This is a genomic window from Pelosinus sp. sgz500959, assembly GCF_042610375.1.
GTDB lineage: Bacteria > Bacillota > Negativicutes > DSM-13327 > DSM-13327 > CTSoil-075.
In genome coordinates this window covers 115,343-173,013 of the sequence record NZ_JBGJZL010000006.1, presented here as the reverse complement: position 1 = coordinate 173,013, position 57,671 = coordinate 115,343, and the positions used below count along the sequence as shown (strand labels likewise).

The following is a 57,671-nucleotide window of genomic DNA, read 5'->3' as shown; positions in this document are numbered from 1 at the left end:
TGGTAAATTCCATGGAAGATATCGTATTTACCTTAGACTTAGATGGCGTTTGTTCAGGATTTTATGGTCAGTGGGCGATTAACCTTGGTTTATCGGATAAAGAGATGAATAGCAAGAAACTCGATGCAATCTTAGGTGATAGTTATAGAGAATTTGAACAGAAAATTATCCCTAAGATACTGTCTGGACAACATATTCTGTATGAGTGTAGACTGAACTTGCCAACAGGTATGAGGGATATTCAGATATCCTTATCCCCTATATATGGCGAATATAATAAGATCGCCGGCATTGTGGGTGTCGGACGGGACGTTACTGTGCAGAAGATGGCACTAGAGTCTCTCGGGAAAAGTGAGAATATGCACCGTAGTCTTGTTGAGGCAACACCCTATGGTATTATTATGACGGATGTGAGTGGACAAATTCAAATGGCGAACCAGCATTCAGCTAGTTTACATGAATTTGATGACCCTGAAGAAATGCTAGGACGAAATATTTTAGCAATGGTGATACCTAAAGATCGTAAACTTCTTCAAGGCAAATTTTTTCAGGTTCTTGCCACGCAACAGGCACAAACTTTAGAATGTATGTTATACAAAAATAATGGTTCTTCTTTTATGAGTGAAATTCTGACTTCATCAGTACTCGATGAGCAAGGAAATCCTATCCTGTTTATTAATGCTGAACGTGATATTACAGAACGTAAAAAAATGGAAGATACTTTAAAAACACAAAATGAAGAATTACAGTCTATGTTATCTCAGCTACGCGCTGCACAAATGAAACTAATTCAACAAGAAAAATTGGCAGGGATTGGTCAACTGGCAGCAGGGGTTGCCCATGAAATTAATAATCCACTAGGATTTATTACAAGTAACTTTACTAGCTTGAAAAATTACGTAGACCGTTTAAGTATGGTTCTCAATGAATATCGAAATTTAGTACAAATCATAGAAAATAGTGATGGGTCTTCCCTATCTGAAAGTATAAACTTGATCCATAAAATAGAACGGGAAAAGAAAATTGATTTTGTATTGGAAGATATCAAAGATCTATTTAAAGAATCCACTGAAGGATTGGAGCGAGTGGGTAAAATTGTTACGGGACTACGCACCTTCGCTAGAATTGATCAAGATTCAAATTTTCAAGAATATGATTTAAATGCTGGAATTAAGAATACATTGCTCATTGCTAAAAATGAAATTAAATATTGGGCTAATGTAGAAGAAAATTTTAGTGATATTCCGGTCATTGAAGTCGTAGGTAGCTATATTAACCAAGTATTACTGAATATTATTGTCAATGGAGCCCAAGCTATTAAACAAAAAGGCACAGAAGAACTTGGATTGATTAAAATTACAACATACGCCGATGATGAATTTGTTTATTGTGAAATTGCCGATAATGGTATAGGGATTAGTGAACCAAATCAGCAGAAAGTTTTTGAACCATTTTTTACGACCAAACCCATCGGTCAGGGAACTGGTTTGGGACTCAGTATCTCATATGATATTATTGTGAATAAACATCATGGTGAGATTATTCTTCAGAGTATGATTGGTACTGGTACTACCTTTACTATAAAACTTCCGATTCATCAAGGACAGCAAGAGGAAGTCATATGACCATGATAATGATCTGCTAAACAAGGGAAAGTTGCACTATTTATTTAAAAATAAATGTCGATAAGTAATAATGAATGACAGATTCCAAAGGGGGAATGGTTGATGGCTGAATTAACGACAAAAGAGCGGGATTTTTCTACTGTACTATTTGTTGACGATGAACTTAATATTTTAAGTTCCATACGGCGGGCTGTAATTGATGAAGATTATACTGCATATTTTGCCAATAGTGGCGCTGAAGCTTTGAAAATTATGGAAAAAAATGAGATCAGTGTCATTGTTACAGATATGAAGATGCCTGGGATGGATGGTTTGCAGCTCTTAAAAATTGTGAAAGAAAAGTATCCCAAAACCGTAAAGATTGTTTTGTCAGGATATACCCAACTTTCTCAAGTTTTAGCTACTGTAAACCAGGCTGATATTTTTAATTTTATTGCAAAACCTTGGGATATGGAATCTGAACTTAAATATGTAATTAATCGAGCAATCGAACATTATCAACTCAAAAAAAATGAAATTCAGCTTCAAATCAATCTGGAAAAACGTAATACTGCTTATCAAAATGTTTTGAAGAAAATGGAAGCTAGTTCGATGCTGAGAGCTAAACAAATACAGCATATAAAAAAGATCAGTAGTTTATTATTAGAATCGATTGAAATGAAAAAAGAAAATGAAACTCAATATTTAGCCAATTTTTTAAGGGATTATACTGAGCGAGTACCAGGTGAAATGGAGTATTTATCTTTAGGAAATATAGTAGAAAAATTACGCCAATTGGTTGCTGATGATCCACGTTATAGCCAGGGGAAAGTTCAGGTCACTGAGGCTGCGACAGGTACGATTCAGGGAAATTATGATATCATTCAATTTCCAGTACTATGCTTATTAAAGTTATTATCCCAGAATCATGATATTCAAAATTTATATATTTACATCACAACTCAAGAAGATGACAAGAAAGTTAGACTTACTTTTAGTTTGTTTTTCTTAGATGAGACTGGTCGTTACCAAAGTGAGCTCTCTCAATGTTCATACCAATTAGCAGAAGAAGTGTTTCGTGAAATCATGAATGTCAAATTCATTACAGGACGTAAGAATGAGCGACAGGTAATTCAATTGGAATTCTCTTTAGAAAAGACATAAGAAGCCATAAGATAGAAAAAGGGACTCTGTTTTATTTCACAGAGCCCCTTTTTTTCATTTTATTTTTTTACTAAAATCAACATCATTTTAAAGTTTTCTACCGCGTCTAGTCCGTGAGGAATGTCAGAAGGCATTACAATGGTTTGACCAGTGCGAGCAATGAACTTTTCTTGATCAATCGTTATTTCAGCTTCACCGTCTAGGATGTAAACCATGGCATCACCAGGAGCTGAATGAGTGCTAACAGCTTCGCCTTTAGCGAAGGCAAACAGTGTGAGCGTTAAGTTTTCGTTTTGCACTAAGGTTAGGCTGACGACCCTTCCTTCTTGATACTCAACAAGATGAGCCATATCCAAAGCTTTGCTGAACTCGATATTTTTAATAAATTTCTTTTCCATTATGTACACGTCCTTTATATGTTTTAACTTAAGTCTATTGTACGTCTTACTGAAGATAACTTCTGTGATGGCAGTCACAATGATTATATTTTTAATAGTGTCAGATATTATTATGATTCATATACTATCATGTGATGCAGATCAGTAAAACAACCTTGGATAGAGTTTCCGAAGGAGATGGATAATTGTGTGTGGAATTACAGGATGGATGAATTGGGAAAGAAACCTTGAAAATGAGGGTTTGATTCTAGAGCGTATGGTTGAGACCCTAGCAGATCGAGGGCCTGATGCAGCAGGAATCTATTTAGGAAATCATGTAGCCTTAGGTCATCGTCGTTTGAGTGTTGTTGATCCAGAAAATGGCGCCCAGCCAATGATCCGATATAAAGGTGATCATCCTTGTGTCATTACTTATAATGGTGAGCTTTATAATACGCCTGAGCTGCGGCAGGAGTTAGAAAACCGCGGACATAACTTTCGTACCAATTGTGATACAGAGGTGTTGCTTGCAGCCTATATAGAGTGGGGAACTTCTTGTGCAGAACGGTTTAATGGAATCTTTGCTTTTGCAATTTGGGATGAAGATCAGCAAATTTTATTTTTAGCTCGCGACCGGATTGGGGTTAAACCTTTATTTTATACACTATCGGGTAGTGACTTTATCTTTGGATCAGAGCTTAAGGCTTTGCTGGCCCATCCTAAGATTAAACCTAAAGTTGATCGGGACGGTCTTGCTGAAATTTTTATCATTGGACCTGCGCGTACGCCAGGGCATGGTGTATTTTCTGGAATTTCAGAACTAAAAGCTGGCCATAGTATGGTCTATAGCCATAAAGGAATTGATATACATCAATATTGGGCTTTACAAAGTATGCCTCATCTTGATGATTTTGATACTACAGTGAGCACAGTCAGAGAACTTTTAGGGGATATTGTAAGACGCCAATTAGTTGCTGATGTACCTGTTTGTACTTTATTATCAGGAGGACTCGATTCCAGTGCTTTAACGGCACTTGCCTGCCATACATATCAGAAGGAAGGACTCGGGCCGGTTAATACGTATTCTGTTGATTATCTTGATAATGATCGTTATTTTAAAGCCAGTAATTTTCAGCCCAATGCGGATGCTCCTTGGGTACGGCGGGTTTCTGATTTTTTTGGTACTGTTCATCATGATGTCATACTTGATACACCGGATCTAGCAGGGAGTTTACCGAATGCCACAATTTCGCGAGATTTGCCAGGAATGGCTGATGTAGACACGTCCTTATATTTATTCTGCCGGGAGATTAAAAAAGGCGCTACTGTTGCTTTATCAGGTGAGTGTGCGGACGAAGTATTTGGGGGATATCCTTGGTTTTATCGGGAAGAAATGATCAATTCCCCAGCTTTTCCTTGGTCACCAAAACCTGAAATCCGTATGGAGTGGCTATCACCTGCCTTCAAGGCAAAAATTAATCTGCAGGACTATGTTCATGATCGCTATCATGAAGCATTGGCTGAAGTACCTGCTTTACCAGGAGAGGATGCCCAGTCGGCGCGCATGCGTGAAATCTTCTATCTTAGTCTTACCCGCTGGATGCCAACTTTGCTTGATCGCAAAGATCGCATGAGTATGGCTTTTGGTCTGGAAGTCAGAGTCCCATTCTGTGATCATCGTCTTGTTGAATATGTCTGGAATGTGCCATGGCATATGAAAAATTATCAAAATAGAGAAAAAGGATTGTTACGCCATGCTTTGACAGGTGTCTTGCCTGATGATGTATTGTGGCGACGTAAAAGCCCTTATCCCAAAACACATAACCCATCATACCTCAATGCAGTACGTAAATGGGTATTACGAATATTAGATGATTCAAGTTCTCCTTTATTGGATCTAATTGATGTGAACAAAATACGTTACCTTGCTGAGATGGAAAGTAGTACCACTCATATCCCTTGGTTTGGTCAACTCATGAGCCAACCCCAGTTATTTGCCTATTTGATCCAAGTTGATACTTGGCTGCGAAAATATAAGGTAGAATTTATATAGATAAAACAAACTAGTCGTTATCACTTATGATTGATAGCGACTAGTTTGTTTATTGATTATAAATCACTAGATGCTTAATTAAGAATTTAAATTCAATAGTCTGTCTACAGATGATATTAGATATTTTGCTTATTCAACGTAGCCATTCGGTGATTTCTGTCCATGATGTGCGCGGGCGTGAGCTAGGTGATTGATTGGGATAACCTACATGACAGTTGGGGACGTTCCTTTTTTGACATCATTATGATATATTGAGTATTAGAGGTGAGAAGATGAGTAGACAAGCAAGGGAATTGAGTGCAACAGGATTTTATCATATTGTATTTCGAGGTATTAATCATCAACATCTATTTGAAGAGGAAAGTGATTTTAAATATTTTCTGGAAGCCTTGCAGCATATAAAAAATGAAATGGCATTTGAAATACATAGCTATTGTTTAATGAGTAACCATGTACATCTTCTAATAAGAGAAAAGCAGATAGCTGATATTTCAATAATAATGAAAAGATTATTAACGAAATATGTGATGTATTTTAATAGAAAATATCAACGTAATGGGGCATTAATTGCTAGTCGTTATAAGAGTATCTCAGTAGACGTAGATGAATATTTTATTCCATTGATACGCTATATACATCAAAATCCACTGAAAGCAGGAATCGTAACAAGAATGGAGGACTATATTTATAGTAGTTATAGAGAATATTTATATGGTAGAAGTTTAACAGATACTGCTTTTTCATTAGAATTGGTTGGGCGGGAAGAATGGATACGTCTTCATAATATTTTTGAAGAAGAAAATTTTGAAGTATCAGGAACAAAACATATGACTGAAGAGGAAATACGACGGAAAATTTTGATATGTACTGGTGGGATAGAACCAAATCAAATAGCTTCGTGGCCAAAATCAGAACGAAATACTATAGTTACAAAGTTAAGAGAAGAAGGGTTATCTATTCGTCAAATTGAACGAGCAACAGGGATATCGCGAGGTATTGTGGCAAAATGTTGACAGAAAAGGAACGTCCCTAAATGTCACATATCTGTATGGCGTAATATCAATATTTGCCGTTGGAGTTGTAGGAATGGCTGGTAGCATGATATTATCAGCGTGCGGCAATGGTAGAGTAGCGCGTTTAGTCACAAACGGAAGTTATCTAGCTGCGGTGGGAATATTTATTTCATTGGCCTTAATGCTATTTAAACAGTTTTGTGACATGGTCGCTGGTTGATCTATTATTGTTCGTTTGCATATGCGCTAATTATTCGCGATTACGGATAAAAATAAGCCTTGACAGTAGATGTTAGAGGTGTTTTTATACCGTAAATAGGGTTACGGTACGATGTATATTTTCTAAATACGCCTAATACTTATAAAAATAAGAGGTCAAGCTGTGAACTATTTTGATGATAGTGGACAGAGATTCGGTAGGAGCGCCACCACCATCTAAATTCGGAATATTTATGACGCCACGAATTTCGTGGCTTCTTTTGTATTATATGTCTTTGATAGGAGTTACTAATCTCCACAAATAAACGCAAGTACATCTTCTGTCAAAAAAATATTCAATTTTTAATAAGTGGTGAAATCAGTATATAAATAGGATTTGATATGAGATCAAGATATCAATATTATATAAAAATGGTAAAAATACAATTTAATGATAAATATTGATTAAATAGGGCAGGAAACTTGAAAAATTAAGAGAATTTATTGGTAATTGGTAATTGGTAATTGGTAATTGGTAAATTGATATTGATTCGGGGGCGCTTTAATGATTACATGGATATGTCAAAAAAGAAAAAAGAATCTAATTATATTTGTACATGGTTTTTTGGGGGATTCTTCAACTTGGAAAAATTCTTATGGCAATTCGTTCCCTGAAATGCTTTTGGAAAATTCCAAGATAAAACAAAATTTCGATATTGCTTATTTTAATTATTTTACAAAATTATCCAACGATGTTCAATCAAATCTTGTAGTATCTTTAATGATGAATATAATAAAGCGAAGAAAAAAGGCAAAGAAAAATTTGGACATCGAGAGTCTTGGCGAATTACTACTTTCGGTAGTTGATTATGAATGTGCAGCATATGAGAATATTATCATAGTTGCACATAGTATGGGGGGATTAGTAACTAAGTCTTGTATTTTGAATAGTTTACAAAATCATAATATGACAAGAGTAAAGTTATTTCTCTCACTTGCAGTTCCACATCAAGGTTCCGAATTGACAGAAAATTTTTTAGCGAAATTAATTAATAATCCACAAGTATATGAGTTAAAGCCCGTAAGTGGCATTATAGATGCTATGAATAGAAGTTGGATAAGGGATGTAAAAAACACACCCAAAACTATTTACTTTTATGGTAAGTATGATGATATTGTAAATGAAAAGAGTGCTGTAGCAATTGATCCATACAATAATGAAAAAATCCCATGTGATGATGATCATTTTACGATATCAAAGCCTGAAAGAAAAGATTGCCATCTCTATTTCGTTGTAGAGCAAGCTATTCTTAATTTTTTAGAAGAGGTATCACAAAAAAAAAAGATAGCTATTCAACCCTTTAGGGATGATGGACAATTTGATGATATGAATTTCGTTGTAAAACTTGAAATGGCGAATATACACAAATTTTTTCAGAATGAAGCGAAGAACTCTTTTTACTATGCAGAATATGCAATCAAAAGATTTAAACCTAGAGGTAGCAATGACAGAAAAATACTTGAAGATTTATACTTAGGAATTAAAGAATTATATGGAGAGGAGTTTGGAAGACATTTTCGTCACGAGCTAGAAGCTGGTAGTGGATTGCTTAGCCAGGTTCATACTAGAATAAACCAAGAGCATGAAAAAAAAATTAAGACATCGTTAACATTTTTAGAAGAAGTACATAAGAAAGGTATGTTACATCAATTGTCTAATGCACTTAGTAATGAAATATGGTGGAATAAAGAACATAATGAAGTGGAACTCAACAAATTTAGAACAAGAAAGGTGAGTGGCAATGCTTAACTTACCTTTTCTTTTTCCTGAGTCGGATATTAATCTACGTCTTGCTAGATTACTTATCTTAATTGATAAGTTATCAAGGACCAAAAGGGGGAAGTTGGTTCTTAATCTAGGTAAGATAGCTATATTCGATTTCCTGGTTCGGTATCCTCAAGTGCTTTACTATACATTAGATAATAATTTTAGTTTTACCGTTAGAGAATATGAGATAGGCAATATAGATTCACAATATCCAGAAGTAGCTTTAGTATTCAATTATAAAGAAACTGATATTGTTTTGAAAGTCTTGCTTGCCTACGGCTTTATAGAGGTCATCAAAAATCAAAAAGATATTTATTATATCATTACAGAAAGCGGACAAAAAATTGTTGAAGAATTGGATTCAGATTATTTCTTTAGGGTAAGAGAGATAGTAGAGGCTATACGCCCCTTGCAAAAAGAAAACGAATCAGAACTTCGCATGAGTATAAAGCATAACATAAAAGGAGTTTAGTTATGGGGAAATCACCAAAGATTTTTGTGAATAAGTTACTTCTTATTGGCTGGAATAAGAATTACGAAGTTCCATTTCATAAAGGCGTAAATATTATTTATGGCGATTCTGATACTGGTAAATCTAGCATACTAAATCTTATTGATTATTTACTTGGTGCCTCAAAAGTTTATCTTTATGATGAACTGGAAGCTTGCGGGAGATATGCCTTGTTGGAAATACTACTTAATGCCAGGGTCTATACTATACAAAGAGACATATTTAAATCTAGCGATTACATTAAAGTTTACCCTTGTAGTATTGAAAATAAAGATGAGTTTTTCCCATTAGAATACGGTCCTAATTATAAAAAAATAGGGCCAGCTGGATATTTTTCAGATTTCTTATTAGATGCTTTAAATATACCTAAAATTAGTGTAAAGAAGGCTCCAACTAAAGATGATTCTGATCTAGCAAGAGTGAGTTTTCGTGATATATTTAAGTATTGTTATATGAGTCAGGATGATGTCGGTGACAAAAAATTACTAGATAGAGAAAATTATTCACTAGCAACTAAGAATCAGCAGACATTCCGATTTATACATAATATACTTGATACCCAGATCGCTGATTTGGAGATTGAGATTCAAGCCAAGACACGAGCAAAAAATGATTCCCTTAATAGATATAATACAGTAACATCTTTTTTAAGAGAAGTAAGGTTTGATACATCTGATGATCTTGATGGAAAATTATCGGATTTGAAGATGATAATCTCTAGGCTTGAAATAGAAGAAAAACGAATTAATTCTATTATGCGTTCTGATAATAGCTATTTAAATGAGCTTAGAAAGCAAATAATCCTAATTCATGAGGAGATACAAAAAACCGGAGATGAAAAAGTACAGTTGATCTTCAATATAGAACAGAATATATGTCTTAAAAAAGAATACCAATGCGATATTGAGAAAATAAAGGCTATTGTAGATGTTATGCAGAAACTTCCTCAAATACCATCTGCAGTGGCAGAAGAATCAGCATGTCCTCTTTGTCATTCTAACATTGGTCTGTCATCTTTAGATCAATATTTTGTTAGCTCAGAAAAGGAAAACTTAGATCTAGAGTTGAAAAGTTTCAGTGTTCGTTTAAAGAGCTTAGAGAGTTTAATTAGTGAACAAAGAAACGAACTAATTAGAATAGATAGAAGAGTTGCTGAATTTCAAGAAGAGGAAAGAAAGTTAAGAGAAATATTAGATATTAAAACTTCCGAATATGTTTCTCCATACCTTCAAGAAAGAGATTTAATAGTTTCCCAAAAATCAACTTTGACAGAGGAACTTCATACAATTGAATATTTTAAGCGAATTAGAAGACAATTAGATGAAATAAATAATGAAGTTCAAATCCGTGAAAAAGCAATTGTGAAGTTAAAAGAGAAAATTGATGAACTTAAAGTAATAATGCCAACTTCTACTCAAATTGTAAATTCGTTAGCTGATATTTTATCAAACTTCTTAGATGTGGTTAAAATTCGTAATCGATCAGGAGTCTCGGTAAGTGAAAAAACATTTTTACCAATTTTAAGAAATCGTAACTATCATGAACTTACGTCAGGTGGTGTACGGACGATAGTATCTATTGGATATTATCTAAGTTTGCTGAAAAATAGCTTAAAGGATAATACATATTTACCTAGCTTGGTAATGATTGATAGCATAAGCAAGTATTTGGGTAAGACAGATTCTAAATACTTATCGAAAACAGATACTAAAGAAGACGCATTCGAAGGAGTTCAAGATCCTCAGAAAAGATTAAATATTTTAAAATATCTTATTAGATTTCACCGAAAATACTCAGAAGATTTTCAACTTATAATTGTTGATAATGATATACCTACCAAAGTGGAAAAAACCATTAATCGTTTTACAGTAAAGAGATTTAGTGTTGAAAATAAAGAGGGCTTTCAAAAAGGTTTTATTGATGATTTTGGATCTTCTCCCAGATAAATTGAACGGATTTCAGGTTTCTGCACCAGTTATCAGATTAAATTAACTTACGCAATCTTAGTACTTGAAAATGCACTGTCAGGTGGGATTTGATACTCTAGCAATTGGTGAGGGCGTTCTATATTTCATATTTTTATGGAGGCAAATATGGGAGATGAAAAACCAAGACATTTATATAAATATTGTCATTGGAACAAATACGCAAGAAAAATATTATGGAATAATGAATTATATTTAAATTCTGCTAAAAATTTTAATGATCCATTTGACTCTTGTATAATGTTTAATTTAAAAGGAAGTAATGATGAATGGTTTAGAGCTACTATTGATATGATTGCTGAGCTTTCAAAAAGAAAATTAACACAAGAAGAAAAAGAAGAGTGGAAGAAGAAAATTTATTTTGCAGATACTGATGAATTAAAAGACAGTAGAAGGGAATTTGTGGAACAGTTAGTGATGGGAAAAACGCGAACCAATTCCGGAATATGCTGCTTTAGTAAGGAAAAAGATAATATTTTAATGTGGTCACATTACGCAAAAGACCATACAGGAATTTGTTTAGAATTTGATTATTCTAATCCTGCTTTTCCACCTGTAAGAAAAGTTATTTATGAGGAAAATTATCCTCCAATAAATATTGTAGACATTAATAATAAAGAAAAAATAACTGATTTATATTTTACAAAATCAAAGGATTGGGAATATGAAAATGAGTATAGGATATCAAATGTAGATGTTATAAATGATACAATAGAATTTGATCCCCAGATACTTACAGGTGTAATATGTGGTGAAGCGATGAAAGAAAAGGATGTTAAACAATTAATAAGATTCTTATCATGTCGGTCTACACCGCTAACTTTGTATAAGGCAGAAAGGAAAAAATATCAATTTGGATTAGACATTGAGGAAATTGGTAGATTTAATTATATTTAGCCAAAATGCAATTGTATCCTGGCTAAATATTGAGGTGGTTATGTGTACGTTACCATGGGGTTTTATTGGCATTTAAAATGATAGTCTTGAAGGATGGGACAAAGGGACAGGATCATTGTTCCAAGTAGGGAAATATTAACAATGTATATACAGTGACAATGAACCTGTCCCCTCGTCCCCGTGTCCTCTCAAAAAAAATCTCTTGGGCTGAAGGCAAAGTAAGCATATGTCCTGTAAGCAGGGCTCAAAATAAAATAAGTAAATAATACGAAAGTGGTGGTGGGTTGATAATTAGAGTGGATATGACTGATAAAATTCAGTCTAATAAATTGCTGAGGGCTCTATGGGCTGCTTTTCGTATGAAATTCGGAAAATGTTCCTGGCTCTATGCACCATCAAAAGATGGAGTAAGAAGGAGTATTGATTTTGGGAGCATGAATATTAGAGAAGAGACAATGGATGTTGGAATAACCTATGAGAGGAAGGGGGTAATTAAGTCAATTTACTTTAAAGATATAGAAGAAAAGAGTGGAATAGGACAAGATATCAAGAATATTGTTAATGAAACAAAAAGTTCACTAGAACCAATTCCGCAATATGTTTTTCTTATTAAGCTTGCCTCTTTTTTTCCTTTGAGCGAATACCATGCGGATAATTTTTCGGTAAAACCAATTTCTGATATTGAAAGCTTATTGAAATTAACGGTCTCAGGGTATGATGAAAAAGATGCGAGATATCAAATGTTAACTAACTTAGAAAATATTATGGCTATTTTATCTATTGAAACCAATTGCCCTTTCTGGATTTCAAAAAGTCCTGCTTCTTATTCGAAGGATTTTAATGGAAATAATGGATTGTATACAGAAGATTTAGATTGGATGGATGGTTATCCTTACAAAAATCAGTGTATTACTATCTCACAAAAGGGTTTAGCAGTCTTGAATGAAATTGCAGGTACTTATTTAGAGATATCGCCACGAGTAGAAAAGTTTATTAAAAGTTGTCACCAATTTCACTTAGCTAGGAAGCAAGATGCGCAAGTTTGGGATAGTAACAACTTGCGAAAAATTAAGGACCAATGTAATTTGGAGATTGGTATTGGAGAAGATGCTGGGCAGACGGAAATAGCGACGGTTTTATATATGTCATCATTGGAAAGTGCAGCTTCAATTGATCAAACAGATAAAAATTATTGTGAGAAATGCGGACAACCTACATATTCTATAGCTAACAGGGTTATGAATTTTGTGGAGGAATTTAGTGATCCAGCATTCGCTACTTGGGTAAAAATGGGTTATTATAGTAAACGCTCAAAGTTTTTACACGTTGGAGAAACTTTAACTAATATGTATATAGGAGTTTCTATTCCGATGTTAGATGAAAATGGCGAGGGGAAATGTATGTATGCAATTGCTTTGGTTAATACGCGAGAGCATACGAGTTATTGTTTAAGAAAATTATTATATGATAAGCTATAGTTGTGAAAGGGAGTCCATCCTTTTACATTATATCTTAATTTTGATAAAACTTTGGTAGGTCTATTAATCCTGGGCTTAACCCACCCGTTACTGGTAAATCGAGATGAATGGATGAAAATGCTTAAGGATAGCATTCCTAGAATCGTGAAACTCATTTCAATTCTTGTTTTTTTAGCGTTGCTTGCAGGGGCGGTTTATTTTGATCCTAAGCTGCCAGAGTGTTTGCCGATTTGGATTCCAAATTACTCTTTGTATGTATAGCTGAGGAAGGTTTTTTTCGCGGATTTATTCAAAAAGATCTTGCTGTGATGTTTCAAAGTTCCACGTGGGGGAATTGGCTTGCTATTGTCATTACTTCTCTGATTTTTAGATTTGCTCATTACGCTGGCGGAATAGCGTATAGTATATGGGGTACTATAGCTGGACTGGGGTATGGATGGATATACTAGAGGTGTAATCAGATTGAGGCTATATCTTTGCTCATTTTAGTTTGAATGTAATTCATTTATTATTCTTTACATATCCTGCGATCACGAAAAGCGTATAAAGGGAAATAGATTATTTTAGAAAAGGAACCAATCTGCAAGAAGTTCTTGGTGGACAGTTGGGGATGGTACTTTTTTGTTACAGTAAGTAAAGAACGCAAAAAAACAATCAAGGTCATTCAGCAGGGAGTGCCGAATGACCTTCTTCCAGTATTGCGGTTCCGCTTATGATCGCCCATCAATGCTCATGCCCTGCGGGTGATATAAAATAATTTGCCCTATCGGATTCGTTACGTCGAATTTTTTCATATCAGGCATAGCAGAGATAGGGAATGGTGATTGTGTCTTATTATGTGTATGAAGGCGAACGCTGCCACCGTCCTTCTCGTTCCCTTCGTCTTTTAGCTGCCCTCCTGATAATGCTGCCTAAAATGTTGGTAAGTGCGAGAATCAGAATATCCTGTGGATTTATGAGGAGCTTGAGAGGAGTTTTTAAAAAAATAAAGAATATATCTGATAATGGTTAAATTAAGTCGGATTTTAGTTTATGACGAAGTATAGTGAATTTTGCTACTATTGGGGATGAATAAATGGAAATCACAAAAGATAGTTTATTGAATTTTTTTAAGGAGCCAACAATTGAAGAATTTGCTCATTTTTTACAACAAAATGTTGGAGAAAGTAATAATGTTGATTTTAAAGAAAATTGGATTGATTTTGATAAAATGGCAAAAATTATTCTTGGAATTGCAAACAGCGGCGGTGGCGCTATTGTAATAGGTGTTTCAGAACAAGATAATAATATAGTTGCGGCAGGGATACCAAACGACAATATTATTGATGCTGCAGATTTAATTAAAAAAATCTCTAAATATTTTCCTGAAAAAATTTTATCTTGTATTAATCTCTTAAACTTTTTTTATGATAATGAAGTTTATGGTACGCTTCGAGGGAAAAAGTTTCAAGTGATAATTATTAGAGTAAAGCCTTCTGATTTACCAGTGATTTGTGAGTCGGATAGTAAATCTCTACAAAAAGCGGATATATACATTCGTAGAGGAACAAGTACTGAAAAAATAAATTATGACGAATTGCAGGAGCTAATTGCTGTAAAAATTGAAGCAGAGAAGGATAGAATTTCTAATTTAGAATTGAAAGATGAATTGGTACAACTGCGCACTTTGTATGATGCGGTACCTGTTACAGTGAAGAAAATGGGCATTTCTGGAATAACTCAATCGTCTATGTTTTTATCCGTTATGGGTTTACAACAAAATGCAATATATCCTAAAGAAGGCTATGAGGACTTTCTTGTTAGTAGCATTGAGAAGAAAAAAGAAAAAATAAAGAGAATGCTGTAGCGTGATCTTGATGTCTGAGATGACCTTTTTTATAGAAAAAGAGGTTCGAGGAAAATAACAATTCCCTCTGGAACCTCTCTTGAATTAGATGGAATTAATCATTAATTTTTACGATGAAAAATAAGAAAAGGGATAGATGGACTATTGGCATTTAATATGATAGTCTTGAAAAACTATCAAAACAGAGAAAAAGGATTGTTACGCATGCTCTGACAGGTGTCTTGCCTGATGATGTATTATGGCGACGTAAAAGCCCTTATCCTAAGACGCATAACCCATCCTATCTCAATGCGGTGCGCACATGGGTATTGAGAATCTTAGATGATCCTAGTTCTCCACTACTTGATCTTATTGACGCCCAAAAAATACGTTCCCTTGCTCAAGTGGAAAGTACCACAATTAATATTCCTTGGTTTGGGCAACTCATGAGTCAGCCCCAGTTATTTGCCTATTTGATCCAAGTTGATACTTGGCTGCGAAAATATAAGGTAGAATTTATATAGATAAAACAAACTAGTCGTTATCACTTATGATTGATAGCGACTAGTTTGTTTATTGATTATAAATCACTAGATGCTTAATTAAGAATTTAAATTCAATAGTCTGTCTACAGATGATATTAGATATTTTGCTTATTCAACGTAGCCATTCGGTGATTTCTGTCCATGATGTGCGCGGGCGTGAGCTAGGTGATTGATTGGGATAACCTATGGCTACCGCTGCGATGAGTTCATCGTCGCGATGTAACCAGGAACATATTTCACGTTCAGAATAAAAAATATCACAGATCCACAGAGTACCTAAGTTAAAATCTTCTGCAGCTAGAATCATAGTTTGAATTGCTGCTCCAATAGATTGAGTATCCGTTAATAAACGATAGTGGTTATAATCTTTTTCAAACTTGGAGAAGGCATTAAATACTAAAATCACTACTGATGCCTGATTAATGGCGTTTATACTTATTTTAGAGCTGCCGATATCTAGGTCTTGCTGTTGTCGAGAATCTATCTTTTCAGCCATAATTGTGGCTAACATATCTTTATTTTGTTCTTCTAAGACAACAAATCTCCATGGCTGACGATTTTTCCCCGAAGGAGCTTTTATTGTAAACTCCAATAATTCTTCGATCAATTTTCGTGGGATTAATCTGCTCTGATAAGATCTAATGCTTCTTCTATTCAATATTGCTTGTTTGATATCCATAAAAAACCTCCAAGGTTCGATTATAGTATCATCATATATACTTTATAGGAAGAAATCAATCGCAATAAGACAAATGTAAGACAAATGGGAACGTCAGCTTTTATTACAATTCTTTGTTAAAATAAATTTTAACAAAGAATTGTAATTCGATAGATTTTGCGCTAAATTATAAATAGAATTGATGGTTAAGAAATAAATGGGAAGATATAAAAGATTATAAAGAGGTGCTTTCAGATGGCTATTTTACAAAGTATTATTGATGCAGCTCCTATCTACCAATCAGTATCGGCTTTTGATTCTGCTATCTGGATTTCGAATGCAGATGGAATAATTGTTCATTGCCAAGCGGCGAAAACTTTTGATATGACAATTGGCTTGGGTGAAAAGATTAAAGAGAACGGCTCAATGGATCAGTGTTTAAAAAATGGTAAAGAAATTAGTATGGTTATCCCTAAAGAAATGTATGGCAATTCAGTTAAAGCTATTGCTAAACCAATTTTTGAAAATAATAAGCTAGTAGGTGCTATCGCTGTGGGAACAAGTCTGGCTACACAGGAAACGCTTCATGAGGCTGCAGAGACAATTGCGAGCACATCACAGCAAATAAGTGCCACCAGTCAAGAAGTCGCCGCAACGGCTACACAGTTATCTATAGACCTTGATTCCTTGCGAACAATAAGTAATAATGTGCTTTCTGATATTGTAAAGACAGATGAGATTTTAAAATTTGTCAGCGATATTGCTGCAAGCTCCAATATTTTAGGGCTAAATGCTGCCATTGAGGCTGCAAGAGCTGGAGAGCAGGGGCGCGGCTTTGCAGTCGTTGCCAAGGAAATTCGCAAGATGGCTGATGATAGTACAACAGCGGTTAAAGATATCAAATCTATTCTCCAAACAATTAGGTCCGAAGCCGGAGATATGACCAATACAATTTTATCAACAGCCCAACTTGGTGAACGACAAGCAGCGGCAAGTGAAGAGATTTCTGCTTCTATGCAACAATTTACAGCTGCTGCTATGGATGTGCAAAGGATATCTCAAATAGTTTAGAGTGTAGACCTAATATTGTAGGTGTATAGTATTGGAATTGATCTAATGATAAGGCTGGCATATGCGCCAGCCTTATCATTATTATTAAATAGAAAGTTGTTACCAATTATTACTAGAGCTAAATGTCAGGATAAAGAATGACTAGACAGTCATTCTTTGCTATAATTAAAGAATACATAACAAGTTTATGTTTCTTAATTATAGTAAGAGGGGTGATGTAGTAAGTGTTAAAGAACAAAATGAAAAGTCTGGTGGCCATGAGTTTGTTATTGATTGTGTTACTGATTGCAGGGTGTGGTAGTTCAGGATCAGGACTTCAGCGTATTGCTGGACTTACAACTGAAGGCACTGTAAAAACTTTTTTTGATGCAGCAAAAAACAATCGTATGAATGAAGCAAGTTTATATGTGTCCGCTGCCTCAAAGAATAATATTAATACTGTATTGAAGTTCATGACTGGACAAACAGGGGTTGAAGAAATCAAAAACTCTAATATTTTGTCGATCAAACAAGTGACTCAGCAAGGTAATTATGCCGCAGTTGTCGTGACCATCCAAGAGCAAAATAGTTTTAAAATGACAATTAAACCAGTTGGTTTGGAAAAAGTCAACGGTGAGTGGTATATTATAGATTTTGATCAAATTTATACTGATGCTAAATATAAAGTTCTACAACAATTGTTGGCGAATATATAGAAATGATAAGCTCTGGTAAAGTAGTACAGATTATGTACATACTATGCCAGAGTTCTTTTTTTATCGACAAAATAAAAGTTTTACTTTGCACCACTGGATATTTTTAGTATAGTAATTAATGAGCCAATAAAAGTTAGGAGTTGAATGCGATGCATTTTTCATATTTTATGCCGACAAAAATAATTTTCGGCTGGGGTAAGTTTGAACAAGCATCATCCCATATTGTGAAATTTGGTCAAAAAATCCTGCTTGTTACAGGAAAATATGCGATGAAGAAGCAAGGCTTTACAGATCGATTGATTGCAGATCTGCAAAAGCAAGGTGCTGAAACGGCGTTATTTGCTGGTATGAGTGCGAATCCTTTGACGAAAGAAGTGAATGCATGTGTTGATCAATTTGCCGATTGGCAACCTGATGTTGTCGTAGCTCTGGGCGGTGGTAGTGTAATCGATGGGGCCAAAGGTATTATTTTAGGTTTATCCACTCGTGAGAAGGTAGAACCTTATTTGCTTGGTCAAAAGCCCATTACTCATGTTGATGTACCTTTGATTGCGATTCCGACGACAGCGGGTACAGGATCAGAAACCAATTGGGCGGCGATTTTAACAGATGAAAGCTGTGGGGTAAAAACTAGTTTTCGTCATGAAGGACTTTTTCCTCAGATTGCCATTGTAGATCCTCAATTGACAGTATCCTTAACGTCTGCTATTACCTTAGAGACAGGCTTTGATGTTTTTGCCCATGCGGTGGAAACTTATATTTCAAAAAGTGGATTAAGCCCTCAAATTGAAATGAATTCTTTGGCTGCTATCCAATTAGTTGGTGAATATTTACCACAAGCATTATTAGATGGAAACAATCAGATTGCTCGTACAAAGATGATGTATGGGAGTATGCTCATGGGCTTTAATTTAGCTAATTCCAGTACTTGTCTGCCTCACCGCCTGCAATATCCAATTGGGGTCAAAACCAACACCAGCCATGGATCAGGTTTGATGGTTTTATTTGAAAGTTGGCTGGAACAGACCTATGAATTTTCTCAAGAAAAATTTGATCGCATAGCAAGTGCCTTGGATGGGAAACCTTCTAGCTGTAAAGAGGAATTTATGAGTGCTTATCGGAATTTTATCCGTAGTCTTGGTGTGAACCTTTGCTTAACAGATTTTTCATTAACGAAACAAGATATAGGATATTTAGCGGAGCGTGTTACGGGAAGTCTCGCTAACGATCCAGCAGGACAAGTTCCTGGGATCGTAGAGAAAATTTATAATGGAGCGTTTACTAAATGAGTTGGTATGGTTCAAATCCCTATATTGCTGTGCTGCGTCCCAAACAATGGACTAAAAATTTATTGGTATTTGCAGCCTTGATTTTTTCAATTAAAATAGTGACGGTTGCTATGTGGGGCAAGTGTATTGCTGGTTTTTTATTGTTTTCCTTAGTATCAGGTTGTGTATACATATTGAATGATTATGTCGATCGCGAAGCTGATAGTCGGCATCCTGAGAAAAGGCATCGCCCGATTGCATCAGGGCGACTGCAACCCATACGAGCCTTGGCTTTTGGTTGTATTTTATTGATCTCATCATTTTCTATGGCTTTTATTCTGAATCCTTGGTTTAGCCTGCTACTTTTAGGATACTTTATGATTAATGTAGCATATTCAATGAAATTGAAACATATCGTCATTATTGATATCATGGTTATTGCTTTTGGCTTTGTACTAAGGGCCATTGGTGGTGGGCTAGTCATTGATATTCCTTTTACTCCTTGGTTTTTAATCTGTACTATGTTACTGGCTTTATTTTTAGCTATTAGTAAACGTCGGCATGAATTATATTTGTTAAGTAAAAATAAAGGGGAGCATCGTAAAGTATTAGAACAATATTCTCCTGAGCTTCTTAATCAATTAAATAGTATTGTGACAACTGCTGCTATTATGAGTTATTCATTATTTACCTTTACGTCGGGGCATACTATTCATTTAATGTGGACCATCCCTCTTGTGATGTATGGTATTTTTCGCTATTTATATTTAATTCATATGAAAGGTAAGGGCGGGAGACCAGAAGAAATTTTACTGGAAGATCGTCACATTTTAACCACGGTCATGTTATTTGCAGTGATGGTTGTCGTTGTTTTATACTATTTTGAATAAAGTAGTTTTTGCAGAATTAGAAAGGCGGTAGAACTATGAAAGATTTAGTGTTTATACTTATCTCAGTATTTATTGGTGCAATTGGACAAATTGCTTTTAAATATGGTGCGCTGCAAATGGCTGCCCAACCAGGAAATACATTACTCGAGAAAATTAAATGGCCCATCGTACTCGGGCTGTTTTTATACGGTATTAGTACAATTTTATGGATTATTGCCTTAAAAAAAGTTGAGCTGAGTTATGCGTATCCGATGATCAGTTTAGGCTATGTACTTGTATTTATTGCCTCTTATTTTCTATTTAATGAACCTATTGGCTGGCTCAGAATCGGCGGAATTTTATTTATTATGGCGGGCATTGTGCTTGTTGCTAAATCCTAGGAGGCTCGAACGTGGTTTATAAATATGCTCTAATGCCTATTGTTGCATGGTTTGCGGCAGGTACGTTAAAGTTTATGGTTAATTATATTCGTTTTCAAAAACAGGCTGTCAATTTAATTGGTAATGGTGGTTTTCCTAGTACTCACAGTACGATTATGAGCAGTACAGTCTTTTTAATTGGGCTATCAGAAGGTCTTTCTTCGCCAATTTTTGGCCTAGGTGTGGCAGTGCTCATGATAACAGTCATTGATGCTTTAGGCATTAGGCGTGCAGTGGGAAAACAAGCAAAAGCCATCAATCGTTATATGGTGTCAGGGCAGCATAGTGAACCAGTCTTGCGAGAACGTCAAGGGCACAGTCCTGTTGAAGTATTGGGCGGTCTTAGTTTAGGTTTGTTGCTAGCTTATCTCTTTCATCAGATATAAGTTGGCTCGGAGGTGATGTATGTTAGCTGTTTTTAGTTTAATATCAGGGTCAATTTTATTATCCTTGATGTTTTTTATGCTTCTCTTTGCAAGTTTGGGATTTGTTGTGGGAATGCCAATTACAACGGTAACTATTTGGTTATCCCTCGTATGTACCCTTGTCTATGGTTTTATGGTGACAAAGTTTTATTTTAAGCAAGAGACTTGGCAACTATTTGCCAAGTTATGTTTGTTAATAACACTCTCATTCCTTAGTTTTATGTATATCAGTGGATTATTTTATGACATATCTTATGACGGTCAAGTTTATCATCAAGAGGCCGTGGGGCAGTTAGCTCATGGTTGGAATCCTTTTCAAGATTATTTGACCAAAGATCGATCTCACTCAGCAGTATTGTTAAACCATTATGCTAAAGGACCTTGGATTTATGAAGCGGTCTTGTATTCTGCTACTGGGCAGATCGAACAAAGTAAAGTATTTAATTTTTTATTGATCATAATTTCCTTCTTATTGACCCTGTCGAGTATGAAACAATGCCACAGATTTAGTGTGAAGCAAGCTGTAATCTTCAGTTTGCTGATGGCATTAAACCCTATTAGTATTTATCAAGCATTGAGTTTTTATATTGATGGTCAGTTGGCGTCTTTGTTGCTATGTTTAGTAGCATTATCCTATCGACTGATCACTCAATATGATCGAGTGATTGTTTGTAGTTTTATCATGAGTATTGCCTTGACCGTCAACATAAAATTCACTGGTGTTGTATATGTGATTGCTTGTGTTGGGCTGGCTGGGGGTTGGCTGTGGTTACTTAAGAAAAAACATTTGTATGCAAATCTTGCAAAAACATCGATCATTGGCTTGTTTATTGGCATTTGTGTGATTGGGTATAATCCTTATGTTACGAATATTGTATATTATGGGCATCCCTTTTACCCTTTATATGGAGCAGGACCAAAGACCATGGATATTATGACAAGTAATTCCCCACAAGGGTTTATGCAGATGAACTCCCTAGAAAAACTATATGTTGCTTCTTTTTCCATGTCTACGAATAATTTTGACAGGGAAGAGCCAGTCCTTAAAATACCTTTTACAGTTAGGCCCCAAGAATTTAAACCTTTTGTCTATGGAGCTGATATTCGTATTGGGGGATTTGGTCCTTGGTTTAGTGGCATGTTGCTTCTTGCAGGATTGACTTTGCTATTAATTCTTATATTTCCTACTAAAGATGGATTATATGGGATTGGCCTAGTCGTCAGTATTATGATTTCCGTATTGATTAACCCTGAATCTTGGTGGGCCCGCTATGTACCACAATTTTGGTTAATGCCAATTAGTATAGCCGCAGTTGCTGCAACTGAAGCAAAGAAAGTCATTCGCTATCTAGGGGTAACTCTCACAGGAGCAGTTATCATTAATCTGGCTCTCATTACCTATCCTTATATTTTAGGTAATTACTATTGCACCCAGTCTCTTGATCATCAGTTACAAGAAATAGCAAAGAGAGGTGAAACAATACAAGTATGTTTTGGTGATTTTACCTCAAATTATGCACGATTTGCGAAATGGGGTATTGATTATGTTGATGCGAGAGATGACATTGCCGACATCAACATAGAAGAGATTCGGTATAAGTATTTGACAGCAGTATTTCAAGAACCACTCTTGTCAGATATCTTTGTCGATGAAAGGATGGATAAACATGAATAATAAAAGAAAAATATTTTTAATGGTTTTTTTACTCTTTCTGGTAAGCAATACTCTTGGTTATGCACAGAGTATTATGTATGTCCCTTTTGATAATCGCCCTGTTAGCCTTGATTATATGGTAGATACTGTAGAAAAAGGTGGATTTGAGATCCTTGTACCTCCTGAGGAATATTTGGCAAATCGTACTCAAAATGCCAATCCAGAACTTTTATGGAAATGGGTATTTGCTCATGCAAATGAAGTTGATTCGATTGTAGTATCATCCGATGCTCTTATTTATGGAGGATTAGTTGCATCTCGCACTCATGACTTACCTGAATATACTCTTTCGAAAAGAATTAAAAACTTTCAAAAGCTAAAGGAATTAAACTCAAGTGTGCGCATTTATGTATTTAGCACGATTATGCGAAGTCCTCATGCATCTAGTGGTGGGGTAGAACCGCTATATTATGAAACATATGGACCAGACATCTTTCAAATTACTGCATTAAAAGATAAGCAGGAAGTGAAAGGCCTAACAAAATTAGAAGAACAAGATCTTAAAAATTCCATTTCGATCGTTCCTCAAGATGTAATGGATGATTGGCTGTTGCGACGAGGGAAAAATTTTAAAGTCAATGCTGAGTTAATTGATGAAGTGAAAAAAAATACCTTTTCTTATTTGCTCCTTGGTCGTGATGATGCTTCACCTTACTCTCGGTCACACCAAGAATATCGTTGGTTAGAGAAAAATACGGTAGGATTACCTGCTAGTAAATTTTTATCTTTTCCAGGTGCTGATCAATTAGGTCTGGTGATGCTAGCGCGCGCAGCGAATGATTTAAGGGTTAAAATACCATCTATTGCGGTAAAATATACCCAAGGTGCTGGGGAAAAGACCATTCCTTCTTATGAAGATACTGCAATTGGTAGAACGGTCCGAAATCATATTATTGCAGCTGGTGGAATGCCCTTATTATTCGATGGCCCAGCAGATATCATCCTTGCCATTAATACACCTGTTGACGGTTGGACGCGAGAAGCAGGGGGAGGGGATAATCCTCAAGAAGCCAGCCCAGAAACGTATCTCTTTGTTAAGCAAATACAATCGTATTTGCGCGCTAATAAAAAAGTAGCAGTTGCTGATATTGCCTTTGCCAATGGATCTGATAATTCGTTTATGAACGAGATGACAAAATATAAACTCATTCCAAAGCTAGAATCTTATTCTGGATGGAATACAGCAAGTAATACGGTAGGATATACCATTGGGCAGGCTATCTTTGCCCAAAATATGACAACTAAAAATAAAGATTCGTTAATGGCGGTTCGTTTGCTGGATGAGTGGGCTTATCAAGCCAATATACGCACTACATTGCGCAATGATATTTTGCTCCCTCAAGGTTATAGTGATGTACAGCTGAATGAAATGACTCCTCAATTAATCACTGAAACGGAAAAACAAATGAATGTATTTAAAGAGCAAAATTTATCATGGTTTCCAATAGCTAAAATACATGTTTCTTTTCCTTGGAATCGATTATTTGAAGTTGGAATCAAATTACAATAAATAATTTGCAATGATTTAATTTCTGCCAATTTTTATTGATCATGACGTATGTAATGTATCCCTATTGCTACATTGTTATATACATTCTAGGGGCAAGTAGTATATAATGTTCGAAGGACATTGAAGTTTAGCAATGAGGTGTAATAATGGAACCAGTTATACTATTCTTTCAAAACTATGGTGTAGTGGGGTTATTTGTTGTTTCATTTATTGAATCATTTATTTCCCCAATTTTACCTGATTTATTATTAATTCCTATGGCTTTATCAGCTCCAGAACAGGCTATTTATTATTCAGTCATTGCCACAACAGCATCAGTGCTAGGTGGGATTATTGGGTATTTTATTGGTAACAGACTCGGTCTTCCTGTTTTGCAAAAATATGCACCTGCCAAGCATATTGATACCATTCATAATTGGCTAGAGAAGTATGGTGGATGGGCGATCTTTTTTGCTGCCATGGCACCTATTCCGTATAAATTCGTGAGCATTAGTGCTGGTGTCTTTCGCGTTAATATGGTTGTATTTTTATTAGCATCTGCGATTGGTCGAGGCAAGCGATTTTTGCTAGAAGGAATTTTGATCTTTTATTATGGTCCCCAAGCAGTCGAATTGATCAAACGTTATTCCAATAATTTTATCATTGGATTCATAGCTGTAGCTGTGATTGTAGGTATTGTAATCGTAGCTATGAAAATGAGAAAAAAGCCTGTAAAGGGTGTAAGCTAAATAAAGTAAAAAAAGACTTGGCGTCAGCCAAGTCTTTTTTTATGCCTTAACTTTACACACAAGATAAGAACCAAGATTTTTAAACCAAAGACTTTTATTTTCGAGAGCGTTGATAGCGTTTTGGACATTTGTTTGTGCTATGCTGCCTTCCATATCCATGAAAAAAATATATTCGCCGAGTTCAGTACGAGCGGGGCGAGATTCAATGCGAACAAGATTTACATGAAAACTGGCCAATTCTTGTAAGAGATGATAAAGGCTGCCCGGTTTATCACCTTTGATTTTACAAACAATGGATGTTTTCCAGTTCCCTTCTTTGTAGGCTTCAGGTTCATTACTCAATACAACAAAACGTGTACAGTTATGTGGATGATCTTGGATATCAGCTGCTACAACATTCATATTATAAAGTTTACTAGCGTTCATATTGGCGATGGCTGCATAGTTTTTTGCGCCACTAGCCACGATGCGGACTGCTTCGACCGTACTGACGACTGCTTCAAGCTTGGCATGAGGATAATGCTTGGCAAGATAATGTCGGCATTGGGCGAGGGGTTGTGCATGAGAAACAATGGTGTGAATCTCTTGGTCATCAAAAGATTTTGTCAATAGATGATTGTGGATTGGCCAGACTATTTCTTTGGTAATAAATAAATTGACTTCATGAGCTAAGGTATCGAGAGTAATATTAATTGAACCTTCCAAGGAGTTTTCAATGGGGACGATGGATTCTGTAATTGCACCATTTGCCGTAGCGCGAATACAGGAATCGATGGTTGCATATGATTGGAAGTCCCATTGATCTTTAGGATAATAGTGAGAACAAACATCTTCACTATGTGTACCTTGGGGACCTAGATAGCCAACAATTTTACTATTATTTTTATTCATTGTTTCACGTCCTCATATAAGGTATTTTCAAATCATTTTCTTTTAAATAGGGAAAAATAAAAAACTTCTCATCCCTTAAAGGACGAGAAGTCGTTCTCGTGTTACCACCTTTATGCTTTGCTGCGAGCAAAACATGATTATAAAGTACGGGCATATAGCAGCCGATACTTTCCTTCGCATAACGGTAAAGGATCCGGCACCACCTACCATCTAGAAACACTAGATTTCAGCATGCAACTCCAAGGTGAACTTCACGATCGATCCTGTATCGGGATTCCAGCAATTACCCAATTCTCTGTGACTAGGATGTGATCCTTACTTTTCCTTTTCATCGTCTTTATGATTTCAATTATTAATGGCAAGTTTAACATGAAATCGTTCACTATTCAAGAGTTATTTGAAATATAGAAGAACATGCGAATAAAGTGTAAAAACATGTTGACTACTAAAAGACATTTGTGTTAAAATAATCGTAATTCAATCGGAATAAATAGCAATGAGCAGGACGAGTAAATATGCAAACTCTAGTTCAGCGAGTCGGTGACTGGGTAACCAGAGGTGTGATGACCGACCTATAGAACATATTGAATGGACCTGTGAGCTGTCCCCCCAACGCCTTTTGGCAAGTAGGTCGGATCGGTTGCCACCGTTAACAGGCTAGGGTATCGGACTTTGTCGTCCCGTACTTGAATTGAGATAGAGAGCAGTGGCTTTCTGAATTAGGGTGGTATCGCGAACCATTTCGCCCCTTTATAGGGTGGAATGGTTCTTTTTTTATATTTAAAAACAAAGAGGAGGATGGCCATGTTAAAGAACTTTATTAACCAAGTCATTGTTGGTGAAAATTTATCTCAAAGTCAGGCCCAGGAGGCAATGCAGGTCATCATGTCAGGTCAAGCTGGCGATGTTCAGATTAGCGCTTTGCTGACTGCTTTGCGAATAAAAGGGGAAACAAGTAGCGAAATTGCTGGTTTTGCCCAAACAATGCGAGATTACGCAGTGAAAATTGATTGTGATGGAAAAGAACTCATTGATACGTGCGGCACAGGCGGAGATAAAAAAGGTACTTTCAATGTTTCGACAACAGTCGCTTTTGTCGTGGCAGGTGCGGGCCTGACAGTAGCGAAACATGGTAATAGCGGTGTATCAAGTTCTTGTGGAAGTGCTGATGTGCTCAGTGCTTTAGGCATTCATGTAAACTTGCCGCCAGAAGCTGTAGGAACAATGATTAAGGAGTTAAATATCGGTTTTTTATATGCTCCTAGTTTTCATAAAGCCATGAAGTATGCAGCTAAACCTCGCAAGGAATTAGGATTTCGTACAATCTTTAATTTACTAGGACCATTAACTAACCCTGCTAATGCGAACTGTCAATTGATTGGTGTATATGACCCTGTATTAACGCAAACAATTGGCAAAGCATTGCAGGAACTTGGGGTACGACGGGCCATGGTTGTACACAGCTTTGATGGTATGGATGAAATATCGACACTAGCGCCCACACAAGTGACTGAAGTGCGCGATGCCGAAATACGGTCTTATATCATTGAACCTGCTGACTATGGCTTCAATAGTGGTGTGCCAGAAGATTATCTTGGGGGTACACCGGAGGATAATGCTGAAATTATTATCGAAATTTTAAAAGGTCAAAAGGGAGCAAAACGAGATATTGTATTGATGAATGCTGCTGCTGCCTTACTTGTTGCTGATAAGGCCGCGACCTTAGAAGAAGGATTGACAATTGCCGCTGCTAGTATCGATAGTGGTGCTGCTCTTGCTAAATTAGAAGGGCTACGTAGTGCAAGTCAACGTTATAAGGAGGAATTCTCATTATCATAAAAATTTGTGGTATTAAGTCTTTAGATGCTGCACAAGCAGCCAAAGATTATAGTGCTGATTTAATTGGTTTTGTTTTTGCTGAGAGTCGTCGGCGTATTGAAGTTCCAGCCGCTGAAAAAATTGCAAGTCAAATGACTGGTATTGGTAAAGTTGGGGTATTTGTAAATGCACCCTTACCTGAGGTCCAAGAAATTGCTAAACGTTGTAAACTGGATTATGTACAATTGCATGGTAATGAGTCACCAGAATATTGCCGATTGGTTAACTATCCCGTCATTAAGGCTGTACGAGTCGGAGTCGATTTCGATCCATTGAAGCTTGAAGAGTATCATGTTGATTGGATACTACTTGATAGTTTTGTGCCAGGACAACAAGGGGGAACGGGGATTACTTTTGACTGGAAGAAGGCTCAATTAGAAAGACAGCAGGTGAAAATACCGCTGTTTGTGGCTGGTGGACTGACAGCAGAAAATGTGGAAGAGGCCGTAAGAATTCTTTCTCCTGAAGGTATTGATGTATCTGGTGGAGTGGAGACTGATGGTATAAAAGATCTTGAAAAAATACGGCAGTTCTTAATTGCTGCTCGTCGAGCAAAGGGTGGTATAAATTTATGTTAAATAAAATTACAGAAAAAAAACGCGAGGCAGTGAAAATCGCCAAAGAAGAACGACCACTCGCTCGTTTATTAAAAAATATAATGCCAGGTAGTTTTGCCTTTAGTAAGGCCATTAAACAATCAGACTGGGCGCTTATTGCTGAATGTAAATTGGTTTCACCAGCTAAAGGGCAATTATGCACTGATTATTCAGTGACAGAACTTGCACAGCTCTATACAAAAAGTGGTGCAACAGCTTTGTCAGTCCATACGGACACTCATTTTTCTGGTCAGCTAGAAGATATCGCGGCTGTGCGAGCCGTGACTTCTTTACCAATTTTACGCAAGGATTTTATTATTGATGAGTATCAGATTTATGAGTCTAGAGTGGCAGGGGCTGATGCCATACTCTTAATTGTTCATATCTTATCTGATGAGCAATTGAAAGAATATATTAGCATTGCTCATGGGCTTGGTATGGATTGCTTAGTTGAAGTTCATACTCTGGAAGAATTAGAGCGGGCGCAACAAACTGTAGCAACATTGATGGGCATTAACAACCGGAACTTAGAAACATTTATTACTGATGTACAAAATACTTTTGACTTATTGCCATATTGTGATAAACGTCGCATTGTGATTAGTGAGAGTGGTGTGAGTACAGGAGATGAAGCTTATCGCTTAGAGCAGGCAGGAGTGCGAGGAATATTGGTTGGTGAAGGATTGGTAAAGGCCACTGATATTGGGAGTAAGACTCGAGAATTATCAAAATTAAATCAGATAAATGGAGGAAGAGCACATGCCTAATAAAAATGGACGTTTTGGTGATTATGGCGGTCGTTTTGTTCCTGAAACGGTTATGCCTGCTTTGTTAGAATTAGAAGAAGCCTATAACCGCTTAAAAGTCGATGAAGATTTTCAAAAAGAAGTGTCTTTTTATTTTCGGGAATATGCAGGTCGTCCTACGCGGTTATATTTTGCTGAAAATCTCACAAAACATTATGGCCGAGGTAAAATTTATTTAAAACGTGAAGATTTACTTCATACAGGAGCTCATAAAATTAACAATGCTTTAGGGCAAGCCTTGCTGGCGCGTCGTATGGGCAAGACTCGTATTGTTGCTGAGACGGGTGCTGGGCAGCATGGTGTAGCTTGTGCAACCGTTGCGGCACTATTTGGTTTAGAATGCTGTGTATTCATGGGTGAAGAAGATATTGAACGGCAAGCTCTGAATGTTTTCCGTATGAAACTCCTAGGAACAAAGGTTATACCAGTAACCAGCGGTACAGGGACTTTAAAAGATGCAACGAGTGAGGCGATTCGGTACTGGGTTACTCATGTAGAAGACACTCATTATATTATTGGTTCTGTCGTTGGTCCTCACCCTTACCCAATGATGGTCAGAGATTTTCAAGCAGTCATTGGCCAAGAGGTAGAGGCGCAAATACAAGAAATCTCAGGTTGTAAGTTGACTCATATTCTTGCTTGTGTAGGTGGCGGCAGTAATGCTATGGGGATTTTCTATCAATTCCGTGATCAAAAAGACATTATTAAAATCGGAATTGAGGCGGCAGGTAAAGGACTCGATACTCCAGATCATGCTGCATCTTTGACTCTTGGCCGACCTGGTGTATTACACGGCTCTTTAAGCTATTTACTGCAGGATGAGGATGGGCAAGTCATTCCTCCTTACTCCATATCCGCAGGGCTCGATTACCCTGGTATTGGCGCTGAACATTCTTTTTTTAAAGATACGGGTGTAGTGCAGTATATGGCGATTACAGATGATGAAGCCTTAGCAGCTTTTCAACGGTTAGCGCAAATCGAAGGAATTATTCCAGCCCTTGAAAGCTCTCATGCTTTAGCTTATTTAGAAAAATTGATGCCTGAAACAAAAAGCGATGATGTCGTCGTCGTATGCTTATCAGGCCGTGGTGATAAAGATGTGCAGATGGTAGCAAAGGTATTGGAGGGAACGACATGTCACGTATAGCAGAAAAATTTAAAGAGTTAAAAACCACTGGGCGCAAAGGCTTTATTGCCTATCTAACTGCTGGTTATCCAGATTTAGCAGGTACATTACAGGCTGTTCATGTTCTTGAAGCGGCAGGCGCTGATGTGATCGAGCTTGGTATTCCTTTTTCTGATCCTTTAGCTGATGGTCCAGTGATTCAAAAGGCTGCCACCTTGGCGCTGCAAGCTGGGACGACAACACCAAAAATATTGCAACTCGTACGCACAATTCGGCAAACGTCTCAGATTCCCTTAGTGATTATGACCTATATTAATTCTATCTTAAATGTGGGCGTAGAAAAATTTGTTCGCTCTTTTGCCGACGCAGGTTTGGATGGAATTATTGTACCTGATTTGCCTCTAGAAGAGTCTGAGTTACTTGCTAGGCATTGCCAAGAAGCAGGAATTGATTTAATTCAGCTCGTTGCACCGACAACGACTGCAGAGCGTTTAACAGCCATTTGCCAAAAAGTTCAAGGGTTTGTATATTGTGTTTCGAGTGTCGGCGTAACAGGAGTACGAGAAGTTGATTACTCTCAAATTAGTGCTGTAATCGATACAGTGCGCTCTGAGACCGATGTACCTTTAGCCATTGGTTTTGGTATAGGGAGTGCGCAGGGAGCAAAACAAGCGGCGAAATATGCGGATGCAGTGATTGTAGGAAGTGCGATTATGCAGCGATTTATGGATGAAGGAATTGATTCGATTGATACCTTTGCTACATCAATTCGGCGCGCTTTGGATGAAGGAGTGTGAAGATCGTGAGAGCCTATCCAGAGAAAGACGAATTTTGTAAACTGGCGGAAAAACACAACATTCTTCCAGTATATACAGAATTACTAACTGATATGGAAACACCTGTATCTTTATACTATAAACTTGTGGGCGATGAAGTTGGTTTTATTTTAGAGAGTGCGGAAACCAATAAAACCTTTGGGCGCTACTCTTTTATTGGTGCTGCTCCTTTTGCAACCGTGACAGCAAGGCAGGAGTATTCAGAAATTAAGTCAGGGAAAAAAACTGTGAAGGTAGAAGGTTCGCCGACAACTGTACTGCGCGATTTTATGCAGACCTTCTCTTTTCCTGATTTACCAGGCTTGCCACCTTTTACTGGAGGGGGAGTTGGATACTTTGCTTATGAATCAGTTGCCACTTGGGAACGAATACGAGGCATGCAAACACCTGAAGAGACGGTTTTATCAGAATTACTATTTTGCCAAGTGATCGTCGTCATGGATCATTTGACTCATTCCATCAAACTCATGTATTTGGCTCGCGTTGAACCAGGTAAGGCTGTCGATGAAATTTATGATAAAACGGTTGCAGAGCTGAAAGAATGGATAAAAAAACTTAGGCAACCTGCAGTCTATCCTCAAGATAATATGGCGATGCCAAGGCAAGGGGAAAGTTTACCTATTGATGAGATCGCTCAGGAAAAGTTTACCTCAATCGTCGAAAAAGCCAAGGAGCATATCTTGGCCGGGGATATTTTTCAAGTTGTGTTATCTCAGCAATTTCGAAGTAAACTGAAGAAACATCCTTTTTCCTTATATCGTCGTTTACGCCAAGTAAACCCATCTCCTTATATGTTTTATATTAATTTTGGTGAACGCAAGCTTGTTGGTGCATCACCAGAAATGCTCGTTAAATTATCAGGTGAAGAAGTATTGACTTATCCCATTGCTGGTACTCGTCCACGGGGAAAAGATGGAGAGGAAGATGCTTTGTTAGCAGCAGAATTGTTAGCAGATACGAAAGAAAAAGCTGAGCATGCCATGCTCGTTGATCTAGGACGTAATGATATTGGCCGCATTAGTTTGCCTGGTACAGTGCAGGTGCGCCGGATGATGGAAATTGAAAAGTTTTCCCATGTGATGCATATGGTATCTGAAGTGGCAGGTCGTATTCATCCGAAGTTTAAAGCAGTCGATGTATTATCTGCTTGTTTTCCAGCAGGGACAGTGAGTGGTGCACCAAAAGCACGTGCGATGGAAATCATTCATGACCTTGAAAACTTGCAGCGTGGTCCTTATGCAGGCGCTGTAGGATATTTGGACTTTAAGGGAAATATGGATACTTGTATTACAATACGAACGATGGTCATTGATGGTGATGAGGTTGTCATACAGACTGGGGCTGGTATTGTTGCTGATTCAGTACCAGAAAAAGAATACCTAGAAGTATTACAAAAAGCCAAGGTATTATTCCAAGTGATAGGGGAGGATGATGAGGATGATCATACTCATTGATAATTATGATTCTTTTACCTATAATGTGTACCAATACGTTGCCAATCTTGGGTATGAAGTGTTTGTTGTACGCAACGACCAGATTACCTTAGAAGAGATTGAAGCGGGTGGGTATGAAGCAATCATTATCTCCCCAGGGCCTGGTACACCAGCAGATTCTGGTATTACGAAAGATGTGATTGGGCATTTTGCAGGGAAACTCCCTATCTTCGGAATCTGTCTTGGTCTCCAAGCCATTGGGGAAGTTTTTGGTGGGCAAGTTTTGCGAGCGCCTGAACCAGTACATGGTAAAGTGTCTTTCATTCAGCATGATGGTACAGGAATCTATCAAGGGGTTTCGCCTAATTTTGCTGCTGGACGTTATCATTCTCTCATTATCGATCGTGAAAGTTTACCAGATTGCTTAGAGATTACTTCCACATCTGTTGATGGGCTAATTATGGGGCTTAAACATCGAGACTACAATATTGAAGGGGTACAATTTCACCCAGAGTCTATTTTGACACCTGAAGGTTTGAAACTATTGGAAAATTTTTTGGGCGGAAAAGGGTCAGCGATATAAGTTGCATTAGAAAACATAAGACACTCCCATTCAGTAAATAACTGCTTACTGAATGGGAGTGTCTTTCTATAAGAATCTTTTGTGTAGTTTATATAGGCGTAACCAATGATTTATCGTATACTTATGAATAAGGTATATGATGTGGATAGAGGTGAATTGGATGGAAATTGGTAACGTAAGCCAAGGGGCTGGACAAGCTGTAATGGGCCCTCAACCTAATAATACCCAACAAGTTGGCGAAAAAAAGACAGTAACAGATCAAAATCTCATTATGCAAAAAGACTTTCAAGTGATTTTAAATGAGGGAATTAAGGCGAAACTTGCGGATTTTACAAATCTATTACAACATCGTGAAGAGTTGATCAAATCCTTGCCTGAGGATATCCAAAAAGCGGTGACCGAACTTTTAGAGCAAATGTCATCTGATATTGAACTGCCACAAGGCTTATCGTCTTTACTTACAGGACAAAAAAATATAGCAGAGCAACTGAAAAATATGAGTAATTTATTAGAGTTTGCAGCAACTCTAAATAAAGAAGAAAATAAAGATATAAAGACTTTTTTGCAGAATGTGATTGAAAATAGTAACGATCAACTGAGTACAACTGCAGGACAATCAGCAAAAGAACTTTTGCAACTAGCCAAGCAACTGCTGTCTATTACTACTGTTCCACAAAGTGATTTTAAACAAGCTGTGGAAGAATATTTACAGGCAAAACTACCTGAAAATCTGCAACAGTTAAGTGAAAGTGATCAAAAAATTATCAATCAATTGACTAAATTACTGGAAAAAAATATGTCGTCTGAATTGCAACAATTTGCGAAGGACAATAATCTACCTAAATTACCTGGAGTATGGGCAGCATTAGAAGTTGTTGATGCATGGTCATTTAAAGATATACAACCTAAAACTCTGCAGGCAGCAGCAGATTTATTAAACCAGATCGCTCAAGAGATACCGGCAGGGGAAACTACACTTACAGGACAATTAGAGCAGTTTGTAAAAAGCTTACCTTCAGATGTAAGTAGTAAGGCTACAGTCGTATCTCAGCTAGAGCAGTTTGTAAAAAGCTTGCCTGCAGATGTTAGCAGTAAGGCTGCAGTCGTATCTCAGTTAGAGCAGTTTGTAAAAAACTTGTCTCCAGAGGTTGGTAGCAAGGTGGCAGTCATATCTCAATTGGAGCAGCTTGTAAGACAATTACCTACAGATGTTAGCAGCAAGACTACAGTCGTATCTCAATTAGAACAGTTTGTAAAAAGCTTGCCTTCAGATGTAAGCAGCAAGACTGCAGTCGTATCACAATTAGAACAGTTTGTAAAAAGCTTGCCTTCAGATGTAAGCAGCAATGCTACAGTTGTATCACAATTAGAGCAGTTTGTAAAAAATTTACCTTCAGATGTAAGCAGCAAGACTGCAGTCGTATCTCAATTGGAACAGTTTGTAAAAAGCTTGCCTTCAGATGTAAGCAGCAAGACTGCAGTCGTATCTCAATTGGAGCAGTTTGTAAAAAGCTTGCCTTCAGATGTAAGCAGCAAGGCTACAGTCGTATCACAATTAGAGCAGTTTGTAAAAAACTTACCTTCAGATGTAAGCAGCAAGACTGCAGTCGTATCTCAATTGGAGCAGTTTGTAAAAAGCTTGCCTTCAGATGTTGGTAGCAAGGTTACAGTCGTATCACAATTAGAGCAGTTTGTAAAAAATTTACCTGCAGACGTTAGCAGTAAGGCTACAGTCGTATCACAATTGGAGCAGTTTGTAAAAAGCTTGCCTTCAGATGTTGGTAGCAAGGCTACAGTCGTATCGCAATTAGAGCAGTTTGTAAAAAGCTTGCCTTCAGATGTTGGTAGCAAGGCTACAGTCGTATCGCAATTAGAGCAGTTTGTAAAAAACTTGCCTTCAGAGGTTGGCAGCAAGGCTGTAGTTGTACCACAATTGGAGCAGTTTGTAAAAAGCTTGCCTTCAGATGTTGGTAGCAAGGCTACAGTTGTATCTCAATTAGAGCAGTTTGTAAAAAATTTGCCTTCAGAGGTTGGCAGCAAGGCTGCAGTTGTATCTCAATTGGAGCAGTTTGTAAAAAACTTGCCTTCAGATGTAAGCAGCAAGGCTGCAGTCGTATCACAATTGGAGCAGTTTGTAAAAAACTTGCCTTCAAATGTAAGTAATAAGGCTATAGTCATATCACAATTGGAGCAGTTTGTAAAAAACTTGCCTTCAGATGTTGGTAGCAAGGTTACAGTCGTATCACAATTAGAGCAGTTTGTAAAAAACTTACCTTCAGATATAAGCAGCAAGGCTGCAGTCGTATCTCAATTGGAGCAATTTGTAAAAAGCTTGCCTTCAGATGTTAGTAGCAAGGTTACAGTCGTATCACAATTAGAGCAGTTTGTAAAAAAATTACCTTCAGATGTTAGTAATAAGGCTATAGTCATATCACAATTAGAGCAGTTTGTAAAAAACTTGCCTACAGAGGCTAGCAGTAAGGCTGCAGTCGTATCTCAGTTAGAGCAGTTTGTAAAAAGCTTGCCTTCAGATGTTAGCAGCAAAGCGACAGTCGTATCACAGTTGGAGCAGTTTGTAAAAAGCTTACCTTCAGATATTAGTAGGAAGACTACAGTCGTATCTCAATTAGAACAGTTTGTAAAAAGCTTGCCTCCAGAGATTGGTAACAAGACTGCAGTCGTATCTCAATTGGAGCAGTTTGTAAAAAGCTTGCCTTCAGAGGTTAGTGGCAAAGCGACAGTCGTATCTCAATTAGAGCAGTTTGTAAAAAATTTGCCTGCAGAGGTTGGCAGCAAAGCGATAGTCGTATCACAATTAGAGGAGTTTGTAAAAAGCTTGCCTTCAGAGGTTGGTAGCAAAGCGACAGTCGTATCGCAATTAGAGCAATTTGTAAAAAGCTTGTCTTCAGAGGTTGGTGGCAAAGCAACGGTTGTATCGCAATTGGATAAGTTTGTAAGACAATTGCCTACAGATGTTAGCAGTAAGACTACAGTCGTATCTCAATTGGAGGAGTTTGTAAGGCAATTGCCTACAGATGTTAGCAGTAAAGCTACAGTCGCATCTCAGTTAGAGCAGTTTGTAAAAAACTTACCTTCAGAGGTTAGTAGCAAAGCTATAATAAATGCACAAGTAGAACAGTTTTTAAAGACTTTACCCCCTGAAATAGGTAAAGCTTTAGAACAAGTTTTAAAGCAGGGTAATCTGTCGACTAATTTACGAGGATTGGCAGAGACGTTTACTAATGCGGCAGTACTGAATGAGCATATGACAAATGAACAAAAGTCATCCAGTATGAATTTTGTTAAAGAATTTGCAGGCAATTCTTCATCAGTGCCACAGGAGACCAAGCAGGTATTAACTCAATTGGCGACAAAATTTTCAGATACGGCTGCAATACTTGATCAACTGAAGTTGGTCGTCAAACAACTTAAAACAGAGCTCCTCTCTGGCGATCCCAGTACGTTAGAGAAAGAGCAGAATTCTTTGGATCAATTAACAAAATTATTTGGACCGAATATTCCACAGGCATTGCAAGAAGGAGCAACTAAGCATAGATTAGTGGATTTACCTAAGGTATGGGTATTGTTAAAAGGACTGGAAACAGAGCAATGGCAAGATACTGAACCGCAAAATCTACAAAAATCTGCAGCATTGGTCAAGGAGTTAGCCCAATCCATCTATAAATCACCAGGAGCAACAGGAGAAAAACAGGCTGAACATAGTATTCTTTCTTTTTCCGTTCCTCTTCAGGTTGCTGCGGGGGTTTATTATCCAGCTCATATTCATATTTATCAGCAACAACAGGATGAGAATAGTAGTCAACCAACAGAACGAGAATTTGAGACATGGTTGCGTGTATGTGTAGATACCGAACATATTGGTATGGTGGATAGTGTTTTTCGTTTATATAATGACAATAAGTTAGATGTTCGAGTTACATTCCCGAATACAGTAGCTGCTGATGAATTCTCTCACGATTTAGCCAATATTAAAAAGAGTCTTGATGAGAGTAATTTAAACTTAACAGAAATTATGGTCAATAATATATAGTATTTTATAACGCATTTTATCGCACAATATATGAAAAGCTTGATCAATAGAGAAAGCTTTTCTATTTTTTTTTAGCGTAAAGTATGTTAAAAAAATAACATTCCCAGCAGGAATCATGGTTGACAAGGTCATAGTTTTAAGGAATGAATATGATTACAAATAACAATTTTACCTTATGAGAATAATCGTGTAAGATAAAGAAAAAATAGAATAGTTAAACCAGTGAAACAATTCGCTCATTAATGAATAGTGTCAATTGTCGAAACATTCTATTTTGCCTAGCCATAGTATTTTCTTGAATTTATGTAAAAAATACTTGCAAAAATAGTAAGGCAAATATGTGGCTTATATTTCTCAGGATGAGTAATCAAGGTTTATCAAAGTTCATAGTGGTGTTAGCAGAATAACTTAGGAGGTGTGTTTGTTTGAAAATTATTGTACTAGTCAAACAAGTTCCCGGGACTGATTCGGTGAAACTAGATCCTGTAACTGGAGTCATGGTGCGTACTGGTAAAGACACGATTATTAACCCATTGGATGAAAATGCATTAGCGGAGGCTATTCGAATTAAGAATGCTTATCCTGATGTGACAATCACTGCAGTGAGTATGGGACCAGTATCAGCAATGAAAGCAATTAAAGAAGCAATTGCTATGGGAGCAGATGACGGAGTCTTGGTGTCTGGCAGAGAATTTGCCGGTTCAGATACCATTGCGACCGCAAAGGTTATTGCAGCAGCTATTAAGAAAACAGGCGATTTTGATATGATTCTTTGTGGAGAACGTGCCACTGATGGTGAGACAGGACAGACAGCAGCTATGATTGCGCATTACTTAAATATTCCAGCGCAAACTTATGTATCTGGATTAGAAGTATTAGAAGACGGTGTTATTGTGAAACGTACGGTTGAAAGTGGTTTTGAACGTGTTCAAGTAACTTTCCCAGTACTCGTTTCTGTAAACAAAGACATTAGTGATACTGGATTTCCTACTCTAAGCGGAAAATTGAAAGCTAAACAAGTTCAAGTACCTATGTGGGGTAATGCAGAACTTGGTTTTGATAAGAGTGAACTTGGACTAACTGGTTCGCCAACTCGTGTTGTTAAAATTTTTAGTCCTAAACTTTCACGGGATACTGTTATGGCAAGAGCCAATGGCACAATGAAACCAATTGAAGAGTTGATGTCGTTCTTAGTTCAAAAGGATGTTATATAAGGGGAGGTAGCAATCATGATGTCAAGTTATGTGAATTGTAGTATAGCGGAAGCGAGAAATATTTCCGATTTTAAAGGTGTATTTATACTTGGTGAACAACGTGATGGTAAAATTCAAGCCGTTACCTTCGAACTCTTAACCTGGGGACGTGGAATTGCTGATGAACTCGGATGCGAGCTTGGCTGCGTTTTGCTAGGGGATGAAATTGAAAACATGGAAGAAGTGATTCTGCGTGGTGCAGATAAAGTGTTTTTCATCCAAGATCCTCTTTTCAAAAACTTCTTGCCACAACCTTATAGCAATGCCATTACTCGATTGGTAAATGAGGAAAAACCAGAAATTATTATTGCTGGCGCAACAACTACTGGCCGTACGGTAATGCCACTAGTAACTGCGAAAACTCACACTGGTTTAACTGCTGACTGTACTGAACTTACAATTGATCCTGAGACTAAGTTATTATTGCAAACTCGCCCAGCAATTGGTGGTAACATCATGGCGACAATTAAAACCCCAAATACTCGTCCGCAGATGGCAACAGTGCGTCCACGCTCTGCTAAACAATCTGAGATCGATACTTCCAGAACTGGTGAAATTATTGTTAAGAACTATGCAGGTCCAACAATAATGACAGTTGAAAAATTTCTGGAGTTTATAATAGATACAACTCAAGCCGTTAGTATTGAAGAAGCTGATGTAATTATTGCCGGCGGTAAAGGTATGAAAAATGCTGCAGGTTTTAAAATGGTAGAAGAATTAGCAGAACTGATGGGAGCAGCCGTAGGTGCTACTCGCGATGCAGTTGAGCTTGGATGGTCGACTTATCCTCACCAGATCGGTCTTTCTGGTAAAACCGTTTCACCTAAATTAATCATTGCGATGGGTATCTCAGGTAAAATTCAATTTTTAGCTGGTATGCAGACATCTGATGTCATTGTTGCAATCGATAAAGATCCTGAAGCGCAAATCTTCAAAGTGGCAGATTTCGGTATTGTGGGCGACGTATTTGAAGTCGTGCCTATGCTGATCGAAACCGTCAAAAAAATGAAAGCAATAGCATAAGGAGGTATAGGTCATGCAATTTAACAAAGTAACAGATTCTATTATTAGACAACTAGAAGAAATTCTTGGTGCAGCGAATGTTGTTGTTGATCAGGAAAAAATGGAAATGTATTCTCGTGATGAGACTTCCGATAAACTTTGGGAAAAAATGCCTGAAGTTGTTGTGAAACCTGAGAATGCTCAGCAAATTGCTGAACTTGTGAAATTGGCTAATCGTGAACTGATCCCTATTACTCCTCGTGGCGGCGGTTCAGGTCTAGCAGGTGGCGCTGTGCCAATGCATGGTGGGATGGTCTTGTCTTTAGAAAAAATGAATAAAATTTTAGAAATCGATAACGAAAATTTATTCATGGTACTCGAACCTGGTGTTACGACTGGTGAAGTACAAAAAGAAGCTAAAGCCTTGAACCTTTTTTATGCTGGTGACCCTTGCTCTGCAGAATCTTCCTTCATTGGCGGTAATGTTGCTACTAATGCTGGTGGTAATAAAGCAGTCAAGTACGGTGTAACAGGACGTCATGTATATGGCTTAGAAGTTGTTATGCCTGATGGTGACATTGTTACTTATGGCGGTAAAAATGTAAAAGATGTAACTTTCTACGATATGGTACATTTAATGGTTGGTTCTGAAGGTACCTTAGGAATCATTACTAAGATATGGCTTAAATTGATGCCTTTACCTCAATATGTTGCTGATTTATTAGTTCCTTTCCCTGATATGCAATCAGCAATTAAAGTAGTACCAAAAATCATGACAGCTGGTATTATTCCAACTGCAGTTGAATTTATGGATCATTTATCCGTAAAAGCAGCTGAAAAATACCTAAATAAAACTTTACCTTATAGCCATGCAGGAGCATACATTATTTGTGAAGTTGATGGTAACAGTGAATTGCAAGTGCAAGAAGATTACGAAACCATTGGCAAATTGTGTATGGAAAACGGTGCATTAGAAGTATTCGTTGCTGACAATATCTCAACACAAGATCGTATTTGGAAATCACGTAAAGCATATGCTGAAGCACTTCGTATGATTAGTCCAGTATACTGCATGGAAGATATTGTAGTACCTATCTCCAATATTCCTGCAGCACTCGATGCGATTGAAAAAATTGCAGCGAAATATGATTGCAAAATTCCTAGTGCTGGACATGCTGGTGATGGTAACATTCATGCTACGATTTTGCGTGAAGATCGTGATGAACATGCTTGGCATGACCTGAAATATGCAGTGTTAGCAGAAATCTATGAAGCTGTATATGAGCTTGATGGTAATTTATCTGGTGAACATGGTATTGGTGCAAAACGTGTATCTGCTATGTACAAGCATATGACTAGTGGACAGAAGAAAGTATTACAAACTGTAAAAAGTGCCTTTGATCCTAACAACATTATGAATCCAGGAAAAGTTGTAGCTCTTGGTACAATTGCAGGTTAAAATATGAAAAAAGATTCTGAGTTTCTTTAAGAAATTCAGAATCTTTTTTTGTTATTTTAGCTTTATAGTCTAATGGAATAATTAAGTAAGAGATGTACGAATCAAAAAATAGAATAATCTTAAACGTGACTCAATTTTTATGAAAAGTGATAAGCTGGGTTATTCTATATAATTATGATACAATAGGCTGAGAATATAATTGATAGTATCGGAAGGATGAGACTGGTGTTTGACTTTTCTACGGCAAAATTGGAGAATTTAATTATTCATCAGGTGGGCAATAAACTACGGGATGAAGGTCTTTTTGTTTCGCCGACTGTATATGAGATGAAAGATGGAAATGTGGAAGAATTACTGCTTAAGTATTTCTTATCATCGTTTAAAAATAAAGTACTATATAAATTCTTTCATGAAACAGACATTCATTTAAATGAATTATATATGTATATTAGCAGCATCTTTATTGATCCAGATTCTTTTTATACCCAATCGGTGAATATTTTAAAACATCTATATGAAAAATCTTCCCACCCTCAAATTAAAGGTGGAGAATTTTATATGGTTTATTTTACTGATTGTATTGTAAACGAACAAAAAACTGATGGGATTGGAATTTTTAAAACAGAGAAAAAAGAAACTTATTTAAAAGTGACTCGATATGCGGAAGAATTTGTAGTCGGTAGTGAGAAAGGTATTAATATAAAAAAATTAGATAAAGGTTGTATTATTTTTAATGCTGATTCAAGTGATGGATACCGAGTAGCGATTGTAGATGCTGTGAATAAAGGTAATAATGAAGCTTTATATTGGAAAGATGATTTTTTGCGTCTTACTAATGTCCAGGATGGATATTTTCACACTGAAACTTGTTTGACTGTTTGTCAGGATTTTGTTGAAAATATTTATGGTGAAATACATCAAGCTGATCGCAAAGATAAAGTTGTGTTTATGAATGAAGCTGTCGCTTATTTTGATAAACATAATGAATTTAATCTTGAAAATTTTGTACAAGAAGTCGTTAAAGAACCTGAACTGATTGAACAATTTAAAGAACATAAAGAAAACTATGATATCAACCAAGGTCTCGCGGCGACAGAACGATTTAATATTTCAAGTCCCGCAGTAAAAACCATGAAACGAAAAATTAAAAATTTAATTAAGCTTGATACTGAATTTGAAATTAAAGTGAAAAAATCAAGCTCAGAAATGGACAATATGCAGTTTATTGAACGTGGTTTTGATGATGAAAAAGGGATGAATTTTTATAAAGTATACTTTAATGAAGAAGAGTAAAATACAAATAATTAAAATAAGGATGATATAATATGAGTTCTCAAAATGAATTAATGACATTGATTGGCCAATTGCCTGAAGAAAAAATCCCAGAAGCCATACTTTTAATAAAAAATTTGCTTGAAAAAGAAAGTGAAAGTGGAGCTGCGACTGCAATTGCTCCAACTCCAACTCAGTTAGACCCTTTAGATGCGTTTATGTCAATCGTTGTGCATTCGATGACCAATGCAATGTATGATTTATCAACGGATGCACGGCGTAAAGACGAAAAAGTCATGGCCAATCGTTTTGAAGCATATCGAAAGAAACTCTCAGAAGGATGGCAAACTTATCAGGGTAAAAAATAAGAATTAAGAGAATAATAAAACAACTGTATTAAAACACAATTGAAACACAATTCAAACACTTTAAAACAACTGTTGTAAGAAGTTATGTTTAAAAAAAAACAAATCAATCATTAATAAAAATTTTTGTGCTTTACATATAGGCTAGTGCAGAATTCATCAGTGAATTTTTGTTGATAAAACAAAAACTGGCATGAATATTGCAAAGGAGTAAGACAAGAATAGAAAAACTTAATGGCACATGGAGGCAGGCGATGATCGGGGTAGTAATTGTAACACATGGAGGTTTAGGTGGTGCTTTACTGAATGCGGCCGAACTCATTATGGGTAAACAAGAACACGTTCAGGCTGTTGCTTTTGAATCAGGACAAGCTGTGACTGATTTGCAAGTTCGTATTGCACAGGCTTCTAGGCAAGTGGACAAGGGGCAAGGTACATTGATTCTAGTTGATATTTTAGGTGGAAGCCCTTATAATGCCTCAGCCTTACTCGCAGTGGAACAAACAAATACTGAGGTCATTACTGGTGTTAATTTGCCTATGTTATTTTCAATCTTACCCGTGAGGAATCTAGATCTTACAAGTATAGCTGATGTGGCAGTCCTTGGCGGTCGTAATGGTATTAAAAAGTTTACTATGAATCATGTATCCTAAATCTTTTGTTTTAAACAGGCTATGAGCAGAAAGTGAGAGACGATGAGTATTGAATTAGTCAGAATTGACGATCGTTTAATTCATGGGCAAGTTGTAATGGCGTGGAGTAAAGCTGTATCTGTAAAAAGGATGGTTGTGATTGATGATAAAGTCGCTGTCGATGCCATTCGCAAAATGCTACTCGAAACGGTAGCACCTCCAGGTGTAAAAGTTTCAGTTCTCACTGCAAAGCAAGGTATCGAAGCTTTGCATACAAAAAAATTTGGTAATGAAAAATTATTATTATTGTTTACCAATCCCATGACCATATTGACTTTGATTGAAGGTGAAATCCCGATTCGTAAAGTTAATATTGGTGGTATGAGTTTTAGCCAAGGCAAGACTCAACTGACCAAGGCCGTTTCTGTCGATGAAGAAGATCGAATTGCATTTAAAAAACTTCATCAACATGGCGTTGAACTTAACATTCAAATTTTGCCTAATGATACTCCTGTTGATATCATGACGAAGATAGAATAGAGGCAAACGAGACGGAGGGACTATGTTTACAGCATTCATGGTGGCGCTGGTAGGGTTTGCAGCTGGAATTGAAAGTGTATTAGATGAATTTCAATTTCATCGCCCTTTGCTGGCTTGCACACTAACTGGTTTGGTCATGGGTGATATGGGTACTGGAATTTTAATTGGCGGTACCTTGGAAATGTTGACCTTAGGTTGGATGAATATTGGAGCAGCACAAGCGCCTGATACGGCAATTGCTAGTATTTTATCGACAACTTTGGTGATCAGCGCTCATCAAAGTGTGCCAGTCGCAATTGCCCTTGCTATACCATTGGCAGCTGCCGGACAAATTCTCACCATTTTTGTACGTACTCTTTGTGTATATTTTCAACATCGTGCAGATTATTATGCACAGCTTGGTCATACTGCAGGGATTACATTAGTTCATGTATTAGCTTTATGTGTACATGGTTTGCGTGTTGCGATTCCAGCTTTTTTAATTGCTTATTATGCTGATGCTGAAATCATTAAAGTGTTGTTACAAAGCATTCCTCAGGTTATTACTGGTGGTTTACAGGTTGCCGGTGGGTTTGTTGTTGTTGTTGGGTATGCGATGGTAATTACGATGATGAAATCAGGACATTTGATGCCTTTCTTCTTTTTAGGCTTTATCGTGGCTACTTTCTTACCCATTAATTTAGTTGGTATTGGTATTTTGGGAGTTGTGCTGGCCATGATTTATCTACAGTTAAAGTATCGGCAGGAAGAGGGATAGGAGGGCAAAGAACGATGGATAAAAAACTGACTAAAAGTGATTTATTCTGGGTGTTTTTCCGCTCTAATCTTCTTCAGGGATCCTGGAATTATGAACGCATGCAGGCTTTGGGATATTGTTTTTCCATGGTGCCCGTTATTAATCGATTATATGATCAGCGAGATGACCGAATTAGTGCTTTAAAACGTCATTTGGAATTCTTTAATACCCACCCTTTTTTCATTGGACCTATTTTAGGTGTAAACTTAGCCATGGAAGAGCAAAAAGCCGATGGTGTAGCCATTGAAGATAGTACTATTAATGCTGTCAAAGTCGGATTAATGGGACCATTAGCTGGGGTAGGTGATCCAATTTTTTGGGGAACCTTACGCCCTGTCACTGCAGCCTTAGGTGCTGGTTTGGCAATGACAGGGAATCTTTTGGGGCCTCTGTTATTTTTTCTGCTATTTAACATCGTACGTTTGGCAGTACGTTGGTATGGTTTGGTATATGCTTATAAAGCAGGTCTTGGTATTATGCAAGATGTGAGTGGCGGTAAGCTGGGAAAATTAACTGAAGGTGCATCGATTTTAGGTTTATTCGTTATGGGCGCTCTTGTTGCAAAATGGACTTCAATCACTGTACCTATTGTGATCATTCCAAGTAGTGATAAAGTGATTAGCATTCAGGATAGCTTAAATCAATTAATGCCTAATTTATTGCCTTTGGGTCTAACATTTTTATGTATTTATTTACTCCGAAAGGGAATATCTACATTAATGATTATGATGGCATTATTTATTTTTGGAATTTTCGGCTATTGGGCAGGGGTATTGAGTTAAATCATGAATAATATATAGTAAACATATATTAAATATAAAAAAAGGTTGTGTAAAAAATGGAATTAAATTTACAAATTAAAAATAAGGCAGGACTACATGCAAGACCAGCAGCTCTATTTGCACAAAAAGCTTCTTCTTTTAAATCAACAGTAATGATTCTTAAAGGTGAAAAAAGTGCCAATGCGAAAAGTATCATTAGTATTATGGGCTTAGGTATAAAACAAGGTGAGTCTATCGTAATCAAAACTGAAGGTGCAGATGCGACTGAAGCAGCTACAGCTTTGAAAAAATTAGTTGATGAACAATTTGGAGAAGAGTGATAATATGTGGAAAATAGAAGGAATTCCAGCTTCGGCAGGTATTGCTATCGGTCAGATTATGCATATTGAGGAGTCTGTAAGTGATTTTTCACGTGTCGTAGATCCAAGTGAAATTTCTAAGGAAAAAGAACGATTTTTAGCAGCACAACAAGTTGCGGAAACTGAGCTTGATGCTTTGCAAGAACGCACAGCTTTGACTGTTGGTGAACACCAAGCTGAAGTTTTTGCTGCACATAAATTAATGGTACAAGATCCATCTTTAGTTGATGCTGTTTTTGAAGAGATTCAGACGAATTGTGCAAGTGCAGAAGCAGCAGTGGAAACGGCTGCAGAAGCCATTGCTAGTATGTTTGCTTCTATGGATAATGAATATATGCGTGAACGGGCAGCCGATATTAAAGATATTGCTAAACGTCTAGTACGCATATTGCAAGGTAAAGTGGATGATGTACAGTATACAGGTATTTTAGTTGCTCAAGATTTATTGCCATCAGATACTGCATGTATTGATTTTGACTGTGTATCTGGTTTTATTACTGCTCTTGGTGGTAAGACATCTCATAGTTCTATCTTGGCGAGGGCAGCAGGACTTGCTGCCGTTGTTGGAGTGGGCAATGTCATTGAAAAATTGAATAATGGCGATATGGTGATTATTGATGGTCATGTTGGTCAGGTACTTGTCAATCCTGAGGAATCTGTCTTAGAAGAATATCGTCAGCGTATGCTGGCTGAGCAAGCTAGAATCGCTGCTTTGGCAGAAATCAGCCATTTAGCAAGTGTAACGATTGATGGGCATCATATTGAAGTGGCTTCCAACATTGGTACACCAGCTGATATGAAAAAAGTACTTGAAGCAGGGGCTGATGGAGTCGGTCTCTTCCGCACTGAATTTTTATTCTTGGATAAGACCAGCGTGCCAACAGAAGAAGAACAAGTTGAATCTTACCGCGCTGTACTTACAGCTGCGCCGGATAAAAAAATTGTCATTCGTACTCTTGATGCTGGTGGAGATAAGCAGCTACCTTTTATCGGAGGGTTGAAGGAAGAAAATCCAGCATTAGGTCTTAGAGCCATACGACTCTGTATGGTATATAAAGATATCTTTAAAACACAATTACGGGCATTGCTTCGCGCTAGTGTTGAAGGAAACTTACATATCATGTTTCCAATGATTGCGACATTAGATGAGCTACTAGATGCCAAAGCCTTATTGAAAGAAGTGGCTGATGAACTTACAAAAGAAGGCGTTCCTCATCGTGCAGATGTACCTGTCGGTATTATGATTGAAGTTCCATCCGCTGCTGTGATTGCTGATATACTAGCTCCAGAAGTAGATTTTTTCAGTATTGGAACGAATGATTTAGTGCAATATACGATGGCTGCTGACCGTATGAATGAACATGTGGCTTGGCTCAGTGATTATTTCCAGCCTCCAGTTATTCGCTTGATTGCCAATGTTGCAAAAGCAGCACAAGAACATGGTAAATGGGTTGGTATGTGTGGCGAGATGGCTGGAGATTCCTTAGCAACACCTCTCCTTGTTGGTCTTGGCTTAACTGAATTATCTATGAATGCTCGTTCTGTGCCTATGGTTAAAAATCTTGTTCGTAAATTGACGGTAGAGCAAGCAAAAGAGTGGGCAAAACAAGTTCTCATATTGCGTACCACAGCAGAGATTAAAGGGAAACTTGAAGAAATTAATAAAAGTTTTGAACTATAATAGATAAAAACGGACACTTTTTTTGCACTAATAGAATTGATGAATTGGAGGTGGAGTGTTTATGTTGAAACGTATTGCCGTTATGACGAGTGGTGGTGACTCTCCAGGTATGAATGCTGCCATTCGTGCTGTTGTACGAGTTGCCATTCATGAAGGCGTGGAAGTCTGGGGAATTTATAATGGTTATTCAGGTATGTATGAAGATCAAATGGTCAAATTAGATTCAAGATCAGTAGGTGATATTTTGCAACGTGGCGGGACCTTTCTAGGGACAGCCCGGTGTGAACATTTCAGAACCGTAGAGGGACGCCAAAAAGCTGTTGATAATCTAAAAAGTCATGGTATTGAAGGATTGGTCGTTATTGGTGGCGACGGATCAATGACTGGAGCTCAATTGCTATCTGAAATGGGTATTGCTGTGATTGGATTACCTGGTACCATCGATAATGATATTTGGGGTACTGATTATACAATTGGTTTTGATACGGCAAGTAACACAGTTGTTGATGCCATCAATAAATTGCGTGATACTGCTTCCTCCCATGGTCGAGTCATTGTTCTGGAGGTCATGGGACGTAATTCAGGTTGGATTGCCATGACTGCTGGGCTTGCAGGTGGTGCAGAACATATTTTGATTCCTGAGATGAGTGTAAATTTAGATGAGATATGCGAAGAATTGACGCACTCTCATGCATCAGGAAAGAAATATAGTGTGGTTGTTGTGGCTGAAGGGGCAGGTAGTGCAGTTGAAATTGGTAAAAAGATTGTGGCTGTGACTGGACTTGATACACGAGTATCTGTACTCGGCCATATCCAGCGCGGAGGGTCACCGAGTGTGTTTGACCGTATTCTTGCCAGTACTCTTGGAGAACATGCAGTACTTGCCTTGATTGCAGGCTTATCTAATGTCATGTTTGGTTTCCGAAATGGTGGGGTTGTTACGATTGACTTAGCTGATGCCATTAGGCATAAACGTACAATTGATCCTTCCATGTTTAGACTTGCAAACTTATTGGCAAAATAAGAAAAAAGAAAGCATTGGGGAATGACCTAATGCTTTCTTTTTTCTTATAAGCTTAGTGCTTGTTATCAATCGGGCAATTGTATAAATGCACGGTAGCATTTATAATTATGTATAAAATACCTGTCGTGGTTGGTGCTGCCCTAAAGGAGAGCGAAGAGATGAAACGGCAATTAAAAGTATTAGAAGTGTTAGATGGACTCTGTGATGAAAAATTAAATATATCTATGGTAGAGCAGTACAAGCCCAGTGGTTTTACAGCTGAAGAAGTTGCCGAAGTTGCTGGATTTTCACGTAGTAATGTGAGTAGTGATTTGAATGCTTTACATAGAGAAAAACTTGTTGTAAAAATAGTAAGCAGATCTACATATTATGTAACGGTTAAATGGGTAGAAAAAAAATTCCCCCTACTGGTTAATAAAGTTCCTGAGGTGGTTCGTCATCAACGAGAATTTGCAGAGCAGGTACTTGAGGAAAATGGATCGTTGACCAAGATACCTTCTAATTTTTCTAAAGCAAATGATGTAACGCATGTAGTAAATCCAACTATAGTAACTCCTTTGACAGAGAACCATGATGTTTTTGGAGGATTGATCGGCGCATACGATAGCCTGAAAATTGCAGTAGAACAAGCAAAGGCTGGTGTTTTATATCCGCCTAAAGGTCTAGATACTCTCCTTGTTGGTCCGACTGGCGTAGGTAAAACCTTATTTGCGGAATATATGTATCGCTTTGCTTATAGTCAAGGAAAGATTAGCCCCAGCGGTCAATTTGTTGTATTTAATTGTGCTGATTATGCAAATAATCCTCAACTTTTAATGTCCCAACTTTTTGGGCATGTACGCGGTGCTTTTACTGGTGCAGATAAAGATAAAGTTGGTTTGGTCGAAAAGGCTGATGGCGGAATGTTGTTTTTAGATGAAGTTCATCGTCTGCCGCCAGAAGGGCAGGAGATGCTCTTTTATCTCTTAGATCGTGGTGATTTTCGGCGTATGGGAGATAGTGATAAAGTTAGACATGTTGCTGTAAGAGTCGTAGCGGCAACGACTGAAAATCCAGATTCGACTTTATTAAAAACCTTTTTGCGCCGTATTCCAGTATTGGTACAATTACCTGAACTTTCAGCTAGACCTCTGCAAGAACGATTTGAACTAATTAAATTTTTGTTAGCGAGAGAGGCTGTGCATATTCAGGCCAAAGTTATTGTGAGTCAAGAAGCATTGTGGGCTTTACTGCTTTATCGCTGCATTGGTAATATTGGACAATTACGTAATGACTTACAATTAGTCTGTGCGAAAGCCTTTTTACACCGCACTGATAAGAATCAACCGGTGAGGATTACGTATGAGGCTTTGTCACCTAAAATAAAGCAAGCCATTGTCTATGATCCTCAAGCACGACTTGAGACCAGTAAAATTTTATGTACTCTTGGCAGTGAAATGTTAATTCAGCCTGATGGATTAGCAGCAGAGGGCGAGGGTAACCGTAGTTTACCAAAAGATTTTTATCAAACCATTAATGATCGGATGCAATTTCTCAAATCCCAAGGAATTGGGCAAATTGAAATCGTTCAATGTATTGAAATGGATGTTGAAAATTATTTTAAGCAATTAAATCCAACGCAGCTAGAAATATCCCAAGAATATTTGCAAACCATTGTACCACGTGAATTTTTAGTGGTTTTTGATGAAGCTTTTAAGAAAGCTGAGAAAGAAGGACGATCATTGAGTCGTCGTCTGTATTATGCATTGGCAATTCATACGGCATCGACGGTAGAGCGAATACGGAGTGGATTACCCATTGTCAATCCGAATGTGAAATCAGTTGCCCTCGAGTATCCCAAAGAATATGTGACGGCAACGGGGATGGCTGAGTATATTGGTCTTAAAATGGGTGTTTCTATGCCGCAGGATGAAATCAGTTTTATTGCATTAATGTTAGCAACCTTTGATGAAAGGCATAACCGGGAAGAGTGCAGAGTTGGTGTATTAGTCATTACCCATGGAAATTCCACTGCAAGTAGTATGGCTGAATTTTGTAATAAGCTCCTTGGTGTTCAACATGCAAAAGCGATTGATATGCCACTTGAGGTTAATGTTGATTGGGCGATTGAAAAGACCGTTGAAATAGCTAAGAGCATTGATGAAGGTAAAGGCATTATCGTGTTAGTTGATATGGGGTCATTATCAAGTGTCGCTAAAGCTGTGACTCGCCGCACAGGCATTGTAGTAAAAAGTGTTGAAATGGTCAGTACCTTAATGGTATTACATGTATTACATAAAGCAATCTTGCCACAAAATGATATTAATATGGTTTATCGTGCCGCCTGGACAGCACGTAGTATGTCCCAAACCGCAGCAGTGCCTACAGATGATCTAAGTGGTGATCACAAAGATCGAGCTATTGTTACGACTTGTCTCACAGGACAAGGAACAGCAGTCAAGATTAAAGGGTTACTCGAAAAACTTTTGAATCAGTGGGAATTATTTAATATTCGTGTCATTGCAGTCGAAGCCGGTGATGATGAGTTATTACAAAAACGTCTTTTATCATTGCTCCATTCCTATGAAATTGTAGCAAGTGTAGGCAGCATTGATCCTGAAATTGCCGATAAGCCTCACATTTCTCTTGAAGAATTGATTCAAGGTGGAGCAGGTAGTGAGCTGCGCCGCTTATTAACAGAAGGTTTAAAGGCTTCTGATGTTGCTGATCGTTATACAGATCGTGGTATGGATTGGGAAGTGATGCGTGGGATGGTTGCCGGGATGTTAGATGAATTTTTAACCTTTGTCAATCCCAGGAAAGTATTAGATACGTTGATGATTTGTATCCGAAATTTAGAAGAAGAATTACAAATTCATTTTTCTTCATCAGGTTTGGTACGTATGTTGGTACACTCTGCGTGTATGGTCGAACGATTAATCACCCAGGCCCCTATTAGTTATCCTGATACGGCTCAATTTATTGCTGAACATTCACTAAAATATTCAGTACTCAAAGGGGTTATTCAGGCTTTAGAGCAACAATTTAATGTGATTGTAAATGATGAAGAATTATGCCATTTGATTGAAATTATTAAATTAGAACAAAAGAAGCCTTATGTAGAATAATTTAATAGAATAAAAGAGGAGACCAGTTAGATCTGGTCTCCTCTGTCGTAGGTATAATCAAATTCAACGTTTGAGATATTGTTTACGACAATGTCGTCGGTTACGGGATCGGGTAATAAAATATAATCTTTAGCTGAGTATGATTTAATTTTTTTGGGGCTTTCTTCAAAATATCCTCTTTTATTTGGTGCATATACTGGTCTTCTTTTTTTCATGTTCATACCTCCTGTTAGTAGATGATTACATAGAGTGGTAGTTCTTAGTTTCCCACTTAACAAGAGAAGTATTTACATCATGAAAAAAATATTTCTTGTCCTTTATGATGAATCTCAACTGTGTGGATGGATAAGCTTTTTGCTTTGTCGGCAAAAGCCGTTGTAGCATCAAAATCTTTGCCAAAGTGCATAGGAACTAATAACTTTGGTTTGAATTGATCGGCAAAGTAGTCAGCGCCTTTGGAATAAGATTCTTCCATGCGGCGATCAACTGGGAAGAATGCAATGTCAATTGTAGTGATTTTCTCAGCTATTTTTGCGATTTCTGCTTTAAAATTAACTTCTGCAGCTTTTCGATCTGCTAAACTTTCCCCTGTCCAATCCCACCAATTCAGATCGCCAGCATGAAAAATAGAAAGGCCATCGAGCTGTACAAAAAAAGAGATGCCTTGGTCAGTGGAACCAAAGGTTTTAATCCTAACTTGTCCAGCAGTTACTTCTTCATAAGCTGATACTATATGGCAATTCAATTGACTTGTATTTATCTCTACATCGCTACTTAAAATATATGTAATTTCAGGATTGTCCTTTGCCCACTCAATCACAGCAGGATCGAAGTGATCAGCATGATTATGAGAAACAAAGACAAGAATATTTTTTTTGTCTTTTAAATAGTCACTTGTAATAATCCCTTCTGTAATACTAAGATTTTTGCCAGGAACAGGCTGATAATAATCAAAGATTAGAAAATGATTGGCTGTTTCTACAGCATAACCACTGTGAAATAAGTGAGTAATTTTGGCAGTTGGAGTATTCATTCCATTCACCTCATAACTTTTAGATTTATTATTACATAATCTTTGGAAATGCACAACAGTCTGAATTGCTCTTATCACTCGTTCGGGAGATAAGGAATGCATACAGTTTAGGTGGGTAAGGGGACAGCTTTTTTTATGGCAAGGTCTGCAGTTCATTGATTCTTCTAAGATAATATGCTTGCCAGTTAGTGGACCAAATTTTTGTGGATCAGTCGGACCAAAGAGGCTGACCGTTGGAATTCCTAGCCCAATTCCCATGTGGAGAGGTCCTGTATCGCCTGTTACCAGCACACTGCATTGGGAAATAAGTGCAGCTAATTGTAATAGACTTGTTTGATTAATTGCATTGATGATAGGTCGATTTAATTGCTGTATAATGGACTCTCCTAATTTTTGTTCACCTGGACCGCCACATAATAAAATAGGCTCATTATTTTTAAAAGAATTGATTACAGCAGCATAATATTCAGTTGGCCAATTTTTGGACGGCCACGTTGTCCCTGGATTAAAAGCAATGATGGTATCTTGCTTTGAGATCCCATGATCACGCAGAAAATCAGTAGCAAATGTAATGGCTTCCTCTGGAAGCTGTAGAGTCATAGCATACTCTTTTGAATGGATGCCTAAGGGTTTTAGTACGCTGAGATAACGCTGAATAACATGCACTTCCTGTGGTGAACTAGGAGCAATTTCATTCATAAATAACCAATTGAGTTCACGGGTATGATCCATACCAATACGGCGTGGTGCTTTACTGGCAGCGGCAATCATACCACTCAGAAATAAACCATGAATATCTAAGACTACATCAAAATGTTTAGATTCTAAGTCAGTTTGTAATTTTTGCCACAATTTCCAAGCTGATTTGAATTGACCGCGGCGCATGTGAGTTTCCCAGCGTTCACGCGGCCAAATGTAGAGTTCATCAATATATGGATTTGAAGTTAGTAAACTTGAAGGGACTTGACCGACGAGCCATGTGATATGACAATCTGGAAAAGCTATTTTTAGAGCTTGAGCAACGGGAGTAGAGTGCAAAACATCACCAATTGAACTCAAACGAATGATCAAAAATCGTGTTTTAGTAAACATAAAATTCTCCCTGAAAACGGATATTGCTGATTATAGTTTTACCAATATAGATTATTATAGTATATATTTTGCAAATAATGTATGAAAATAAAATAAATAAAAACCACCGAGTTGAAGTGACCCCAAAAAGTTAGACAAATATTTTTTATGCAGCCGAGAGGGTTTGCTGCCTGTGTAGAGCAGGCGGCAAACCTTTTAGTTTTATCTTAATACGACGGTCATTGTAGTAAGTGAGATAATCGATTAGTTCCTGCTCGAAATGTTCCATTGAATCAAACTCTTGCAGATATAATAACTCAGTTTTAAGTAAGCCAAAGAAGTTTTCCATAACAGCATTATCAAGGCAGTTCCCCTTACGACTCATGCTTTGACGGATACCTTTGGCCTTTAGCATGCGCTGATACGGTTTCATTTGATATTGCCATCCTTGATCAGAGTGGAAAATTAAATTTAAACCGTCTGGTATTTTCTCAAAAGCTTGTGTCAGCATGTCTGTAATAAGTGAAAAGTATGGACGTTTACCGATGGCATAGCTGACGATATCACGGCTGCACAAGTCCAGAATGGGAGACAGATAAAGCTTTTCTCCAAAGAGAGAAAACTCTGTGATATCCGTAACCCATTTTTGATTTGGCTTGCTGGCCTCAAAGTTACGATCTAATATGTTTGGAGCAATTTTTCCTACTTCTCCACGGAACGAATTATATTTCTTCATCCGTACCCGACAGAATAAGCCAAGCTGTTTCATAAGTCTCTGTACGGTCTTGTGGTTGATGGTGATTCCTCTGTTTTTCAGTTCAAGTGTAATGCGGCGATACCCGACGCGCTGTTTATTTTCAGTATAGATTAGTTTTATTTCATCTTTGACTTTAGTATATTTGTCTGGCATCGCCAGTCTCTTACGATGATAGTAATACGTAGCACGTGACAGTTTCGCTACGGCGAGAAGTACATCGAGCTTGTGTTTATACCTTAGTTCCGTTATGACTTGTGCTTTTTCTCTCGCTGTACTCTCTCGGTCACTAAGGTATTCAACTTTTTTAGATAGTCAATTTCCGCACGCAATCGTTGGTTTTCAGCGATTAAGTCTTCTTCAACCTTTTTATCCAGGTTTGGCTTACGCCCTTTTCGTGAGCCGCTGTCAGCACTGGCACGGCCACGCCGATCAACGAATAGTCCTTCAGGACCTTCCTCTAGGTAAATACGTTCCCATTTTATAATTATTCCATGGTCTGGAATCCCGAATTTCCGCGCTGTTTCACGATAAGCTAACCCATGTATTCGCATAGACTCTACTACTTTTTGCTTAAACTCTCCAGTAAAAGGTATTCCTTTTGGCATGAAAAAGCACCCCCAATTTTATTCAGTATATCATACTGTCTAACTTTGGGGGTGCAGTTCAAGTTGGTGGTTCATAAAGTGAGATAATTAGAACATTCCTTTTTTACGTAGGACAATGCCAACGGCAGAGCTGGCAAACAGGGCTATCATCAAAACAATCCAAAATCCAATTTCTGTTCCTTGCCAAGGGACTGTTAACGTCATACTCCAAAAACTTGAAATCATAGTAGGAATTGATACGACAATGGTGATAGAAGCCAAAAATTTCATAATGTGATTTAAGTTATTATTGATGACGGAGGAAAATGCATCCATCATACTGCTGAGTATTTCACTATAAGTCTGAACTAGCTCGAGGGCTCGTTTATTTTCGATAATTACACTTTCCAGAACATCCTCATCCTCTTCATGCATTTGCAGTAAGTAACGCATTTGTGGGTCAGAACGCATACGAAGAATTGTTTCAGCTACAATCACATTGCCGCGCAGGGCTGCTGTAAAGTAGGTGAGGCCTTTTTCTAAGTCAAGAAGTTGGAATACTTCTTGGTTATTTGTTGATTTTCGTAGGCAAATTTCAATCTCGTTTGTTCGCCGGCGGATATGGCGAATATACTTTAAAAAAATCGTGTCGGCATGATATAAGATTTGAAAGAAGAATTGGGTCCGCTTTGTTGTATCAAATAAGAAACGGCTGCCTTCAGCAAGATCTGGGATAACTTGTATTAATTCTTCGCTAATTGTTATGGTTAAATCAGGTGTTAAAATAATACTAAGAGGCCTAGTTTCATAGCGATCATCCCCTTGAGATATTGGTACATTGATAATCGCAAGGATGCATTTTTTTCCTAGAATAATTCTAGGGCAATCATCTTCATCAACAGCAAAACGAAAAAAATATTCTGGTATTTCAGCTGTAGTTGCTAGTTGGAGGATTTCTTCAGGTGTTGGATCAATTAATTTTATCCAAGCACCTTTTAATGAAGAATCCCATGATACTTCTTCAAGTTGATTTTGTAGTGTTTTATATGCTGTTATCATAAGAATCTCCTTATTGAGCCCAGTTTTTCTTTAGCCTTTTTGTACCCAATACTGGGCTTTTGAAATTCCTTCCAGATCGATGTTCTCCACAATTCCAACGATGGCTGCATCAACGGCACTATCATCATTTCCCATAATATGACGAGCAGAACTTCCTGTTGAGATTAGTACTGTATCTCCGTTTCCTGCTCCAATTGTATCGACAGCAACTTGTAGGCTAATTGTATTCATGCCATCCAAGTTTAAAGGTTGTACGACTAATAGCTTACTACCTACAAGAGTTTGATTCTTAGTAGGCGCTACTACCGTTCCGACTACTTTGCCAAGCCACATGGAAATACCCCCTGTTATTCTTATACGATGATCATATATCTTGTTTGACTAGAGGCAGAGGATTCCCTTTGTATTATCTTGTGAGGTTATATCATATTTTTGTGTTTGTACTTTGTTAAAGAACTTTTATAAAAATACTCTCGATTTCCTGTTGGGTGCCTTGACGAGGGTTCGTTAAAGCGCATACATCTTTCAGAGCATTCTCGGCCAACGTCGGAATATCTTCGGGTTTAAAGCCACGAACTTTAGAGAGATTTTGAAGGATTCCTAGGTCACTAATGAGTTCTCTAATGGTATCAATTGCCATTTTACCAGCACATTCTAAGGAAAGACCAGTTATATCCTTACCGAGTACTTTCGCAATATCGGCATATTTATCTGGAACACTAGAAAGGTTAAATTCAGCAACAGCAGGTAGCATGAGAGCATTTGCCAAACCATGGGGCAAATTATAAAATCCACCGAGTTGATGAGCCAGTGCATGTACATATCCTAGACTGGCATTATTGAAAGCAATACCAGCCAGATATTCTGCATAAACCATCATCTCTCTTGCCTCAATATCCTTGCCATTTTTTACAGCTGGTTTTAAATATTTCACGATGAGCTCAATGGCCTTTAATGATTTGCAGTCTGTAACTGGGGTTGCATTGGTTGAGACGTAGGCTTCGACAGCATGAGTCAAGGCATCGATGCCCGTTGCAGCCGTAAGACTAGGTGGCATGTCAATCATCAATTCGGCATCGTTTACAGCAATAATAGGGGTGACGTGCCAATCAGTAATTGTCATTTTCATATGCCGCTCAGTATCTGTAATGACACAAAATCTTGTTAACTCACTACCAGTACCAGCCGTAGTATTAACAGCAATCAGAGGTGCAGAAGCTCTCTTTGACTTGTTAAGACCTACGTAGTTTCTAATGTCACCTCCATTTGTTGCTAGAAGTGCAATGGCTTTAGCACAATCGTGAGGTGAACCGCCGCCAAAAGAAATTAGAAAATCACAGCCGTTATCTTGAAAGAGTTTTAACCCATAATCCACTTGATCAACAGTTGGATTTGGTGAGACATTATCATAAATAATAAAAAATATACCGGAATTTGATAGAAGGCTAGTCAATTTTTGAATTAAATTACTTTCGACCAAAAATTTATCGCTTACGATGAGAGCCTTGCGAAAAGCCATAGGTTTGATATATGTTACAATTTGCTCAAGACAATTAACGCCTAGGATACTGATGGGCGTCATGAAATATTCATAGGTTTTTTTATTCATAGCTGACCGTCCCCTTTTATCAGATGTTACTTAACACCATAACATTGTCAGTCTATTTCAACAAGAGATATTTGTACTCCTTTTACAAGGTTAGCAATAAAAGCATAAAAGGTAACTTGAGAATTCATCTTTTGTACAGCCAGATCGTATTCCAAGGAAAGGTAGAATGATATTAACATGTTACGTTAATATCTTGCCGAGTTATGTTCAAGGAGCAGGAAAGAAACTTT

Annotated in this window: 54 protein-coding genes and 2 other annotated features (1 of these 56 cut by a window edge); of the genes, 44 read left to right on the top strand and 10 right to left on the bottom strand. The window is 37.4% G+C overall.

Annotation, left to right across the window (positions count from 1 at the left end; genetic code table 11):
• A protein-coding gene (locus ACAN52_RS11400; RefSeq protein WP_378954895.1) for a PAS domain S-box protein crosses the window boundary here: on the top strand, positions 1-1,625 show its 3' portion. Its footprint begins 448 nt before the window's first position; 1,625 of the gene's 2,073 nt are visible here — the last part of the coding sequence; its start codon lies off the left edge, out of view; the stop codon is at positions 1,623-1,625.
• Positions 1,626-1,727: 102 nt separating this feature from the next.
• Entirely contained in the window at positions 1,728-2,768 is a 1,041-nt protein-coding gene (locus ACAN52_RS11395; protein ID WP_378954894.1) for a response regulator, read from the top strand.
• A 59-nt stretch (positions 2,769-2,827) separates the two neighbouring features.
• On the opposite strand, the gene ACAN52_RS11390 is transcribed toward ACAN52_RS11395, so the two are convergent.
• Complete coding sequence (locus tag ACAN52_RS11390) at positions 2,828-3,166, bottom strand: cupin domain-containing protein (protein WP_378954893.1); 339 nt, start codon at positions 3,164-3,166, stop codon at positions 2,828-2,830.
• Positions 3,167-3,353: 187 nt separating this feature from the next.
• Between ACAN52_RS11390 and asnB the strand changes: the two genes are divergently transcribed.
• The 12 genes from asnB to ACAN52_RS11330 all read left to right on the top strand — a co-directional run bounded on the left by asnB (position 3,354) and on the right by ACAN52_RS11330 (position 15,457).
• On the top strand, positions 3,354-5,198 hold the full coding sequence (gene asnB, locus ACAN52_RS11385) for an asparagine synthase (glutamine-hydrolyzing) (protein ID WP_378954892.1): 1,845 nt from the start codon (positions 3,354-3,356) through the stop codon (positions 5,196-5,198).
• A 272-nt stretch (positions 5,199-5,470) separates the two neighbouring features.
• Positions 5,471-6,211, top strand: coding sequence for a transposase (locus ACAN52_RS11380; RefSeq protein WP_378954891.1), 741 nt, complete (start codon positions 5,471-5,473; stop codon positions 6,209-6,211).
• Positions 6,212-6,284: 73 nt separating this feature from the next.
• On the top strand, positions 6,285-6,431 hold the full coding sequence (locus ACAN52_RS11375) for a hypothetical protein (RefSeq protein WP_378954890.1): 147 nt from the start codon (positions 6,285-6,287) through the stop codon (positions 6,429-6,431).
• A gap of 543 nt (positions 6,432-6,974) precedes the next feature.
• The gene (locus ACAN52_RS11370) at positions 6,975-8,219 is read left to right on the top strand and encodes an ABC-three component system protein (RefSeq protein ID WP_378954889.1); all 1,245 of its coding nucleotides are present in this window, start codon (positions 6,975-6,977) and stop codon (positions 8,217-8,219) included.
• A complete protein-coding gene (locus ACAN52_RS11365) occupies positions 8,212-8,709 on the top strand; it encodes an ABC-three component system middle component 4 (RefSeq protein WP_378954888.1) in 498 nt (165 codons plus the stop codon). The genes ACAN52_RS11370 and ACAN52_RS11365 overlap by 8 nt, the downstream gene beginning before the upstream one ends.
• A gap of 2 nt (positions 8,710-8,711) precedes the next feature.
• Complete coding sequence (locus ACAN52_RS11360; protein WP_378954887.1) at positions 8,712-10,694, top strand: hypothetical protein; 1,983 nt, start codon at positions 8,712-8,714, stop codon at positions 10,692-10,694.
• Positions 10,695-10,841: 147 nt separating this feature from the next.
• Positions 10,842-11,630: a DUF2971 domain-containing protein gene (locus ACAN52_RS11355; protein WP_378954886.1), complete on the top strand. Its 789-nt coding sequence runs from the start codon at positions 10,842-10,844 to the stop codon at positions 11,628-11,630.
• A gap of 296 nt (positions 11,631-11,926) precedes the next feature.
• Positions 11,927-13,108: a hypothetical protein gene (locus ACAN52_RS11350; protein WP_378954885.1), complete on the top strand. Its 1,182-nt coding sequence runs from the start codon at positions 11,927-11,929 to the stop codon at positions 13,106-13,108.
• Between the two features lie 111 nt (positions 13,109-13,219).
• Positions 13,220-13,369 (top strand): hypothetical protein, encoded by a 150-nt coding sequence (locus ACAN52_RS11345; RefSeq protein ID WP_378955064.1) that lies wholly within the window; start codon positions 13,220-13,222, stop codon positions 13,367-13,369.
• Positions 13,327-13,557 (top strand): type II CAAX prenyl endopeptidase Rce1 family protein, encoded by a 231-nt coding sequence (locus ACAN52_RS11340; RefSeq protein WP_378954884.1) that lies wholly within the window; start codon positions 13,327-13,329, stop codon positions 13,555-13,557. The genes ACAN52_RS11345 and ACAN52_RS11340 overlap by 43 nt, the downstream gene beginning before the upstream one ends.
• Positions 13,558-14,183: 626 nt before the next feature.
• On the top strand, positions 14,184-14,954 hold the full coding sequence (locus ACAN52_RS11335; RefSeq protein WP_378954883.1) for a helix-turn-helix domain-containing protein: 771 nt from the start codon (positions 14,184-14,186) through the stop codon (positions 14,952-14,954).
• Between the two features lie 221 nt (positions 14,955-15,175).
• Entirely contained in the window at positions 15,176-15,457 is a 282-nt protein-coding gene (locus ACAN52_RS11330) for an asparagine synthase-related protein (protein WP_378954882.1), read from the top strand.
• A 133-nt stretch (positions 15,458-15,590) separates the two neighbouring features.
• Here the strand turns inward: ACAN52_RS11330 and ACAN52_RS11325 are convergent, their stop codons facing one another.
• Complete coding sequence (locus ACAN52_RS11325) at positions 15,591-16,157, bottom strand: nitroreductase family protein (RefSeq protein ID WP_378954881.1); 567 nt, start codon at positions 16,155-16,157, stop codon at positions 15,591-15,593.
• Positions 16,158-16,391: 234 nt separating this feature from the next.
• Between ACAN52_RS11325 and ACAN52_RS11320 the strand changes: the two genes are divergently transcribed.
• From ACAN52_RS11320 to ACAN52_RS11280, 9 genes are all read left to right on the top strand, one after another.
• Positions 16,392-17,207 carry a methyl-accepting chemotaxis protein gene (locus ACAN52_RS11320; protein WP_378954880.1) on the top strand — a complete coding sequence of 272 codons (816 nt, stop codon included), beginning with the start codon at positions 16,392-16,394 and terminating at the stop codon, positions 17,205-17,207.
• A 224-nt stretch (positions 17,208-17,431) separates the two neighbouring features.
• Entirely contained in the window at positions 17,432-17,902 is a 471-nt protein-coding gene (locus tag ACAN52_RS11315) for a hypothetical protein (RefSeq protein WP_378954879.1), read from the top strand.
• Between the two features lie 149 nt (positions 17,903-18,051).
• Positions 18,052-19,191 (top strand): iron-containing alcohol dehydrogenase, encoded by a 1,140-nt coding sequence (locus tag ACAN52_RS11310; RefSeq protein ID WP_378954878.1) that lies wholly within the window; start codon positions 18,052-18,054, stop codon positions 19,189-19,191.
• Positions 19,188-20,060, top strand: a complete 873-nt coding sequence (locus tag ACAN52_RS11305) for a decaprenyl-phosphate phosphoribosyltransferase (protein WP_378954877.1) — start codon at positions 19,188-19,190, stop codon at positions 20,058-20,060. Before ACAN52_RS11310 ends, ACAN52_RS11305 begins: the two co-directional genes overlap by 4 nt.
• Before the next feature lie 35 nt (positions 20,061-20,095).
• A complete protein-coding gene (locus ACAN52_RS11300; RefSeq protein ID WP_378954875.1) occupies positions 20,096-20,440 on the top strand; it encodes an SMR family transporter in 345 nt (114 codons plus the stop codon).
• An 11-nt stretch (positions 20,441-20,451) separates the two neighbouring features.
• Positions 20,452-20,865, top strand: a complete 414-nt coding sequence (locus tag ACAN52_RS11295) for a divergent PAP2 family protein (protein WP_378954874.1) — start codon at positions 20,452-20,454, stop codon at positions 20,863-20,865.
• Between the two features lie 19 nt (positions 20,866-20,884).
• Positions 20,885-22,579 (top strand): hypothetical protein, encoded by a 1,695-nt coding sequence (locus tag ACAN52_RS11290; protein ID WP_378954873.1) that lies wholly within the window; start codon positions 20,885-20,887, stop codon positions 22,577-22,579.
• Positions 22,572-24,128, top strand: coding sequence for a DUF4127 family protein (locus ACAN52_RS11285; protein ID WP_378954872.1), 1,557 nt, complete (start codon positions 22,572-22,574; stop codon positions 24,126-24,128). The genes ACAN52_RS11290 and ACAN52_RS11285 overlap by 8 nt, the downstream gene beginning before the upstream one ends.
• Positions 24,129-24,274: 146 nt before the next feature.
• Entirely contained in the window at positions 24,275-24,856 is a 582-nt protein-coding gene (locus ACAN52_RS11280) for a YqaA family protein (protein ID WP_378954871.1), read from the top strand.
• A gap of 39 nt (positions 24,857-24,895) precedes the next feature.
• Here the strand turns inward: ACAN52_RS11280 and pheA are convergent, their stop codons facing one another.
• The gene (gene pheA / locus ACAN52_RS11275; RefSeq protein WP_378954870.1) at positions 24,896-25,747 is read right to left on the bottom strand and encodes a prephenate dehydratase; all 852 of its coding nucleotides are present in this window, start codon (positions 25,745-25,747) and stop codon (positions 24,896-24,898) included.
• Positions 25,748-25,822: 75 nt separating this feature from the next.
• Positions 25,823-26,088: a binding site (T-box leader), on the bottom strand.
• Between the two features lie 146 nt (positions 26,089-26,234).
• Positions 26,235-26,500: a binding site (T-box leader), on the top strand.
• Between the two features lie 51 nt (positions 26,501-26,551).
• Between pheA and trpD the strand changes: the two genes are divergently transcribed.
• The 21 genes from trpD to ACAN52_RS11170 all read left to right on the top strand — a co-directional run bounded on the left by trpD (position 26,552) and on the right by ACAN52_RS11170 (position 51,328).
• Complete coding sequence (gene trpD / locus ACAN52_RS11270) at positions 26,552-27,586, top strand: anthranilate phosphoribosyltransferase (protein ID WP_378954869.1); 1,035 nt, start codon at positions 26,552-26,554, stop codon at positions 27,584-27,586.
• Positions 27,571-28,203, top strand: coding sequence for a phosphoribosylanthranilate isomerase (locus tag ACAN52_RS11265; RefSeq protein ID WP_378955057.1), 633 nt, complete (start codon positions 27,571-27,573; stop codon positions 28,201-28,203). The genes trpD and ACAN52_RS11265 overlap by 16 nt, the downstream gene beginning before the upstream one ends.
• Positions 28,197-28,988: an indole-3-glycerol phosphate synthase TrpC gene (gene trpC, locus ACAN52_RS11260; RefSeq protein ID WP_378954868.1), complete on the top strand. Its 792-nt coding sequence runs from the start codon at positions 28,197-28,199 to the stop codon at positions 28,986-28,988. The genes ACAN52_RS11265 and trpC overlap by 7 nt, the downstream gene beginning before the upstream one ends.
• On the top strand, positions 28,981-30,174 hold the full coding sequence (gene trpB / locus ACAN52_RS11255; protein ID WP_378954867.1) for a tryptophan synthase subunit beta: 1,194 nt from the start codon (positions 28,981-28,983) through the stop codon (positions 30,172-30,174). The genes trpC and trpB overlap by 8 nt, the downstream gene beginning before the upstream one ends.
• The gene (gene trpA, locus ACAN52_RS11250) at positions 30,162-30,950 is read left to right on the top strand and encodes a tryptophan synthase subunit alpha (protein ID WP_378954866.1); all 789 of its coding nucleotides are present in this window, start codon (positions 30,162-30,164) and stop codon (positions 30,948-30,950) included. The genes trpB and trpA overlap by 13 nt, the downstream gene beginning before the upstream one ends.
• Positions 30,951-30,955: 5 nt before the next feature.
• Complete coding sequence (trpE, locus tag ACAN52_RS11245; RefSeq protein WP_378955056.1) at positions 30,956-32,443, top strand: anthranilate synthase component I; 1,488 nt, start codon at positions 30,956-30,958, stop codon at positions 32,441-32,443.
• On the top strand, positions 32,427-33,005 hold the full coding sequence (locus ACAN52_RS11240; RefSeq protein WP_378954865.1) for an anthranilate synthase component II: 579 nt from the start codon (positions 32,427-32,429) through the stop codon (positions 33,003-33,005). Before trpE ends, ACAN52_RS11240 begins: the two co-directional genes overlap by 17 nt.
• A 160-nt stretch (positions 33,006-33,165) precedes the next feature.
• Entirely contained in the window at positions 33,166-37,056 is a 3,891-nt protein-coding gene (locus ACAN52_RS11235; RefSeq protein WP_378954864.1) for a hypothetical protein, read from the top strand.
• Between the two features lie 425 nt (positions 37,057-37,481).
• Positions 37,482-38,270, top strand: coding sequence for an electron transfer flavoprotein subunit beta/FixA family protein (locus ACAN52_RS11230; RefSeq protein WP_378954863.1), 789 nt, complete (start codon positions 37,482-37,484; stop codon positions 38,268-38,270).
• A gap of 15 nt (positions 38,271-38,285) precedes the next feature.
• Positions 38,286-39,332 (top strand): electron transfer flavoprotein subunit alpha/FixB family protein, encoded by a 1,047-nt coding sequence (locus ACAN52_RS11225; protein WP_378954862.1) that lies wholly within the window; start codon positions 38,286-38,288, stop codon positions 39,330-39,332.
• Positions 39,333-39,345: 13 nt separating this feature from the next.
• Complete coding sequence (locus ACAN52_RS11220) at positions 39,346-40,770, top strand: FAD-binding oxidoreductase (protein ID WP_378954861.1); 1,425 nt, start codon at positions 39,346-39,348, stop codon at positions 40,768-40,770.
• A gap of 225 nt (positions 40,771-40,995) precedes the next feature.
• Complete coding sequence (locus ACAN52_RS11215) at positions 40,996-42,063, top strand: nucleoid-associated protein (RefSeq protein ID WP_378954860.1); 1,068 nt, start codon at positions 40,996-40,998, stop codon at positions 42,061-42,063.
• A 32-nt stretch (positions 42,064-42,095) separates the two neighbouring features.
• On the top strand, positions 42,096-42,410 hold the full coding sequence (locus ACAN52_RS11210) for a hypothetical protein (protein ID WP_378954859.1): 315 nt from the start codon (positions 42,096-42,098) through the stop codon (positions 42,408-42,410).
• A 251-nt stretch (positions 42,411-42,661) separates the two neighbouring features.
• Positions 42,662-43,060: a PTS sugar transporter subunit IIA gene (locus ACAN52_RS11205; RefSeq protein WP_378954858.1), complete on the top strand. Its 399-nt coding sequence runs from the start codon at positions 42,662-42,664 to the stop codon at positions 43,058-43,060.
• Positions 43,061-43,102: 42 nt separating this feature from the next.
• Entirely contained in the window at positions 43,103-43,579 is a 477-nt protein-coding gene (locus ACAN52_RS11200; RefSeq protein WP_378954857.1) for a PTS system mannose/fructose/N-acetylgalactosamine-transporter subunit IIB, read from the top strand.
• Between the two features lie 22 nt (positions 43,580-43,601).
• A complete protein-coding gene (locus tag ACAN52_RS11195) occupies positions 43,602-44,336 on the top strand; it encodes a mannose/fructose/sorbose family PTS transporter subunit IIC (RefSeq protein ID WP_378954856.1) in 735 nt (244 codons plus the stop codon).
• 14 nt (positions 44,337-44,350) lie between these two features.
• On the top strand, positions 44,351-45,157 hold the full coding sequence (locus ACAN52_RS11190; protein WP_378954855.1) for a PTS system mannose/fructose/sorbose family transporter subunit IID: 807 nt from the start codon (positions 44,351-44,353) through the stop codon (positions 45,155-45,157).
• A gap of 56 nt (positions 45,158-45,213) precedes the next feature.
• Positions 45,214-45,477: an HPr family phosphocarrier protein gene (locus tag ACAN52_RS11185; protein ID WP_378954854.1), complete on the top strand. Its 264-nt coding sequence runs from the start codon at positions 45,214-45,216 to the stop codon at positions 45,475-45,477.
• A gap of 4 nt (positions 45,478-45,481) precedes the next feature.
• Complete coding sequence (gene ptsP, locus ACAN52_RS11180) at positions 45,482-47,197, top strand: phosphoenolpyruvate--protein phosphotransferase (protein WP_378954852.1); 1,716 nt, start codon at positions 45,482-45,484, stop codon at positions 47,195-47,197.
• A 61-nt stretch (positions 47,198-47,258) separates the two neighbouring features.
• Entirely contained in the window at positions 47,259-48,221 is a 963-nt protein-coding gene (gene pfkA, locus ACAN52_RS11175; protein WP_378954850.1) for a 6-phosphofructokinase, read from the top strand.
• A 158-nt stretch (positions 48,222-48,379) separates the two neighbouring features.
• Entirely contained in the window at positions 48,380-51,328 is a 2,949-nt protein-coding gene (locus tag ACAN52_RS11170) for a sigma 54-interacting transcriptional regulator (RefSeq protein ID WP_378954849.1), read from the top strand.
• Between the two features lie 26 nt (positions 51,329-51,354).
• Here ACAN52_RS11170 and ACAN52_RS11165 read toward each other — a convergent pair whose 3' ends face one another.
• From ACAN52_RS11165 to ACAN52_RS11135, 7 genes are all read right to left on the bottom strand, one after another.
• Positions 51,355-51,543 (bottom strand): hypothetical protein, encoded by a 189-nt coding sequence (locus ACAN52_RS11165; protein WP_378954847.1) that lies wholly within the window; start codon positions 51,541-51,543, stop codon positions 51,355-51,357.
• 77 nt (positions 51,544-51,620) lie between these two features.
• Positions 51,621-53,453 (bottom strand): lipopolysaccharide heptosyltransferase II, encoded by a 1,833-nt coding sequence (waaF, locus tag ACAN52_RS11160; protein WP_378954846.1) that lies wholly within the window; start codon positions 53,451-53,453, stop codon positions 51,621-51,623.
• A 145-nt stretch (positions 53,454-53,598) separates the two neighbouring features.
• Positions 53,599-54,438 carry an IS3 family transposase gene (locus ACAN52_RS11155; RefSeq protein WP_378955054.1) on the bottom strand — a complete coding sequence of 280 codons (840 nt, stop codon included), beginning with the start codon at positions 54,436-54,438 and terminating at the stop codon, positions 53,599-53,601.
• Positions 54,435-54,794 carry a helix-turn-helix domain-containing protein gene (locus ACAN52_RS11150; protein ID WP_378954845.1) on the bottom strand — a complete coding sequence of 120 codons (360 nt, stop codon included), beginning with the start codon at positions 54,792-54,794 and terminating at the stop codon, positions 54,435-54,437. The genes ACAN52_RS11155 and ACAN52_RS11150 overlap by 4 nt, the downstream gene beginning before the upstream one ends.
• A gap of 87 nt (positions 54,795-54,881) precedes the next feature.
• Positions 54,882-55,832, bottom strand: coding sequence for a magnesium transporter CorA family protein (locus ACAN52_RS11145; RefSeq protein WP_378954844.1), 951 nt, complete (start codon positions 55,830-55,832; stop codon positions 54,882-54,884).
• Positions 55,833-55,862: 30 nt separating this feature from the next.
• Complete coding sequence (locus ACAN52_RS11140) at positions 55,863-56,165, bottom strand: EutN/CcmL family microcompartment protein (RefSeq protein ID WP_378954843.1); 303 nt, start codon at positions 56,163-56,165, stop codon at positions 55,863-55,865.
• Between the two features lie 115 nt (positions 56,166-56,280).
• Positions 56,281-57,441, bottom strand: a complete 1,161-nt coding sequence (locus ACAN52_RS11135) for an iron-containing alcohol dehydrogenase (RefSeq protein WP_378954842.1) — start codon at positions 57,439-57,441, stop codon at positions 56,281-56,283.
• Positions 57,442-57,671 lie beyond the last annotated feature (230 nt).

Excerpts from the sequence above, each read along its gene's own strand:
- ACAN52_RS11240 (WP_378954865.1), top strand. The coding sequence starts at position 32,427 with ATGATCATACTCATTGATAATTATGATTCTTTTACCTATAATGTGTAC.
- ACAN52_RS11220 (WP_378954861.1), top strand. The coding sequence starts at position 39,346 with ATGCAATTTAACAAAGTAACAGATTCTATTATTAGACAACTAGAAGAA.
- ACAN52_RS11325 (WP_378954881.1), bottom strand. The coding sequence starts at position 16,157 with ATGGATATCAAACAAGCAATATTGAATAGAAGAAGCATTAGATCTTAT.
- ptsP (WP_378954852.1), top strand. The coding sequence starts at position 45,482 with ATGTGGAAAATAGAAGGAATTCCAGCTTCGGCAGGTATTGCTATCGGT.
- ACAN52_RS11235 (WP_378954864.1), top strand. The coding sequence starts at position 33,166 with ATGGAAATTGGTAACGTAAGCCAAGGGGCTGGACAAGCTGTAATGGGC.
- ACAN52_RS11345 (WP_378955064.1), top strand. The coding sequence starts at position 13,220 with ATGAAAATGCTTAAGGATAGCATTCCTAGAATCGTGAAACTCATTTCA.
- ACAN52_RS11170 (WP_378954849.1), top strand. The coding sequence starts at position 48,380 with ATGAAACGGCAATTAAAAGTATTAGAAGTGTTAGATGGACTCTGTGAT.
- ACAN52_RS11285 (WP_378954872.1), top strand. The coding sequence starts at position 22,572 with ATGAATAATAAAAGAAAAATATTTTTAATGGTTTTTTTACTCTTTCTG.
- ACAN52_RS11390 (WP_378954893.1), bottom strand. The coding sequence starts at position 3,166 with ATGGAAAAGAAATTTATTAAAAATATCGAGTTCAGCAAAGCTTTGGAT.
- ACAN52_RS11310 (WP_378954878.1), top strand. The coding sequence starts at position 18,052 with ATGCATTTTTCATATTTTATGCCGACAAAAATAATTTTCGGCTGGGGT.
- ACAN52_RS11150 (WP_378954845.1), bottom strand. The coding sequence starts at position 54,794 with ATGCCAAAAGGAATACCTTTTACTGGAGAGTTTAAGCAAAAAGTAGTA.
- ACAN52_RS11300 (WP_378954875.1), top strand. The coding sequence starts at position 20,096 with ATGAAAGATTTAGTGTTTATACTTATCTCAGTATTTATTGGTGCAATT.
- ACAN52_RS11370 (WP_378954889.1), top strand. The coding sequence starts at position 6,975 with ATGATTACATGGATATGTCAAAAAAGAAAAAAGAATCTAATTATATTT.
- ACAN52_RS11355 (WP_378954886.1), top strand. The coding sequence starts at position 10,842 with ATGGGAGATGAAAAACCAAGACATTTATATAAATATTGTCATTGGAAC.
- ACAN52_RS11395 (WP_378954894.1), top strand. The coding sequence starts at position 1,728 with ATGGCTGAATTAACGACAAAAGAGCGGGATTTTTCTACTGTACTATTT.
- ACAN52_RS11290 (WP_378954873.1), top strand. The coding sequence starts at position 20,885 with ATGTTAGCTGTTTTTAGTTTAATATCAGGGTCAATTTTATTATCCTTG.
- pheA (WP_378954870.1), bottom strand. The coding sequence starts at position 25,747 with ATGAATAAAAATAATAGTAAAATTGTTGGCTATCTAGGTCCCCAAGGT.
- ACAN52_RS11190 (WP_378954855.1), top strand. The coding sequence starts at position 44,351 with ATGGATAAAAAACTGACTAAAAGTGATTTATTCTGGGTGTTTTTCCGC.
- ACAN52_RS11140 (WP_378954843.1), bottom strand. The coding sequence starts at position 56,165 with ATGTGGCTTGGCAAAGTAGTCGGAACGGTAGTAGCGCCTACTAAGAAT.
- ACAN52_RS11375 (WP_378954890.1), top strand. The coding sequence starts at position 6,285 with ATGGCTGGTAGCATGATATTATCAGCGTGCGGCAATGGTAGAGTAGCG.
- ACAN52_RS11320 (WP_378954880.1), top strand. The coding sequence starts at position 16,392 with ATGGCTATTTTACAAAGTATTATTGATGCAGCTCCTATCTACCAATCA.
- ACAN52_RS11210 (WP_378954859.1), top strand. The coding sequence starts at position 42,096 with ATGAGTTCTCAAAATGAATTAATGACATTGATTGGCCAATTGCCTGAA.
- ACAN52_RS11305 (WP_378954877.1), top strand. The coding sequence starts at position 19,188 with ATGAGTTGGTATGGTTCAAATCCCTATATTGCTGTGCTGCGTCCCAAA.
- ACAN52_RS11200 (WP_378954857.1), top strand. The coding sequence starts at position 43,103 with ATGAGTATTGAATTAGTCAGAATTGACGATCGTTTAATTCATGGGCAA.
- pfkA (WP_378954850.1), top strand. The coding sequence starts at position 47,259 with ATGTTGAAACGTATTGCCGTTATGACGAGTGGTGGTGACTCTCCAGGT.
- ACAN52_RS11205 (WP_378954858.1), top strand. The coding sequence starts at position 42,662 with ATGATCGGGGTAGTAATTGTAACACATGGAGGTTTAGGTGGTGCTTTA.
- trpB (WP_378954867.1), top strand. The coding sequence starts at position 28,981 with ATGCCTAATAAAAATGGACGTTTTGGTGATTATGGCGGTCGTTTTGTT.
- ACAN52_RS11335 (WP_378954883.1), top strand. The coding sequence starts at position 14,184 with ATGGAAATCACAAAAGATAGTTTATTGAATTTTTTTAAGGAGCCAACA.
- ACAN52_RS11165 (WP_378954847.1), bottom strand. The coding sequence starts at position 51,543 with ATGAAAAAAAGAAGACCAGTATATGCACCAAATAAAAGAGGATATTTT.
- ACAN52_RS11360 (WP_378954887.1), top strand. The coding sequence starts at position 8,712 with ATGGGGAAATCACCAAAGATTTTTGTGAATAAGTTACTTCTTATTGGC.
- ACAN52_RS11145 (WP_378954844.1), bottom strand. The coding sequence starts at position 55,832 with ATGATAACAGCATATAAAACACTACAAAATCAACTTGAAGAAGTATCA.
- waaF (WP_378954846.1), bottom strand. The coding sequence starts at position 53,453 with ATGTTTACTAAAACACGATTTTTGATCATTCGTTTGAGTTCAATTGGT.
- ACAN52_RS11225 (WP_378954862.1), top strand. The coding sequence starts at position 38,286 with ATGATGTCAAGTTATGTGAATTGTAGTATAGCGGAAGCGAGAAATATT.
- trpC (WP_378954868.1), top strand. The coding sequence starts at position 28,197 with ATGTTAAATAAAATTACAGAAAAAAAACGCGAGGCAGTGAAAATCGCC.
- ACAN52_RS11135 (WP_378954842.1), bottom strand. The coding sequence starts at position 57,441 with ATGAATAAAAAAACCTATGAATATTTCATGACGCCCATCAGTATCCTA.
- trpA (WP_378954866.1), top strand. The coding sequence starts at position 30,162 with ATGTCACGTATAGCAGAAAAATTTAAAGAGTTAAAAACCACTGGGCGC.
- ACAN52_RS11195 (WP_378954856.1), top strand. The coding sequence starts at position 43,602 with ATGTTTACAGCATTCATGGTGGCGCTGGTAGGGTTTGCAGCTGGAATT.
- trpD (WP_378954869.1), top strand. The coding sequence starts at position 26,552 with ATGTTAAAGAACTTTATTAACCAAGTCATTGTTGGTGAAAATTTATCT.
- ACAN52_RS11185 (WP_378954854.1), top strand. The coding sequence starts at position 45,214 with ATGGAATTAAATTTACAAATTAAAAATAAGGCAGGACTACATGCAAGA.
- ACAN52_RS11380 (WP_378954891.1), top strand. The coding sequence starts at position 5,471 with ATGAGTAGACAAGCAAGGGAATTGAGTGCAACAGGATTTTATCATATT.
- ACAN52_RS11280 (WP_378954871.1), top strand. The coding sequence starts at position 24,275 with ATGGAACCAGTTATACTATTCTTTCAAAACTATGGTGTAGTGGGGTTA.
- ACAN52_RS11365 (WP_378954888.1), top strand. The coding sequence starts at position 8,212 with ATGCTTAACTTACCTTTTCTTTTTCCTGAGTCGGATATTAATCTACGT.